This is a genomic window from Flavobacterium granuli (assembly GCF_900129705.1).
Lineage (GTDB): Bacteria > Bacteroidota > Bacteroidia > Flavobacteriales > Flavobacteriaceae > Flavobacterium > Flavobacterium granuli.
Genome location: NZ_FQWO01000006.1, coordinates 1 through 57671, shown reverse-complemented (window position 1 = coordinate 57671; position 57671 = coordinate 1). Strand labels below are relative to the sequence as shown.

The following is a 57671-nucleotide window of genomic DNA, read 5'->3' as shown; positions in this document are numbered from 1 at the left end:
AAGATTGAAAGCCTAGCAAAGTCTTATTTCAAAGCGTCTTTTTTTAGCAAAGCTTGTTTTACCAAATTTTGCTTCTTAAACTGCGTTCGCTTAGGATTCACAGTATCTTTTTTAGCCAAAGAATCTTTAGCAATTTTTGCCTTTTTAAGCTTTGTTTTTTTCTTGTTTTCTAATTTCACCAAAGAATCTGCAACGGCTTTTTCTTGGTCGATGCGTTTTAGGATTTCATCAGACATGGCTTTATACTCCACGTAATCAGCAGCATAATACCTATTGTTTTGAGCAAATTGAGCGCTATCAATTTTATATTTTTTAAAGATAAATTCGGCAGGATTTGTTTTGTAATTCTCCACCGAAGTCGGATTTTGATATTTTATGGCTTCCAAAAGCGATAAATCATACATAATATTCACCATAACAGCTCTTTCAATAAGGCGTTCCGGTTTTTCTACTACCTCCTCTTTACAGCTACTCAATACTATAAGAAGCACAAAAATTGACATCGCTTTTTTCATATTTTGCTTTTATCGATCAAACAACAATCGTTTTCCTGCTTTAATTTCTTTTACTTTAAATGCCGTGTAAACTAATTGTCCGTTTACAAAAGTATGGGTAATTCTGGATTTAAAGGTAAAACCTTCAAATGGAGACCAACCGCATTTTGCCAAGATATTTTCTTTCTTCACACTCCAAGGCAAGCCCGGATTGACGATAACTAAATCGGCATAATAGCCTTCTTTGACAAAACCACGTTTTTCAATTTTGAAAATTTTAGCCGGATTGTGACACATTTTCTCCACAATTTTCTCGATGCTGATTTTCCCTTGATGAAAGGCTTCAAACATTGCCACAACAGCATGCTGTACCAGCGGCCCGCCTGAAGGCGCTTTAAGATAAGGCAGTTTTTTCTCTTCCAGAGTATGAGGCGCATGATCTGTAGCAATTACATCAATTCTACCATCGAGTAAAGCTTCCCAAAGTACTTTTCGATCATTGGCCGTTTTCACTGCAGGATTCCATTTGATTAAATTCCCTTTGGTGGCATAATCGTCATTGGTAAACCATAAATGATGCACGCAAACTTCGGCCGTGATTTTCTTGTCTTCCAATGGAATTTTATTGGTAAACAACTCCATTTCCTTGGCCGTTGAAAGATGAAAAATATGCAAACGCGCTCCTGTTTTCTTGGCCAGCGCAATCGCTTTTGACGAAGAAATATAACAAGCCTCTTCAGATCGGATCAAATGATGTACGCTAACCGGAACATCTTCACCATATTCTGCAATATATTTTTCTAAATTATTTTTTATTGTAGCCTCGTCTTCGCAATGTACCGCAATAAGCATGGGCGTACTGGAAAATATTTTCTCCAAAGTCGCCTCATTGTCCACAAGCATATTTCCGGTTGAAGAACCTAGAAATATTTTGATTCCCGCTACATTTTTTGGATTTGTTTTCAGAACTTCCTCGAGATTATCATTGGTAGCTCCCATCATAAACGAATAATTCGCATAGGATTTTTCGGCTGCCAATTGGTATTTTTCTTCTAATATTTCCTGAGTAACCGCATTAGGAATAGTGTTAGGTTGTTCTATAAAAGACGTAATTCCACCGGCCACAGCCGCTCTGGACTCTGACTCAATATCTCCTTTGTAAGTAAGACCCGGTTCTCTAAAATGCACCTGATCGTCAATTGCTCCTGGAATCAGGTAATTCCCTTCGGCATCAATGATTTTACAATCCGAAGATTTCGCACTAATGCTTTCTGAAATCTCAACAATTAAGTCATTCTCAATTAATACATCGCCTTCAAAAATCGCCCCTTCATTTACTATTTTGGCATTCTTAATTAAAACCCTATTCATTGTTTTCTATATTATAAAATATTAACTAATTTTTTCAATCTCAAAGAAATCACCCCAAAAACGGCTTCAACAATAATTGAATTGCTCATTTTGGATTGTCCTTTGGTTCTATCGGTAAAAATAATGGGAACTTCCACAATTCTAAATTTATTACAATAGGTTCGGTATTTCATTTCAATTTGAAAAGCATAACCCACAAATCGTATTTTATTCAAATTGATTTCTTCCAAAACCTGTCTTTTATAACAAACAAAACCTGCGGTTGCATCATGAATTTTCATTCCTGTAATAAAACGAACATAGACTGACGCAAAATAAGACAGCAACACTCGGCTTAAAGGCCAGTTGACCACATTTACACCGGTAACATATCGCGATCCGATGGCCAAATCAGCATCACCAAAATGACAGGCATCGTACAGTTTTTGTAAATCATTAGGGTTGTGGGAAAAATCGGCGTCCATTTCAAAAATATAATCGTATTTTTTCTCTAATGCCCATTTAAAACCATGAACATAAGCGGTTCCTAAACCGGACTTTTTCTCTCGTTTTTCCAAAAATAACCTTCCGCTAAATTCCGATTGTAATAACTGAACCTTAGCTGCGGTATGATCCGGAGAATTATCGTCAATGATAAGCACATGAAAGAGTTTGTGTTGCGAAAGCACTGATCTGATAATGCTTTCGATATTTTCAATTTCGTTATAGGTAGGAATTATAACAATACAATCGTTCATATTTCTAAAAAATTTCACCGCAAAAGTAACCTTTTTATAGCATTTGATTCATAATAAAATTATAATAAAAGATTGACACAAAAAATTAGTAATTTTGCCTCGCTATGATTGAACATGTACTTCATCCCAGAATAACCGAAAACAAAGACTGGATCACGCTTTTATTCGTGCTGTCGTTTGCCATTATTGCCATAACCAAGTCTGTTTATGAAAATCGATTTGGCGATTTTATAAATCTATTGTTTTCCGATAAATATTCAAAAATATACCGAGACAGCAGCCACCTGAAAAGCGGTTTCACCATTTCGTTATTCCTTGTTCAGGTCATCTCTTTTGCCTTTTTTATTCAATTCTCGTTGAGTCTTTTTGGTTATGCTTCCAAAACAGATTGGATACTTTATATCCAAATCGTCACCTTTCTAATTTTCTTTATTCTATCTAAATATCTGATCGAAAAAATAATTGCCACCGCATTCAACATTGAGGAATTTGTTGAACAATTTAACTTACAAAAAGTCACTTATCGAACTTATATTGGGCTTTTTATACTCCCAATCAATGTTATTTTGTTCTATCACGACAGCATCTCAAAAAATATTCCGTTAATTATCATATTGATGATATTGGTTTTCAACATATTGGCTTATTTGATCTCAATAAAAAACTATCAAAAACTAATATTCAGTAAGTTGTTTTATTTTATTTTATATCTTTGCACTCTCGAAATAGCACCTTATTTTTTTATGTATTATTGGTACACAAAAGGGAGCACTTAGAAAAGTTAAAATATGAAAGTGAAAACAATTTTGGTGTCACAACCCGAGCCTAAAGTGGAAAATTCTCCTTACTTTGAGCTCCAACAAAAGCATAAAGTTAAAATTGATTTCAGACCTTTTATCCACATAGAAGGAGTTAATGCCAAAGAGATTAGACTTCAAAAAATCGATCTTAATCATTATACTGCAATTATTTTAACGAGCAGAAACGCGGTAGATCATTTTTTCAGAGTCGCTGATGAAATGCGCTTCAAAATTCCCGAAGGATTAAAGTATTTTTGTCAATCAGAAGCAGTTGCTTTTTACCTACAAAAATATGTGGTGTACAGAAAACGTAAAATTTACGTTGGAGCTAAGGATTTTGCCGATTTATCACCGTTGATCAAAAAATACAAAGACGAAAAATTCCTTTTGCCCGCTTCAGATCAATTGAATGCAGATGCGCCAATTACTCTTAACGGATTAAAAGTGGACTGGACTCAGGCGATCTTTTACAAAACAGTGATGAGCGATCTTTCTGATTTGGCCGACGTTTATTATGATATTTTAGCGTTTTTCAGCCCAACGGGAATAAAATCTTTGTTCAAAAATTTCCCGGATTTCAAACAAAACAACACCAGAATCGCTGTTTTTGGAAGCTCAACTCAAAAAGAAGCTTTAGATCACGGATTAAGAATTGATATTCTTGCTCCAACTCCAGAAACTCCTTCGATGACAATGGCGTTAGAAAAATACATCAATGAAGCCAATAAAGGAAAATAATCCTTAATTCTGTTTCAAGTTAAATCATAAAAAACCATCAGTTCTGCTGATGGTTTTTTTATAGCTAAATTTAATTAAAATTATAAATCCACCAATAAACTGTTGATTTTTATTTAAATTTGGTTAAAATTTACAACCAAACTATTGTTTTTAGTTTCAAAAATAAAACCATGAAAATCAACTCGCTGACAGTAGAAATTGACGGTATCGACAAAGAAATCCTAAGATCTTTAATGGAAGACGCCAGAAAACCAATCCTGCAAATTGCCAATAAAATAGGAATCTCGGGAGCCGCTATTCATCAGCGATTGCGAAAACTGGAACAATCAGGTGTGATTTCGGGCTCTAAATTTGTCGTAAACCATAAAATACTGGGATACAACACCATGGCTTTTGTAGGTGTTTATCTTGACAAAGCCGCCAGAAATCCCGAAGCAGTAAAAGAATTACGAAAAATCCCTGAAGTCTTGGAATGCCATTATACCACCGGGAATTGGTCGATATTAATCAAGATTATCTGTAGAGACAATGAGCATTTAATGCAATTATTGAATACTAAAATCCAAGCCATAGAAGGCGTTTCCAGAACAGAAACCTTCATCTCATTAGACCAACAAATCGACAGGCAGATACAACTGTAAAAAGATTTTATCCCTTTATGACTCCTCTATGAACTTTGTCATTTCGACGAAGAAGAAACCACATCATCCGAAAATCTTTCTGCGATTTCTCCTTCGTCGAAATGACAAAATGGAAACAAAAAAACCGTCTCGTTATCTTAACGAGACGGTTTCTTGCTATAATTTCCCAAAGATTTAATCTCTTCTTCCTCCCATATAAATAGAAACATAATATAATAAGGTAGCAATAGAACCTAAGGCAGCAACCACATAGGTTCTGGCAGCCCATTTCAAGGCGTCTTTTGCTCCCGCTTGTTCTTGTTGCGTAAGCATTCTTTTATTCTCTAACCATGCCAAGGCGCGATGACTGGCATCATACTCTACCGGTAAAGTAATTACCGAAAACAAGGTCGTGGCAGCAAACAATATAATCCCGAACAACAATAATCCCGGAAATGTTTTTAGCATCAAAATTCCTCCTAGTAAAATCCATTGCATATAACTAGAGGCCACATTGACAAAAGGAACCAACTTAGAACGCATCGTAAGCCATTCATAACCTACGGCATGCTGAACCGCATGACCACATTCGTGAGCAGCAACAGCCGCCGCCGCAGCATTGCGCTGATTGTAAACCGCCTCACTCAGATTCACCGTCTTATCCATAGGATTGTAATGATCCGTTAATCGTCCCGGCGTAGAGATCACTCGAACATCGCGAATCCCATTATCAGCCAGCATTTTCTCGGCAATTTCAGCACCTGACATTCCGTTTTGCAAATGTAATTTAGAATATTGCTCAAATTTACTTTTTAGCCTTGAACTAACTAACCAGCTAAAAAGCATAATTGCTCCTGCAAGAATTAAATAACCCATTCCCATATTTCTTAGTTTTTATAAAGTTACAAAGGAATCATCAAATTGTACACCAAATTTAAAAAATGCCAATTTGACATTAGTTAAATTAATGCCAATAAAAAATCCAAATCCCAACAGATGTCAGAATTTGGATTTTTAAAAATTGTAGTTTTTATATTTTTAACCCACCAAATTGATGATTTTTCCAGGAACAATAATTACTTTATTCGGTGTTCTACCGTCTAATTGTTTTATTGTTCTTTCGTCTTTCATGATGATTTCCTCGATTTTCTCTTTGGTTAAATCCAAAGGCAATTCGATGGTAAAACGCATTTTCCCATTGAAAGAAACCGGATATTCCTTGCTGCTTTCTACTAGATGTTTTGGCTCAAAAACCGGAAAAGGCACCGTAGCGATTGATCCTGAATTTCCTAACAAACTCCACAATTCTTCGGCTATGTGTGGCGCATAAGGCGAAATAACAACTGCCAATGGTTCCAAAATCGATCTTGAATGACAGCCTTGAGCAGATAATTCATTCACACAAATCATAAATTGTGAAACAGAGGTATTGAAAGAGAAATTCTCGATATCATCCGCCACTTTCTTGATGGTTTTGTGCAGCGATTTCAGGTTATCTTTTGTTGGTTCTTCATCAGTAACAATCAAACCATTATCATCAAAATACAAACGACACAGTTTTTTCAAGAAACCAAATACTCCCGAAATTCCTGCCGTATTCCAAGGTTTTGCTTGTTCCAATGGTCCTAAGAACATTTCGTACAAACGCAAGGTATCTGCACCGTATTCTTCACAAATTGTATCCGGAGTTACCACATTGTATTTGGATTTCGACATTTTCTCGACTTCGCGACCTACAATGTATTTGCCGTTATCATCTAAAATGAATTCGGCATTTTTGTAATCCTCTCTAAAGTTCTTGAATTTTTCAATATCTAGTTCATCCGATGCATTTACGAAATTGACATCTGTATGAATAGGCTGTACGTTTTGTCCTTCGATTTTATTTTTAGAAATGAAAGTATTCGTTCCTTCTAACCTATAGACAAACGCACTCATTCCCAAGATCATTCCCTGATTGATCAGTTTTTTGAAGGGTTCTTCGGTAGGTGCAAAACCTTTGTCTTTTAAGAATTTATTCCAAAAACGGGAATACAACAAGTGACCTGTCGCATGTTCATTTCCACCAATGTATAAATCCACACTTTCCCAATATTTCAAAGCTTCCTTGCTGGCAAATTCATTTTCGTTATGCGGATCCATATAGCGCATCCAGTAAAATGAACTTCCTGCCCAACCTGGCATGGTGTTCAATTCTAATGGAAAAATAGTGGTGTTATCAACCAAACTTGTTTCAACCACTTTGTTATTTACGCTGTCCCAAGCCCAAACTACGGCATTTCCTAAAGGTGGCAAACCGTCTTCGGTTGGTAAATATTTTTCTACTTCGGGTAAGATAATAGGTAAATGTTTCGCATCAATCATTTGTGGCAAACCATTCACATAATACACCGGAAAGGGTTCTCCCCAATAACGTTGACGAGAGAAAACAGCATCACGCAAGCGGTAATTCGTCTTTCCTTTTCCTTGATTTAATTTTTCCAGTTCTTCAATGACTTTTTTGGTCGCTTCCTTATAATTCATGCCATTTAGGAAATCAGAATCTACTAGTTGAAAACCTTCTTTGGCTCCAAAAGCAGCTTCTGAAATATCTTTATCAAAAATATTTTTGATTTCCTGCATGCCGTTTTGACCTTTAAAGAAATTCGCAAAAGCATAATCTCTTTCATCTCCGCAAGGAACTGCCATCACCGCGCCTGTTCCATAACCTGCGAGAACATAATCTCCAATCCAAACCGGAATGGATTCTTTAGTAAAGGGATGTTCTGCATACGCTCCGGTAAATACGCCCGAGATTGTTTTTACATCCGCCATACGCTCTCTTTCGGAACGTTTTGCCGTTTTTTCGATATAAGCTTCAACAGCCGCTTTTTGTTCAGCAGTCGTGATTTGAGCCACCAATTCGTGTTCTGGCGCCAAAGTCATGAAGGTCACACCAAAAATAGTATCAGGACGCGTTGTGAAAACATCAATAACATGAGATTGCTTCACTTCGTTCGCAATGACATTAAAAGAAACCATCGCTCCTACTGATTTTCCAATCCAGTTTCTCTGACTTTCCTTAATGCTTTCGCTCCAATCGATATCATTTAAACCCAGTAACAAACGTTCCGCATAAGCCGAAATTCGCATGCTCCATTGGGTCATTTTTTTTCGAATAACTGCATAACCCCCACGCTCCGAAACTCCGTTTACGATTTCGTCATTGGCCAAAACCGTTCCTAATCCCGGACACCAATTCACTTCGGTCTCTGCTAAATAAGTCAAACGGTATTGCAACAAAATTTTCTCCTGTTGCTCTTTTGCGAAAGCGTTCCATTCAACAGCCGAGAAATTTTCTATGTTGTCATCGCAAACGGCATTTACGGTTGCATTTCCTTCTTTTTCGAAAATGGAAATTAAAGTCGAAATATCCTCTGCCTTATCGCTGTTTTTATTGTACCAAGAATTAAATAATTGGATAAAAATCCATTGGGTGTGTTTGTAATAATCCGGGTTTGAAGTTCGCACTTCACGTGCCCAATCGAATGAAAATCCTATTTTATCCAATTGCTTTCTGTATCCTGCAATGGCATTTCCTTCTTTATCAAATCCACCATCAATATTTACACGAGTCGTATCTTCAGGTCGCTGTCCTGTTTGGATGGCGTATTGCTCCGCTGGTAAGCCAAAACTGTCGTAACCCATTGGGTGCAATACATTAAAACCTTGATGTCTTTTGTATCTTGCATACACATCCGAAGCAATGTAACCCAGCGGATGCCCTACATGCAGTCCCGCACCGGAAGGATAAGGAAACATGTCCAAAACATAGTGCTTTGGTTTTTCAGAATTATTTGATGCAGCAAAAGTTTGATTTTCTGCCCAATACTTTTGCCATTTGGCTTCTACTTCGTTCGGATTGTATTTCATTCTCTTTAAAATATGTTTTTTATGGAATCAGCTTGTGCTAAACTACAGCCTCCCATTAGGTTCAAAGTTGCAAAGTGACAAAGCCGTATCGGTTTTCCGACAATGAATTATCAAGCGGCAAATTTACGTTTATTGTACGAAAGTCAAAACTTTGAGCGTTATTAACTTTAAATAAAGAAATTCTTTATTATTTTTACCCCATAATTAAAATAAACTATGAGTTCTTCATTTGATAAGTTTCAAAAACGCAGGTTAATTTCCTCTTATTTTTCGGTGGTACTAAGTGTATTCTTGGTTTTATTTTTACTGGGCGTATTAGGCCTTTTCATTATAAATTCGAAAAAACTGGCTGACGATTTTAAAGAAAAAATTGCCATGACAGTCTTTTTCAAGAACGAGGCCAATGACACTATCCTAAAAGCTTTTGGAGAACAACTTAAAATTGCTCCTTATGCCAAGTCGAATGTGTATGTTTCCAAAGAAGCTGCCGCAAAACAGCATACGGATATCATAGGCGAGGATTTCATGACCTTTCTGGGCGAAAACCCTTTGCAAAATTCTTACGACATTCACTTGAAAGCTGATTATGTCGTTAAAGACAGTATTGCAAAAATTGAAAAACAACTGCGAACAAATCCTATGATCGCTGATATTGTGTACGACAAACAATTAGTAAATCTGGTAAATGACAACATCAAGAAAGTGAGTATGTGGATTTTAATCATCAGCGGATTCCTTACTTTCATAGCCGTTTTATTAATCAACAGCTCCTTGCGTTTGTCTATTCATTCTAACCGCTTCATCATTAAAACCATGCAAATGGTGGGTGCTACAAAAACATTCATTAGAAAACCTTTTGTAATGCGCAGCATCAAATTAGGAATGATAGGATCCGGTTTAGCCATCTTGGCATTGATTGGTTTATTGATTTATGTAGAAACCAGTTTCCCTGATCTGGGAATCCTTGACGATAAAATATTGATTCTTTTGGTTTTACTGGCGGTTTTTGGAATCGGAATTTTAATCACTTGGTTGAGCACTCATTTTGCCACTCAACGATTCTTAAACTTAAGAACTGACGATTTATATTAATTAGGATTTTAAAAAGACATTATAATTCAGCATCAATGAAAAACAACAACCCAAAACACGAATTCCTTTTCGGAAAAATAAATTACAAAATTCTATTGATTGGGATTGGCGTAATTGCTCTAGGATTTATTCTAATGTCTGGAGGAGGAAGTGATGATCCTAATGTATACAGCGATGCGATCTTCAGTTTCAGAAGAATTCGTTTGGCTCCCACTACCGTTTTAATTGGTTTTGGAATCACTGTTTATGCCATACTAAAGAATCCCAACAAAGCATAAATGAATACATTACAAGCGTTTTTAATTGCAATTATCGAAGGATTGACTGAATATCTTCCTGTTTCCTCAACTGGCCACATGGTATTTGTCAGCTCTTACTTTGGTATCCAAGAAGATGATTTCGTCAAACTTTTTCAGGTTTCCATTCAATTTGGAGCCATTTTGGCGGTAGTCGCTCTTTATTGGAAGAAGTTTTTCGACTTTTCTAAATTCAATTTCTATATTAAATTGGCCGCAGCGGTCATTCCAGCTTTGGCACTAGGAAAACTATTCGATGACAAAATCGAAGCCGTTCTGGGTAATCCGATTCCTATTGCTATTGTATTAATCCTTGGTGGAATCATCTTGCTTTTTATTGACCGTCATTTTCAAAATCCAACTGTTGACCGAGAAGAAGACATCACGATAAAAAAAGCTGTAAGCATTGGGTTTTGGCAATGCCTGGCTATGATGCCCGGAACAAGCAGATCAGCAGCATCCATCATTGGCGGAATGCAACAAGGACTAAGCCGTCATGCCGCAGCCGAATTCTCTTTTTTCCTAGCGGTTCCCACCATGCTGGCGGTAACCTGTTATTCGGTTTTTTTAAAAACCTATGAAAGCTCCCAAATGAAAGGCTATGAACTCATCTTAAAATCCGATGAGAATATTAAAATGTTTCTAATTGGAAACGTAATTGCCTTTATTGTGGCGGTTTTGGCCATTAAATTTTTTATTGAAATTATCAAAAAATACGGCTTCAAACCTTGGGGTTGGTATCGAATCATTGTTGGTTCTTTTTTACTTATCTATTTCACATACCTAAAATAAATCCCCTTGCTAACTCCCGAAGACTATTTAAACGGACAAATTTTACTGATTGACAAGCCTTTAAAATGGAGTTCTTTTCAGGCAGTGAACAAAATAAAATATGCGCTGATCAACAAACTGGGGCTTCCAAAGAAATTCAAGATTGGGCATGCCGGGACTTTAGATCCGTTAGCATCCGGTTTATTGCTAATTTGTACGGGGAAATTCACCAAAAGAATCTTTGAACTTCAAGGACAAGCCAAGGAATATACCGGGACTTTCTTCATAGGAGCTACGACACCTTCTTATGATTTAGAAACCGAAGTGGACCAAATTTTCCCAACAGAACATATAAATGACGTATTAATTCACGAAACGGTGAATCAATTTTTGGGCGAAATTGACCAAAAACCACCTGTTTTCTCGGCCATTAAAAAAGACGGCATTCGTCTTTATGAACATGCCCGTGCTGGTGTTGCTGTAGAAATAGCCAGCAGAAAAACAAGTATTCATGAATTTGAAATCACCCGAATAGCGCTTCCAGAAATTGATTTCAGGGTGGTTTGCAGCAAAGGAACCTACATTCGTTCCCTAGCGTATGATTTTGGAAAAGCCATGCAATCCGGTTCCCATCTGACTGCTTTGCGCCGAACTAAAATTGGCGACTATGACGTGAAAAATGCCATAGAAGTTACGCTTTTCGAAGAGAATTTAAAATCCAAATAATCTTTTAAATCCCTAAAAAAACAATAGCACTGTTGCTATTTATACCAACAGTGCTATTACATATTTTACCTAAAATAAGAAACCCAATCACTTTTCATGATCATCAACAGTATCAATATCAAGCATCATATCCAATAATTCATTCTGGGTAGAAATCCCTTTGTCATGAAGGTACCACAATTGCAAATCAGTTTTAGCCTTTTCATCAACAACGCCATGTTCTTTTTTATAATTCTGTATTAAATCCGAAGCTCCTTTTGGTCTTGGTCCCCAATGAGCCAAAGCACCGCCTGTTGCTCTGTTGATGAGAATTAATTTAGGAATGGCTCGGCCTTTATTTGTCAAAAACAAATCCATCAATTCTAGATTTTCATCTCTAAGCACAACTTTTAATTCAATTTTGCCCTCAGATGCAACAGCCATTTTATTAAAAACCGGCAATAATTGCGCAGCATCACCACACCAGCCTTCAGAAATCACTAACCACAGATAGTCTTTTCTCAAAGATTTTAGTTTCTGACTTACTTCGTCTGATACTTTCAATGTTTTTTCCAAACGATTCATTCGAGTCTCGTTCAAGTGACTGTAATTAGTAAGTTCTTCAGACTGTTCGTTCCCCGTAGATTTTTCTTCAAGCAACAAATCAGTAACTATTTTTCGGTATTCCGGATAGGAATAACTCTTAAACAAGGCTTTAGCAATAGAGGCTTTCATAGTTTTTAATTATTTATGTAAAGTTAGAACAAAATACTAATTTAAAACATGACAAAAATCACTTTGAGAGAAACAAAAACTGTAATTTTATAAAAAAGAAAAACAAAGATGAATCTGAAAACAAAATCGATTGGTTTAGCGCTTTCAGGCGGTGGAACAAAAGGTTTGGCCCATGCGGGTGCCATTAAATTCTTAGAAGAAAAAAACATTCGCCCCAATCGAATTGCAGGTACAAGTGCCGGATCTATCGTGGGAGCGATGTATGCTTGGGGGAAATCGCCGGAGGAAATCCTGGAGTTTTTTAAGTCCATATACCTTTTTCATTGGAAACACCTCACTTTCAAAAAAGCGGGCTTAATCGATTCCTCCTCTTTTATAGACTATTTTAAAAACGTTTTTGAAGATGCCGTTATTGGAGATTTAAAAATCCCCACCCAAATCACGGCAACAGATATGATAAGAGGAAAATTAAAAATATTCGAACCGGAAACCAAAATCATTGATGCCCTTATTTCTTCTTCGGCTTTTCCGGGAATTATATCTCCATTTGAGATAAAAGGAAATCATTATAGCGACGGAGGGATTTTGAATCATTTTCCAACCGATATCTTACAGGGACGTTGCGAAACCATAATAGGTATTTATGTCAGTCCGATTCAAAAGATTGAAGCCAAAGATTTAAATTCGATTAGAGCCGTTACCACCAGAGCATTTGATATTCTTTCTGAAAACTCAAACAGCCAAAAATTCAACATCTGCGACTGGATTATCGAACCCAAAGAATTAAGTGTTTTTAGCACATTTGAAACTAACAAACTCAAGATGGATTCTATTTTCAACCTTGGCTATCAAGCGGCCAAAAACACTTATGAAAAACAAAATCTATAAATTTTGAGCGACACTATTTCAAAAAAAAAGAATATGCCTATATTTGCACCAAACAACTCAACATAGACATGAAATATAAAAGAATTCTTCTAAAATTAAGCGGTGAAGCCTTGATGGGTGAGAGACAATATGGTATTGATCCTGTAAGATTAGCCGAATATGCCGAAGAAATTAAAAAGATTCACGACAAAGGGGTGGAAATCGCTATTGTTATAGGTGGAGGAAATATCTTTAGAGGAGTTGCAGGGGCAAGTAATGGAATGGACAGAGTGCAGGGAGACTATATGGGAATGCTGGCCACAGTTATCAATGGAATGGCTTTGCAAGGCGCCTTAGAAGACAAAGGAATGCTGACCCGATTACAAACCGCATTAAAAATAGAAGCCATTGCCGAACCTTATATTAAAAGAAGAGCCGTTCGTCATCTTGAAAAAGGAAGGATTGTAATTTTTGGAGCCGGAACCGGAAACCCCTATTTCACTACCGATACAGCAGCTGTTTTGCGCGGAGTTGAAATCCATGCCGATGTAATCCTGAAAGGAACCCGAGTGGATGGCGTTTACGATTCTGATCCTGAGAAAAATGCTTCTGCGTTGAAATTTGATTCCATTTCGTTTGAAGACGTGCTTAAAAAAGGCCTGAATGTAATGGATACTACCGCTTTCACCTTGAGTCAAGAAAACAAATTACCGATTGTAATTTTTGACATGAATAAAGAAGGTAACCTTTTGAAAATCTGTGAAGGAGAAAACATAGGAACCGAAGTAAATATATAGTTAACAGTGTTCAGTTGTCAGTTTGCACTGATAACTGAACAGTGATTACTGAACACTAAATAAAAAGACTATGACTGAAGAAATTGAATTTATATTAGATAGTACTAAAGAATCTATGTCAGGTTCTATTGCTCACTTAGAAAAAGAATTCTTAAATATTCGTGCCGGAAAAGCATCACCTGCCATGTTAGGAAGCGTTTTTGTTGACTATTACGGTTCATCTACACCACTTTCTCAAGTAGCCAAAATCAGCGTTCCTGATGCAAGAACAATTACTTTGCAACCTTTCGAAAAAAACATGTTGCAAACCATCGAAAAAGCGATTATGATTGCCAATATTGGTTTTAACCCAATGAACAATGGTGATTTGATCATCATCAGTGTTCCGCCTTTGACAGAAGACCGAAGACGCGAATTGGCCAAACAAGCAAAAGCGGAAGCAGAAGACGCTAAAATAGGAATTAGAAATTCCCGTAAAGATGCCAATACTGATATTAAAAAATTAGAAAAAGAAGGAACCTCAGAAGACATTTGTAAAAGTGCCGAAGAGGAAGTTCAAAACCTAACCAATAGTTTCATCAAAAAAATTGACGAACTTCTTGCAGTAAAAGAAGCCGAAATCATGAAGGTGTAACTTTTGACCTATAACATCAAAAATCCGTCTCGCTTAAATAAGCAGACGGATTTTTTTATTCTTATTTTTGCGGCAACAAAACGAAATTGTAATCGTTTTGTAATAAAACGGTATCTATGAAGCATTTTTGGCTGTTGCTCTTATTATTTACGCTTTCGCTTCAGGCACAATTTCAAATCAATGGAATTGTCAAAGAAGCCGTAACCCATAAACCGCTCCCTTTTGCCACAATTATTTCGAATGACGGATCCAATACCGTTACTGATGTGGACGGAAAATTTACCGTTTTTTCAAAAATAGCCATATCAAATCTCCGAATTTCCTATCTTGGTTTTACAACCGTCAAGGTTGTTATGGAACAAAATAAAAATTATTATACCGTTTTCCTTTTACCCAAAAGGAATGATTTAAACGAAGTTCTAATTCCACATGAAAACCCCGCTCTTGCAATAATAAAGAAGACAATTGAGAGCAAAAACAACAATAATCCGCAAAACAGACTAAAAAGTTTTGATTTCAAATCTTATAATAAACTCATCGTTACCGCTAATCCTGACTCCATTTCCGGAAAAATAGATTCTGTTTTTGTAGAGAAATCCATAGGAAAAGTATTCTCTAAAATTGATTCTTCGGCTTATAAGTTTAAGGAAATCATAAACAAACAGCACTTATTTCAAACGGAAAAAGTATCTCAATATCAATACGCCGATCATAAATTGAAGGAAACTATTTTAGGGACAAAAATGGCCGGTTTTAAACAACCTATTTACGAAATCCTTGGTTTCAATTTACAATCCTTCTCCATTTACGACTCCAGCTACGAACTCTTTGAAACCAAATACAACAGCCCTCTCGCAAAAGACGCTTTTAAGGATTACAACTACAAATTATTGGATACCGTTTCCATCGATGGTAGAAACTCCTACATGGTTTATTTCAAGAACAAAAAGAAAAGAAAAGCATCTGGCCTAGAAGGCGTTCTATACATCGACCAAAACAGCTATGCCATTTCCAAAGCCATCATGCGCATAAAAGGAGTGCTGGACATCAGCGGAATTCATGACTTCCAGTACATTGACGCAGAAAATATTTGGTTCCCGATACGCAAGACATTTAAAATCATCAAAGGAAAAAATGATGATGACATCAAAATCCTTGGCGGTACGATACAATTTGACGGCGACGTCGAAAAAGATTTCAAAGTCCGAAAAAAAACAGCTACTGATTATGCTTACCTCCTTTCTGAAACCAATAACTTCGACTTCCATTACAATGTGCCCGTCGAAATTAAAAAAAGCAGCATTTCGATCGAAATTAAAGACGATGCCATTGACCAACCCGAAAGTTTTTGGAACGCTTACAGAAAAGACAGCCTAGACATTCGAAGCCAAAAAACCTATTTGGCTTTGGACAGCATCGTTATCAAAAAACGAATTGAAAGCAGAATCCGTTTTGGCAGAAAGGTGGTCAACGGCTATATTCCAATGGGTGCTGTAGACCTGGATTTACGCAGAATATTCCGCTATAATAATTATGAAGGTTTCAGACTCGGGATTGGCGGAACCACAAATGAAAGATTCTCCAAAACATATAGGATTGACGGATACGCTGCTTATGGAACAAAAGACGGAGAATTCAAATACAATCTGGGCATAGCTGCCCGTGTGGGTCAGTTTTCTAATTCATGGATTGGCGCTTCGTATACTGACGATGTTCGGGAGATTGCGAGCACCTTATATTCCATTGAAAAAAGACCGTTCAAACTCTATGATCCAAGGCCAATAAACATAAGCACTTTTTACAATTATGTGAGCTGGAAAACCTTTTTAGAAACCAAAATCATCCCCAAAACCGAAAGCAAATGGGAACTTTCTCATTCAGCTATCGAGCCTAAATTCAATTATACTTTTAATCATGACGGCACTTTATACACTAATTATGTAATAACCGCAGCGATGGTTTCGTTGCAATGGAATCCTTTTAGTGATTATATGCAAACTCCAAGTGGTAGAATTGAAGTCGATAAACGTTTTCCGAAATTTACTTTTCAATTTACCCAATCCTTGCCAAAAATAGCCTCCAATGATTTTGAATTCAGCAAAATTGACTTTAAAACTGAATTTGAAAAGAAATACTTGAACGGTCAAAAAACCAATTTACTTCTCGAAGCCGGATATGCCTTAGGCGATGTTCCGCTGACCCATTTGTACAACACCTCGCCTAATAATATCACGAAAGAAACCATTATACAAAGAATCACTTTTGCAGGTAGAAACAGCTTTGAAACCATGTATTTCAATGAGTTTTTCTCCAGCGAATTTGTTTATTTCCAGTTCAAACACGGCTTCAAGCGAGTTGCGCTTTTCTCGAAAGTAAAGCCATCCTTGGTCTTGGTTTCCAGAATGGCATGGGGAAATTTACAAAAACCCGAACAGCATTTGGGCTTGGATTACAAAACCTTGAATGAAGGCTTTTTTGAATCCGGAATCGAACTCAACCAAATTTTGAACGGCCTGGGATTGACCGCTTTTTATAGATACGGTCCCAACGGCCTACCCAAGTTTGAGGACAATATTGCCATCAAACTGAGTTTTGTTTTTAATCTCGGACTATAACATTTAATGGCTCGACACAAACTTCAACCCTATAATAGACGCAATTAAGGTAGTGATAAAGAAAATCCTCCAAAAAGTGGCCGGCTCCTTAAATATAAATATGCCCACCAATACCGTTCCCACAGCGCCAATTCCGGTCCAAACCGCGTAAGCCGTGCCAATAGGCAATTCCTGCGTCGCTTTGTAAAGCAGCAGCATGCTTATGCTAAGGCAAACTAAAAACCCCAACATCCAATAAGTAGAAACCATTCCGCTGGTTTCTTTGGCTTTGCCCAAACAAGAAGCAAAACCTACTTCAAACAGACCGCCTATTATTAATAAAATCCAATTCATAATTAATGTTTAAGAATTAAAACCGATGGAACTTCACTTAACCAAATGCTGCGCGAATCTACCAGTACTTTCCAGCTTTCCAGACTAATTAACATCAAGTCCTGTTCGTCCAAAAAATCTTTTTTGATGATTTGATCATCAATTAAACCTATATTATTAGGATATTTTTGTTCTAAAGAGGCTATGGCGCTTCCCATAACAAAATTAGTATTGATGTGTCCATTTACATCCAAAATCACTATTTTAGAGTTGTTGTTGTAAATTAATTTCTGCGCATAATCAATCAAAAAGGAATCTTCCGGACTGAAAATAGGAATAAAAACCTGATTTACTTCCTGCAATTCTTTGTCAATCAAAATCCCTATTGGCATCTTGGTTTTAGAAATAATCTGTCTTGTTCGTTCATCAAATGGAGAATTTTCAAAAAGCCCTTCTTTTCCGGTAAATTTATCAATCAATCGATCCGGATTAATGATTCTTGTTGTAAAACCAATTACTTTCCCCAGGATTGTTCCTTCAAAAATTGATTTTCCCAAGCCTACTAACAACAAGTCATAATCCCCCTGATTTGCAACATCGGCAATTTCTGTTTCTATGTCAGTGGTCGCTTTGAATATCGTAGTGATTTCTTGATTTAAAATTTTTGATTCTTTAACGATAGGAATAAAACTACTTTTTTCCTTGTCTTCTATATTATAAGGATTCATCTCATCGCTCAATGACAAATGCATGACCGTGATGGTCGACTGTTCTTTTTGTTTTTTCATTAAACTATGAGCCAATCGCAAAAGCGACTTCCCTTTCTCGTTATTGCCAAACGAAATTAATATTCGATATTTTTTATGCTTGGTCAATTCTACAATTTCAGTACTATCCTTGGTTTTAAAGATATAATTGATCAAATCCAAAGCCGGACCGGTCATAAATGTGGTTACTAAGGCCATAATTACCATCATCGTAAAAACTTCGGGAGTCAGGACTTTAAGCTCTAATCCAATGTTTAAGACAATTAATTCCATTAATCCCCTGGTATTCATCAAAGCACCAATGGTCAAACTGTCACGCCAGTTTTGCCCGACAAATTTGGCCGCAAGCGCGCTTCCCAAAAATTTACCTACAACAGCTACCAGAATAATGAAACCAGTCACTTTCCAAAGATAGGGATCGTTAATAAGGCCTATTTCTGTTTTCAAACCTGTGAAAACAAAAAACAACGGCAATAAAAGAATAACCGCAACATCCTCCACTTTTTCAATGAATATGGTTCTAAATTTAGCTATGTCCGGCATAATGGCACCGGTCATAAAAGCGCCAAATAAGGCGTGAATTCCTATCACTTCGGTAGCATAAGAAGAAAGGATAAGTATCAGAAAAAAAATCGCTACTACCGGTTTGACTATAGCATCTTTTGAACCATACAAATCTCCTATCCTCTTCAGGAAAGGTTTGACTATAAAAAGCATCACAACAACATAAATCATTGCTAAACCTATAATGTATAATGAACTCACAAAAGTCCCTGCTTTTACGATTGCAATTACAACAGCCAACAAACACCAAGCCGTGATATCATCGGCGGCGGCACAAGTGATGACAATAGCGCCCAATCTGGTTTTATGAATGCCTCTTTCCTGAACAATTCGTGCCAAAACAGGAAAGGCGGTGATGCTCATGGCAATTCCCATAAACAAACTAAAGGAAAGAAATTTTACACCTTCGGGAGCAAACCTATTGTAAACAAAATAAGCCAGCCCGATTCCTAATGCAAATGGAATAACAATACTGGCATGACTGATCACAACCGCTTCATTGGCTTTGTTTTTCAATACTTTCAAATCCAGTTCCATCCCTATGACAAACATGAAAAGTATCAGTCCTATTTGACTCAAAAACTTAAGATTCCCTAAGGATTCCACCGGAAATAAAGCGGCCGAAAAATCCGGAAAATACATCCCCAACAACGAAGGTCCAAGAATAATTCCCGCTATGATTTCGCCAATTACAGAAGGTTGACCAATTTTTTTAAAGATCCAACCACAAAAACGGGCCACCAGGATAATCGTAATAATCTGTACCAAAAGAATAGCCAGAGGATCCTGAAAATTATGCATCATTGACATTATAAAATCATCCCAAGACGCTTTTCCAGACTCTGGAGTCCCAATTACTTCACGGGCTTCTAAATGTTTTCCCTGTTCAATAATCCAATAAATTAATGCCGTAAAACCGCCCGTAACACCAAAATAAAATAATGCGTTTTTATAATTCTTCATACTTGTTTTTAAAATGAAATCCTCAACTCCGATAAGCAAAGATGAGAAAATAAAATATATAATTTATAACTCAAAAAATTATCTTATTGTAAAATACAAAAACTTCGTATTACTTAGACTTACAAAATAAAAAAGACTATAAATTTCATGATTCATAGCCGTTTTAATTACCTTTGCAACCGTTAAATATGACTTATGATCAAGTGGTTTAGTTTAGGATTTTGGGAATTGATAGCCCGATTAATCCTGAGAAATAGAATAATTATTTTGTGCGGAATTGTTTTTATAACAATTTTATTAGCCTTACAATGGAAAAACGTAAAATTTACCCAAACCGAAGCCAATCTTATTCCCGCGGATGACAAGGTAAATGTTGACTACGATCATTTTCTTAAAAACTTCGGCGAAGAAGGAAATCTGATCGTAATCGCGACCAAAGACCCTAAGTTATTTACTCCAAAAGTTTTCAAAGCCTGGAGTACACTTATGGAAAAAATCAAAAGCGACAAAGAAGTAAGTCTGGTCATTTCAGTAGACAATCTTCAACAGCTAGTCAAAAATGACTCACTGCAGGCCTTTGAATTAAAACCTTTCGTAAATGCTGAAAAAGTAAATGACGCTGCTTACTTAAGCCAACTGAAATCGGATTTTTTCAACAAACTTCCTTTTTATGATGGTTTACTTTTTAATAAAAAAACAGAAGCGGTTCGTTCAGCCATTTATCTGGATAAAAAAATTGTCAATACCAAAGCCCGTAAAGACTATGTCCTTCACAAATTTATTCCTGAAATAGATAAATTTTACAAGGAAACAGGTATTAAGCCACATGTCTCAGGCATGCCCTATATCCGAACACTTAATGCCAAAACCATTACAGATGAAATTGGTCTGTTTATAGGCGCCGCTTTATTAGTAACCTCACTTATTTTCTTTTACTTTTTCCGTTCGTTCAGAGCGACTCTTACTTCTCTGCTTATTGTGATTATCGGAGTAATGTGGTCTTTCGGGATCATGGGCGGAATGGGTTATGAAATAACGGTGCTTACCGCCTTGGTACCTACATTGGTCATTGTGATAGGAATCCCGAATTGTATTTTCTTTATCAACAAATACCATCAGGAATACCATAAACACGCCAACAAAGCCAAAGCACTGCAACGTGTGATTACCAAAACCGGTACAGCTACCCTGATGACCAATCTTACCACTGCCGTGGGTTTTGCAACTTTTATCATCACAAACAATGCACTGCTTGAAGAATTTGGGGTGGTTACCACCATCAACATTCTTGCAATTTACACCTTAAGTTTATTGATCATCCCAATATTTTTCAGTTATTTCCCGCCTCCAATACCGAGACACCTTAACCATTTGGAGCGCAAATCACTGACTTCTTTTTTCAACTGGATTATCAATACAGTAAAATACAGACGTTTTTCGGTTTATGTAACTTCAGTCATTTTATTGGTTTTCGGAATTATAGGCATCTATGAAATTAAAATCTCAGGAAGCCTTATAGAAGACATGCCTAAAAAAACCGAATTCTTTGACGACATCCGTTTCTTCGAAAAAGAATTCGACGGGGTAATGCCTCTCGAAATAATGATTAATACCAAAAAGCCAAACGGAGCAATGAAACTTACCAATCTGAAAAGAATGGAAGAATTGCAGGAAACGATCACTGAAATCCCCGAACTTTCTAAACCGCTGTCGATTGTTAATGTAGCCAAAAGTTTCAAACAAGCCTATTATAATGGAAATCCTGAGTTTTACGAATTGCCTTCTTCACAGGAAGAAGCATTCCTACTTCCTTATATTAAAAATTCGCTCAAAAACACAAAAGACAATCAACTGAAAAGCTATATCACCGATGACGGAAGTATCGCCCGAATGACTGCTTTTATCAAAGATGAAAACGGCGAAAAAATGGAGGCCATCGAATCCCAGATTCGCGCAAAAGTCGATAAGATTTTCCCTTCCCCAAAATACGAAGTGATTATTACCGGAAAGGCATCGGTGTTCCAAAAAGGGACAAAATACCTGCTTGACAATTTATTATCCTCATTGCTTTTTGCTTTTGCCCTAACCGGCGGTCTGGTGGCAATTATGTTCCGTTCCTTCAAAATGGTATTGGTATCTATCATCCCAAATTTATTGCCATTATTGATGACGGCAGGTCTGATGGGCTTTTTGGGAATTCCGTTAAAACCGTCTACCTTATTGGTTTTCGGTATCGCATTCGGAATGTCCGTAGACGACACCCTACGCTTCTTGGCACAATACCGATTGGAACTTGGAAGAAACAACTGGAAAATAAAAAAAGCCGTTTTTGCCACGTTTGAAGATTCGGGCATCAGTATGTTCTATACCTCAATTGTATTGTTCTTTGGCTTCTCTGTATTTATGCTGTCCAGCTTTGGCGGAACGGTCGCGCTTGGAGGGCTGGTTTCCATAACTTTATGTTTTGGTATGCTATCCAATCTTGTTTTATTACCTTCATTGGTACTGACATTAAACAAAACACTGGCGAATCAGCAGGAGTTTATCGAGCCAACAATAGATATCTTAGAACATTCCGACGAAGAAGTTGACGAATTAGAACGAAAAAAGAATTAATATTTTCAGGAGCTTTTTCCCGCTTTACACTTCAATCTTTTTATCTCGTTAAAAAACGAGATAAAAAGGATTTTCGTTTCAATCGGGGCTAGGGAATTGTGCAAACTAAACTCTTTAGACAACTATTTATACGAATCTTATCCGTTAACTTGTCCTTCCGACGAAGGAGGAATCTCATAAAAAATGCTTAAGCGTTATAAAACCTTTCTTTTTTCGAAATTGTAAATGGTTAAATATTTTGCCGACGGATATGGTTACTCATCATAATCTTAAAAATTTATATGCGTCCAGATATTTTTTTAATTCACGACTCGGTTTGAAATAGACTAGTTTATTGGTTGGAATATTATTATCTGTTATTTTCTTTTCTATATTCGTGCATTTTAATTGTTTTAATATTGCAATACAATATTCATATTTACTAACTGAATTATACAAACTAATGCAATACCTAGTTTCTTTTTGCTCTCCATAACGAGAATAAGCTCCAATGATAAATGAAATTTTTTGTACGTTGGTTTTAAACAAATTAGCCTTCATTGTTCCAACATAAACAGTATCTTTTGGCTCAGTACTTTTATAATAATCATCCTGCTTTTTCCTCCATTCTTTGTCTTTAGGATCTAAAAAATACTTAAATCCTCCCTCATGCTTAAAATCATAAAAAGAATTCATCTTTTTAGATATTTTTTTTGATCTTAATATATCTTGTACACTATTATATGGATATTGATTTTTTTCAACAACAAATTCAGGGGATTCATCACTATAAATTTTCATAATATATGACATTAATGAAGTTCCTCCTTTGTAATAATTATCAACAAAATCATCATTTTTATACGTTTTCTCCCTACCTAAATAGTCTGACAAAGTTCCAAGTAAAAAATAATCTTTATCTAAAATTAACTCTGGATTTGGCTCCTTCTGCCATTGAAACTCATAAGCAGTTGGATTTTGACTATGAATTAATTGAAAAGCAAATACAATTAGTATTATAAAGAAAATTTTATTTTTTTTCATTTACTTATTAATTTTAAAGCATTATAAAAATAATGAAATAATCTTACAAATAAGATAGCTCTTATTGTTTAAGATAGATTTTCTTTAAAAAATCCTAATTCCACTATTCTCTAGCCCCGATAGCAGCGGCATCCTTTTACTTTTTCCTTTAAAAAGTAAAAGATATAGCGAATAGCGGGAATTAGCTTCTGAAAAATAACTTCAAATCAATTATATTTGCATTTAGTATTACTTGATACCTATTGCTATTGCAAATGGAATCGCAAAAAATCTAAAATAAAAATGAGACATACAAGGGTTAAAGACTTACTGAACAGTACCACGACGCTTCATGAAGTAAATGCAAAAGGATGGGTGCGCACTTTTAGAAACAATCAATTTATCGCTTTAAACGATGGTTCTACCATCAATAATATACAATGTGTTGTCGATTTTGAAAACACCGCCGATGAAACGCTAAAAAGAATCACAACGGGGGCTGCGGTTTCGGTAACAGGAAACTTGGTTGAAAGCAAAGGTGCCGGACAAAAATTTGAGATTCAGGTTACAAAACTGGAAATCCTTGGCGACTCAGATGCGGAGAAATTCCCGATGCAACCAAAGAAACACTCCTTGGAATTCTTGCGTGAAAATGCGCATTTGCGCGTGCGTACCAACGCTTTTGGCGCCATCATGAGAGTACGCTCGGTTTTGTCTTATGCAGTGCATAGTTATTTTCAACAAAAAGGTTTTGTGTATGTAAATACGCCAATCATTACCGGATCGGATGCCGAAGGTGCGGGTGAAATGTTTAAAGTTACCGCTTTGCCATTTGACAACACGCCAAGAACCGAAGACGGAAAGGTAGATTACAAAGAAGATTTCTTTGGAAAAGAGACTAACTTAACGGTTTCGGGACAATTAGAAGGAGAAACTTTTGCAATGGCTTTGGGTCAGATTTATACTTTTGGACCCACTTTTAGAGCTGAAAACTCCAATACTTCGCGTCACTTGGCTGAATTTTGGATGATTGAGCCGGAAGTAGCTTTCAACGATTTGAACGACAACATGGACTTGGCCGAAGATTTTATCCAATACGTGATTAAATACACGATGGAGAAATGTCAGGACGATTTGAAATTCCTGGAAGGAAGATTATTGGAAGAAGAAAAATCAAAACCACAGGCTGAAAGAAGCGAAATGGCTTTATTGGAGAAATTAAACTTCGTCTTAGAAAACAACTTTAAGCGCGTTTCTTATACCGAAGCAATTGACATTTTAAGAAATTCAACGCCAAATAAAAAGAAAAAATTCAACTATATCATTAACGAATGGGGCGCTGATTTACAATCAGAGCACGAGCGTTATTTAGTAGAAAAACATTTTAAATGTCCGGTAATCCTGTTTGATTATCCAGCTAATATCAAAGCATTCTATATGCGTTTGAACGAAGACGGAAAAACAGTTCGTGCCATGGATATCCTTTTCCCCGGAATTGGAGAAATTGTGGGCGGTTCTCAAAGAGAGGAACGTTTTGACGTCTTGGTCGAAAAAATGAAAACTCTGGGAATTGACGAAGAAGAATTATGGTGGTATTTAGATACCCGAAGATTCGGTAGCGCCGTTCACTCCGGTTTCGGACTTGGATTCGAAAGATTGGTTCTTTTCGTAACCGGAATGACAAACATCCGTGACGTAATTCCTTTCCCAAGAACCCCGGGAAGTGCTGAATTTTAAAAAATTGTTTCAGGTTTTAAGTTTCAGGTTGCCTAATATTCTGCAGCCTGAAACTTGAAACATTAAACTAAAACAACAAAAAACATAAATGCTAAAGCAATTCTTAAATTTAAAATTATCCCAGAAATTATCTCCGCAGCAAATTCAGCTGATGAAGTTAATTCAATTGCCCACGCAAGCCTTTGAACAGCGTTTGATTGAAGAGATGAATGAAAATCCGGCTCTAGAAGCAGGAAAAGAAGAAGATGATTACGAAAAAGACGAGTTTGAGAACGAAGATTACGATGATTATGATGATGCCGAATCAGATCGAATTGAAGCCGATGACATCAATATTGACGAGTATTTAAGTAGTGATGATACGCCTGATTACAAAACACAAGCCAACAATTACAGCGATGATGACGAAAATCATGAATCTCCGCTAGCAGCTCCTATCAGTTTTCATCAGGATTTAATCAATCAATTAAATACCTTTATCCTTAGCGATGCAGAGCGTGATATCGCCGAATTCCTGGTAGGAAGTATTGATGACATGGGTTACATCCGCAGAAGCATTCCAGACATAGTTGACGACATGGCTTTTACCCAAGCAATCTATACTGATGAAGCTACGGTAGAAAGAATGCTCCATGTTATCCACGAACTGGAACCTTCGGGTGTGGGCGCACGCGATTTACAGGAATGTTTGTTGCTGCAATTGAAACACAAAACGCCTACTGAATCTGTAGCATTGGCAACCGATATTATCGAAAATCAGTTTGATGCTTTCACAAAAAAGCATTACGACAAACTCATTCAAAAATATAATATTTCGAATGAACAGCTTAAAAAAGCGATTCATGAAATCGAAAAACTCAATCCAAAACCAGGTGGCGCTTTTAGCGGAAACAATAAAGTAACTGAAAATGTGGTTCCCGATTTTGCCATTCGAATTGTTGACGGCGAACTGGAATTAACTTTGAACGGAAGGAATGCGCCTTCGCTGCATGTCTCTAAAGACTATCAGGAAATGATGCAAACCTATAAGGATTCTAAAGACAAATCTTCAGCACAAAAAGACGCTGTACAGTTTATAAAGCAAAAACTGGATTCGGCAAAATGGTTTATCGACGCAATACGTCAACGTCAGGAAACACTTTTTGTAACCATGAATGCCATTATGCATTATCAGGAAGAATACTTTTTAGACGGCGACGAAACCAAGTTGAAACCGATGATCCTGAAAGACATAGCCGATCTTGTTGGACTGGATATTTCTACGGTTTCCCGAGTGGCCAACAGTAAATATGTGGAAACACCTTATGGAACGAAATTGATAAAAGAATTCTTTTCGGAAGCAATGAAAAACGATCAAGGCGAAGATGTCTCTACGTTGGAAATCAAGAAAATTCTTCAAAACATCATAGAAGACGAAGACAAGAAAAAACCACTTCCTGACGATCAACTAGCTGAACTGCTAAAAGAAAAAGGCTATCCTATTGCCAGAAGAACCATTGCTAAATACAGAGAACAACTGGATATTCCTGTGGCGAGAATGAGAAAGAAGATATAGTTTTACGTCTTTGTCAAAATTTTTACAACCATTAAGAGATTGAGATTCATTAAGTTTTGACTTAATTTTCTAAATCTCTTAATGGTTTTTTAGCTTTTATAAAAAAAGGAAAAACAATGTCTTTCCTTTTTTTATATTTCATTTTATGAATTACTTCTTTCCCTCCTGATCTTTTCGCATCGCATGATAAAAAGCGGCACGACTCAATGGCTCGTATTCTTCGGTTTCACCCAGCATGACGAGTTTATCATTGTCGGTTTTTCTAAAACTATAATTGGCCAAATTTCCGGTGCGCGTGCACACGGCGTGGACCTTGGTCACATATTCGGCAGTGGCCATCAATGCAGGCATGGGACCGAAAGGATTTCCTTTGAAGTCCATATCCAATCCCGCCACAATTACGCGAATTCCCTGATTGGCCAGATCGTTGCAAACTCTTATAATCTCATCGTCAAAAAACTGTGCCTCGTCAATCCCAACCACATCACAACCTTGGGCCAAAATGGCAATATTAGCCGCCGCAGGAACTGCCGTAGAACGAATTTCATTGGCATCATGCGACACCACCATATCATCGTGATAACGGGTATCAATTTCTGGCTTGAAAATTTCCACTTTTTGCTTGGCAAACTGGGCTCTTTTCAGTCGTCGGATTAATTCTTCGGTTTTACCCGAAAACATCGAACCGCAAATGACTTCTATCCAGCCAAATTGCTCTTTGTGATTTACTGTATTTTCGAGAAACATTTTGTATTTTTCTAACTTAAAAAATGAATAGTTTTTATTACTTTGTACTGTAATAAACCGACTAGGATTTTATACTTTTACATGGTCTCAAAAGTAGAAAATTTTTATCAATTCGAAGATTTGTGGAGACTTAATTAAAAATTAAATGTTGCCTCCAAAGGAATCTCACTTCCTTACGCATAATACAGAACAACAAAGAAATACACCATAGATACTATAATTTAAACGTTATGAAAAAAAAATTGGAAGCCGATTTAATCAGCATTGCACACAGAATATTACAACTTAAGAATAAATCTGACATCAACCAATTGTATTTGGAAACTCAAAAATTATATGAAAAACTGTCTGTCTTACGTTTTGTGGACGCGCATTATGGCGAAGTAAAACCTACCATTGGCTATGCCGAAATTGAAAAAGAAATCGAATCTTTTTATGACAATGAATCCGAAATTGTTGTAGCTACTATTGAAACTCCCGAAATCAATTTGGCTCCTGAAGCTCCAATCGAAGAAACTTTCGAAAAAGAGGCCGTTGTAGCCGAAATGAAGGAAAGAGATCTGGAAATTGAAAAAGAAGAAGTTCCGACAGAAGAAGCTATTGAAGCAGACAGCTCGAAAAAACCTTTAGATACCGAAGAAACTTTAGCGAAAGAAAAGAAAAATATTGACAAAACAATCGACAACGATGAAGAAATAGATGCCGTAGAATTATCAAATGAAGAGAGCCTTCTTGCTGATGAAACGGATGAAGATACTGAAAAAGAAGACGAAATAATTGAAGAAACTCCCGCAGAAGTTAATTCCACTTTTGAAGTATCAGAAGAAATAAAAACTCCTGCAAAACCGGAGGCGGTACAAATCTCATTTGAAGATATATTAGGCGGAAATTACAACAACACTCTTTTTGTAAAAGTGGATGATGTGCCTGCTGCTGCTCCAACACCTGTCTTTGAACCAGTGAAAGAAACTGTTTTGGAACAAAAAGTTGCAGATCAAATTATTGAAAACAAATCTGAAAAGGCAGAACCAAAGTCTCTGTCTTTAAATGAAAAGCTTGCTAAAGGAATCAACATTGATCTGAATGACCAAATTGCGTTCGTAAAACACCTTTTTGGAAACAGTAATGAGGATTACAACCGCGTGCTGAATCAACTAATTACGTTTGACAACTTTTATGAAACAAGAAATTTCATAGAAGAAATGGTAAAACCGGATTACAACAACTGGGAAGGAAAAGCCGATTACGAAGAGCGTTTCATGGATATTATAGAAAAAAAATTCCTTTAAAAACAATAGCTGAAGCTCAACGCCAACGTATTTATGTCAAAATTATACATCGTTCCCACGCCAATAGGCAATCTTGAAGACATGACCTTTAGAGCCATCCGGATTCTAAAAGAGGTCGACTTGATTCTTGCCGAAGACACCCGTACCAGCGGTAAACTTTTGAAGCATTTCGAAATTGGCACGCACATGCACAGCCACCACATGCACAACGAGCACAAAACGATAGAGAATTTAATTTCCCGATTAAAAGGCGGCGAAACTATCGCTTTAATTTCTGATGCCGGAACTCCAGCGATTTCTGATCCTGGTTTTTTACTGACTCGTGCTTGCGTAGAACATGGAATTGCTGTTGAATGCCTGCCCGGTGCCACTGCCTTCGTCCCTGCTTTGGTAAACAGCGGGCTGCCCAATGACAAATTTATCTTTGAAGGTTTTTTACCCGAAAAGAAAGGACGTCAAACTCGTTACTTAGAACTTGCCGAAGAAACCAGAACGATGATTCTCTATGTTTCTCCTCATAAATTAGTAAAGACCTTGGCTGAATTCATCACTTATTTTGGCGAAGACCGACAAATTTGCGTTTCGAGAGAACTCTCTAAATTACACGAAGAAAACCGAAGAGGAACCGCCAAAGAAGTTTTGGCTCACTTTGAGAAAACGGCTCCACGCGGAGAAATTGTCGTTGTGGTGGCCGGAAAAACAATAACAAAAGAACCTAAGAAAAGTAAATTTTCAAAGGACGAAGAATAAAACTAAAAACATGACAATCGAAGCCTTTTTAGAGAAACTAAAACAAACTCCAGAAACAATAGCATTTACTGACACCATGGCTACAGTTGAAGAAAATTATATTTTTACACCAACTGCTTTTCAAAACGGAAATCAAGCAAATGCTGCTGGCGAAAACTCCGGCTCTTGCAAATTATTTGCTTTCGCCAAATTACAAAATCTATCTCAAGATGAAACTTTAGCTTGTTTTGGCGCTTATTATTATGAAGATGTTTTAAAAAACCCAACAGCAACAGATCATCAAAATATTCGAAATTTTATGATTCACAGCTGGGACGGAATTAAATTTGAAGGAGAAGCTTTAAAGTTGAAATAAAATAGCAACTAATAAAACTTTAAACAAAAAACAATGCGCTGGACCCTTAAACCCAAACCTTCCGAAGACAAAGTAAAGCATTTGGCGCAAGCCTTAAATGTCGAAGATTTTGTGGCTACTTTATTAGTTCAGCGCGGTATTGAAACATTCGAACAAGCCAAAGCTTTTTTCAGACCTTCATTAGACCATTTACATGATCCTTACTTGATGAAAGACATGAATAAGGCGGTCGACCGAATTGAGAAAGCAATTAAAAATCAGGAACGCATTCTCGTTTTTGGTGATTATGATGTTGATGGAACCACCGCAGTTTCACTCGTTTCTTCTTATTTAAAAACCTATTATCCCCATGTTGCGACCTATATCCCGGATCGTTATGACGAAGGTTATGGCGTTTCATTCAAAGGAATTGACTTTGCCGATGATAATGGTTTTTCCTTAATCATAGCTCTGGATTGCGGTATAAAATCGATTGATCATGTGGCTTACGCCAAAGACAAAAATATCGATTTTATCATTTGTGATCACCACAGACCTGGAGACTCACTGCCCGAAGCCGTTGCTGTATTAGACCCCAAAAGAAAGGATTGCAACTATCCTTATGACGAATTGTGTGGTTGCGGAATTGGTTTTAAACTGATTCAGGCTTTAGGTTCGAACAGAAATCAAACCATCACCGATTTAGTTCCTTATTTAGACTTAGTTGCCGCCGCCATTGCCGCCGATCTTGTTCCGATGACCGGAGAAAACAGAGTGCTGGCTTATTTTGGATTGCAAGTAATCAATAGTAATCCAAGACCGGGAATTAAAGCGTTGATTCATCAAATAAAGAAACAGACTTTAGATATTACCGATGTCGTTTTTATTATCGCTCCCCGAATTAATGCCGCCGGACGTATCAAACATGGCATTCATGCCGTGGAATTGTTGACCGAATTTGATTTCGAACAAGCGCAACAATTTGCATCAGAAATAGAAAAATACAACTCAGACCGAAAAGATCTGGACAAACATATAACCAAAGAGGCTTTTCAGCAAATTGAAAAAAATCAGGAGCAAGAGCGATTTACAACGGTGGTTTATCAAGAAGATTGGCACAAAGGCGTTATTGGTATTGTCGCCTCCCGATTGATTGAAACCTACTACCGTCCTACGCTGGTTTTCACCAAAAGTGGCGACAAATATGCTGCCTCGGCGCGTTCCGTAAAAGGTTTTGATGTGTATAATGCACTCGAAGCCTGTTCACAACATTTGGAGCAATTTGGCGGACACATGTATGCTGCCGGAATGACATTGAAAGAGGAAAATTATTCGATTTTCAAAGAAGCTTTTGAGAAACAGGTTCAAGAAACCATTCATCCCGATTTGCTTACGCCCGAGATCGAGATTGATGCCGAAATCAATTTTTCAGACATAACTCCAAAACTCATTCGAATCCTGAAACAATTTGAACCTTTTGGCCCACAAAACATGACGCCGGTTTTCTTGACCAAAAATGTAAAAGATACGGGTTATGGCAAAAAAATAGGTGGAGAAGAGGAACATTTAAAGCTTTTTCTAAAACAGAACGGTTCCGAAGGAATTCCTGCAATCGGTTTTGGCTTAGGAAACAAAATTGATCTTACCAGTGATCAAAAACCATTTCAAACGGCGTATAGTATTGATGAAAATGAATGGAACGGCAAAGTTTCTGTCCAATTAAGATTAAAAAGTATCCAATAATGAATTCAGACAAGATTAAGAAAAAAGACCCCTATGCCGCTTTGCGTTATAAAGAATTCAATACATTCTTATTATTGCGTTTTGCAATGGTTTTTGCCTGGTCTATGCAATTCATCATTATCGAATGGCAGGTGTACAGCATTACCAAAGATCCGCTTTCACTGGGAATCATAGGATTGATGGAGGTCATACCCGCTATTTCATTGGCCTTGTTTGCCGGTCACGTTGTGGATCAAAAAGAAAAAAAAGGGCTTTTACTGAAATGCATTCTGGCTTTTTCGATAATTAGTTTTGGGCTGTTTTTATTGACTTGGCCAGCTGTGGTGAGTGATTTTTCGACAAAAACCATTTTGTATTCTATTTATTTTTTGGTTTTTCTGGGCGGATTAGTCAGAGCCTTTCTTGGCCCGACTATTTTTTCGCTGCTGGCCTTACTCGTTCCCAAAAAAGTCTATCCCAACGCAGCCACCTGGAGCAGTTCAGTCTGGCAAATTGCCTCGGTTGTGGGACCAGCTGTCGCCGGATTTTCAATTACCCTCATCGGAGTACATTGGTCGTTGTGTACGGTTTTTGCCTGTTCCATTTTTGCCTTACTCGCTTTATCGCAGATTGAAAAAAAGCCTATTTTAAATCCAAAAATTGGCGAACCTGTCATGCAAAGTTTGTCCGAAGGAATTAAATTTGTCTTTAACAACAAGACTGTTTTAGGCGCCATAACATTAGACATGGTAGCGGTACTTTTTGGAGGAGCAGTTGCATTATTACCTATTTTTGCCCAAGACATTTTAAAAGTAGGACCGGAAGGATTCGGATTTCTAAGGGCAGCGCCAGCCGTTGGTGCTTTTTTGACGATGATTATTACAGCTTATATTCCTGTGAGTAAAAACGCAGGAATGAAACTGCTATCGGCCATATTTGCTTTTGGAATCTGCATTATCGTTTTTGGGCTTTCGACTATTTTTTGGGTATCGCTGATTGCTTTATTTTTAAGCGGTGTATTCGATGGCATTTCGGTAGTTATTCGTCAAACGATTCTACAATTAAAAACACCCGATCATATGCGCGGCAGAGTCTCGGCAGTAAACTCGATGTTTGTAGGGTCTTCAAATGAATTAGGCGCTTTTGAAAGTGGCTTAACCGCAAAAATAATGGGAACTGTTACTGCAGTAGTCTTTGGCGGAAGCATGACGCTCTTTGTGGTATTGACTACAGGGATTGTCTCTCCTTCGTTCAGAAAGCTGGATTTGACAAAAGATCTCGAAGAACACGAGAATCAGGAGTAATTTCAAATCCTTTATTTAGAATAATTACAAATAATTCTTATATTTGTTTCAAACATTTTTCAAATGAAAGAAATCAAACAAATATATTATAACGATTCCGGAACTTCATTTTACTGGAGAAAACAGAATGAAGTAATCATTGACAAAGTACAATTGATTTTCAGAGAAACTGGATTTTATTTTAGTAGACTTGAACTCGAGCAATTTAAACGCTGCATTGAAGAAAGCTTTACACTAAACAAATGCTGCGATGACTGTTCCCTAAAAAACGAATGCCATAAGTTTTTACTGAAAACACCCTGTCTTCAAATTGATCTGGCCGTTTCCATGCAAGAATTAACTGCCGTCAAAGACTTAGTCGAAGGCACTTTGTTTAAAATTAATTTGAATGATTATTTGTTTGGGGTGGGAATGAATTAATTCTCGAAATTCATAATTTCAAAATTCTCTCCGTCAAAAACCCCATAAGTAAAATAGCTGATCCAGTCGCCCAGATTGACGTATTCTGAATTTTCGCCAACCGTAATTTTCATAGGTAAATGACGGTGCCCAAAAACGAGGTAATTGTAGTGTTTGGTTTCTAATTTTCTTTTGGAATACAAAATCAGCCATTCGTTGTCTTCACCAAGGAATTTAACGTCTTCGGCACCAGAAATGAGTTTATTTTTCACCGAAAGATATTGTGCCAAGCGAACCCCAACATCCGGATGAAGCCATCTGAAAAGCCATTTTGAAAATGGATTGGTGAATACTTTTTTCATCCGTTTGTAACCCATGTCGCCCGGACCTTTTCCGTCACCGTGACCAATAAGGAACGTTTTATCTCCAAAAGTGAATTCTTTGTTATCGTGGTAAACCGGAATATTTAATTCTTTCTGAAAATAATCTTCCATCCACAAATCATGGTTTCCAACGAAAAAATAAATAGGAATTCCGCTGTCGCGAATTTCGGCCAGTTTGCCTAAAACACGAACAAATCCTTTAGGAACCACTGATTTGTATTCGAACCAAAAATCGAACAAATCTCCTAATAAAAAAATAGCTTCGGCATCTTGTTTTATTTCATCAAGCCAAGCCACGAATCGCTGTTCTCTGGGAAAACTCAGTTCCGCTGTAGGCGCACCAAAATGCTGATCGGAGGCAAAATATACTTTTTTATTATTGGCTAATTGCATGAAATTGAAAGATCAAAATTGAATTATAAATTATCGCTGGCGTACCATTCTGCAAAAGAAGATTCCGTTTCCTGCAGTTTTAAAGAGAAAAGACGGATGTTTTCTGGCAATCTGCTCATGATTCTTTTTGAAAAATCGATAACCATATTCTCGCTTGTAGGCTGATAATCTACCAGAATAACATGGTGCCCGCGGTTTTTTAATTCTTCGGCCAATTCAACATGAGGAGTTGTTTCGTTAAAAACAGTGGCATGATCAAATTGATCCACAATTTCTTCTTTTACAATTTTTTTCAAGTCGGTGAAATCGATAACCATTCCAAATTTCACGTCATTTCTATTCTCTATGGGGCTTCCGATAACGGTTACTGACAATTTATAACTATGCCCGTGAACATTTTTACATTTGCCATCATAACCATATAAGGCATGACCGGTTTCGAAACTAAATTTTTTTGTAATCCTGATATTGCTCATTGCCATCTAATTTTGAATGCAAATTTAGTGAATAATTAACCGTTTTTGTCTCTTTTTTTTGCAGAAGCATACATCCAATAAGCCAAGCCCACTAAAACCACAAACGGAATAAAGGACCCAATAAGAACTCCCATCTGGTAACTGCGGTCAGTAGCATTTTTTAATTTTTCTTCAATATTTACTTGCTGAACAAGTGCTATAAGCTTCATTTATTTTTATTTTTTAAATTGATTTAATGCCTCTCTGGTAAAATCAGACAGTACTAATTTTCCCGAAATTGCCGCTCTTTCTAACAGCAATGTTTCCCAATTCTCAGTTCCTTCCCAAAAAACCTTTTTCATTTCGGCCAAGGCCTCAGGATTATAAGTAGCCAGCTTAGTGCAAAAATTAGCTAATGCGCTGTCAAGATCCCCTACATTTTCATAAATCTCCGCATAAAGTCCTTTCTCTTTGGCCCATTCGGCCGTTTTCCAATTTTGAGCTTCCAAGCTCATCTCGGCCATGGCTGTTTTTCCTATTTTTCTAGAAACCGCCGGCTCAATAACAAAAGGACCTATTCCTATCGCTAACTCCGATAATTTGATCGAAGCGTTCTTACTGGCAAAAACATAATCACAGGCCGAGGCTATTCCAACGCCACCGCCAACTGTTTTTCCATGTATACGTCCTACAATTATTTTTCTGCAACGGCGCATCGCATTAATCAAATGCGCAAATCCAGAGAAAAAATGCCTACCTTCTTCCAGATTAGTCACCGCCAGAAGTTCATCAAAAGAAGCTCCGGCACAAAAAGCCCCTGAACCTTCGCTTTTCAAAACAATTACAGAAACAGCTTCGTTATCACTAATTTTATTTAATTCAGTCGTCAAAAGATCCAATAAATGACGCGGAAACGAATTGCTGGCCGGATGTGTAAATTGAATTGTTGCTACTTTATTGTCGATAGAAGTCGTAAGCGAACCATTTGAATTTTGTGAAGTCATTAGATAAGTTTTGATGTAAAGTTAAAAATATTCAGATTAAAGACCTCCTTTTTGAAAGATTTGGCTGTAGTTTTTTCAACGAAGTATTCCTTCGTTTTTGAATTTAATCCTTGTTTAAACTCCTAAAATAAAAAAAGGCTCTGCATTGCTGCAAAGCCTTTGTTTTACTGAGTGGAGAATACCGGATTCGAACCGGTCACCTCTTGCCTGCCAGGCAAGCGCTCTAGCCAAATGAGCTAATCCCCCAATTATGCCGCAAATATAATATAATAATGGATTAAAACTAAAAATATGTGACAAAAAAGAAATAATGTGGTCTCTTAATTATTCCAACCAAATATTTCCATAAAGATAAGAACACTTTTCTTTAAAATAATCTCTTACAAAAAATCAATTAGGCATAACAAACCATTAATATACTAAGGTTTAAGAATGTTAATTATGAAAAAAATGGAATCATAGCGCGCTTGTTCTCAACATTGGCTGTATATTCGCCAACTTAAAAAAAACAATCTACATTAAAGCCTTTACCGTTTTTTACTAATTAGCACATATTATGAAGCATATATTTTCGAACTTACTCTTTAAAGTTTTTCTTGCCATTGTCCTAGGTATTGTTTTCGGACTGTATTTACCGGAATCGATAAACAGAATATTTACAACATTTAATGCTTTTTTTGGGCAGTTTTTAAATTTCTCTATTCCTTTAATCATAATGGGATTAATAATGCCGGCGATTTCCGATTTAGGAAAAGGCGCTGGTAAATTACTTTTGCTTACCGCTGCTATAGCCTATGCTTCGACATTATTTTCGGGCTTTATGACCTATTTTGCCGCTTCAGGTATATTTCCTCAACTTTTAGAATCTCATGTAAATAATGTAGCTCAAATTGGAAGTTCAGCTCCGGAATTGGCACCGTATTTTAGCATTAGCATTCCACCTGCTCTAGATGTTATGACCTCTTTAGTTTTCGCTTTTGTTATTGGCCTGGGACTATCCTATCAAGAAAAATCAAGCCTAAAATTAGTAGTCAAAGATTTTGAAAAGATTATAATGCAATTGATAGAAAACGTAATTGTTCCCCTATTGCCATTATTCATATTGGGTATCTTTGCAAGTATGTCTTTTAGCGGAAAGGTATTTTCAATTCTTTCTGTGTTTATAAATATAATCGGGATAATCTTTGCTTTACACCTTATATTGTTACTTCTTCAATACACTGTTGCCGGTGTGCTTACAAAGAAGAATCCATTTAAATTATTACTTACAATGATGCCGGCTTATTTCACTGCATTGGGCACACAATCTTCTGCAGCTACTATTCCGGTTACCTTAGAGCAAACTTTAAAAAATGGTGTTTCAGAAAAAATTGCAGGGTTTGTAATTCCGTTATGTGCGACCATTCATTTATCCGGAAGTATTATGAAAATTACTGCCTGTGCAATGGCGCTTATGATTTTACAAGGAATGCCCTTTGATTTTACCCTCTTTGCCGGTTTTATATTTATGTTAGGCATTACAATGGTTGCGGCTCCGGGTGTTCCTGGGGGAGCAATTATGGCTGCGGTAGGAATTTTGCAATCAGCACTGGGATTTAACGAAGAAATGATAGGACTAATGATTGCTTTATACATTGCAATGGATAGTTTTGGAACCGCGTGTAATGTGACGGGGGATGGTGCGATTGCTTTGATTATGGACAAAATAACCAAAGAAAATGTGGTTTCTTAATTCTAATTTTCCCTTACAAACTAACATTAATCGCGATTAGCTTAACACCGCATTAGTCAAACAAATAGGAAATTCCAATTGATCCATAAAAATATCCCGTATTAACATCATGTTTTAATTCCTTTCCTTTGTAAATAAAGGCGTAGGACAAATTGAGGTTATTTTTTTGATATTTCAAACCTGCTTCACCATTAAACCGAAAAGGTATTAAATCATAAGTCACCGGACTTTTATCATTAAAAAGACTTCCTTGAATTGTCACATCGTACAATTGAAAGTTAATACTCGGCATAATATAAAAATAGAACTCACTCTTGATTTGGCGAGCATCTTTATTGGCAGAAGCTCCATAAAAATTAGAATCATAAATAGGTACTAATTTTTTGAAGCCTATTCGAGTCAAAAATCCTGTCGAGATTCCTGTAAATGCTATTCCCAAATCAGTCTTTGTTTGGGAATAAAAATCAATAACGGGCGTATCTTGCTCTGAAAATATTTTTTTGGAAAACAAAAAATGAGACTGTATTACTATTGCATTCCTAATTTGGTGTTTCCAGCCTTCTACCGACTCATAATTAAAAAAATAATGGAATCCTCTTTGCATTTCTTCGGCAAATGAATTAGAACCAATAAATCCTAATCGAACATCCACCTTAAGCAGGGAGTGATTCTCATAAAAGAAAGATTTTCCGGCTCCGGCAAAAAGATAACCGGCAAAGGGGCGATCGTTTTTTTCAATTGGTTCTGATTTGATACTTCTGGGATTAAAAATATATTGTCCCACTCTAAATTCCGAAATTGTTTTATGGATTTTCGGTCCCTTCTCTTTGGCTAAATGCCTATAAAAAACCTCCAAACCATTAGTATAATACATATCATTCTTAGAAGAAGTATACAAATCATTATCCGTTACAATCCCTATTTCTATCGTTTTTGCCTGACCCAAAGCAAGGCTGGAAACCAATAGTATCAAGAAGCAAAGGACTTTTTTAAATGCCATCTAATAATTGATTTTTCCAACCGTTCTCATGATCCGAACAATTTTGGCCTTTCTATTATTGATATAAGTTGAAGAGCTAGTTGCTCTATATTTTCTTGGACTGGGCAAAATTGCAGCTATTCCGGCAGCTTGCATTGGTGTAAGATTAGCAGCGTCTTTGCGGTACCAATGTTCAGCAGCAGCCTGAGCACCGTATATCCCATCGCCCATTTCGATACTATTCAGATACACTTCCATGATGCGCTCTTTGCCCCAAATCAATTCGATTAAAACCGTAAAATAAGCCTCTAATCCTTTTCTCAGGTAACTTCGTCCCTGCCATAAGAATACATTTTTGGCTGTTTGTTGCGAAATAGTACTTCCGCCTTTTATCCTGCGCCCTCTTTCATTATTTTTATAGGCCTTTTGCAGCGCTTTAAAATCAAAACCATTATGAGTCAAAAAAGTCCCGTCCTCGCTGGCGATTACGGCTTTTTGTAAATTAACCGAGATGTTCTCCAAAGGTTCCCAGTTGTGATTAAAGTACACTTCTTTACCGGCAGTTTTATTTTCAATGGCACGAATAACCATCAAAGGTGTAAAGGGAACCGGCACAAATTTATACAGCACCACAAAAAACAAAGAGAGTCCGAAGAACCATAAAACCATTTTAAATAAAAACCGACTTAACTTACTCATAAAGCCAGTTGTTTCTTTTTTAATTGGTTTTTTAGTGGGTTTCTTTTGTGTAATTTTTGTTGCCATTATACTAAATCTGCTAATTCTGTTCCTATTAAACTTCCTATTGCCACTCCCATACCGCCTAATCGTACTCCACAATACACATTTTCTGATAATTGCGAAACTACAGGACTCTTACTAGCGCCAATACCCATGATACCGCTCCAGCGATGGGCAATTTTAAAATCTCTATTGGGCAAAATTACTTCTTTTAATAATTGTTCCAATTTATTTTGAATAATTTCTGTTTGTGCCAACACAGTGGTTGTTTCTCCTTCAAAATCAAGGTTTCTTCCTCCACCCAGCAATATTCTATCGCCAATATTTCTAAAATAATAATAGCCTCGATCCAAATGGAAAGTCCCTTTTATCCCTAAATTCTGAATAGGCTCCGTAATTAAAACCTGGGCTCTGGCTGGCTTCACTGCTCCATTGGTTAACACATCAGCAAAACCATTAGTGGCAAATAAAACTTTTTTTGTCCTAAAACTAAAATCATCCAGCGCTATTTCGACCTCATTGCCTTTGTCCAAAAAAGAAGTTACTGTCTGTTGATTTAAAATTAATATATCTTCAGAAACAGCTTGCCTTAACAAGGCTTGCATCATATTTCCAGTGTCGATTTGTGCTTCAAAAGGGTTAAAAATTAAATTTTCACGAATATCGTTGAAACCAAAATGATTTCCTTCTTTCGCAAACACATCAGTGTTAAAGAGCGGTTTTAAAATTTCATTTATGTATGATAATTTATTGATACAGTGATCATAACAATCAGTATCTTCCTTTAAAAATAATTCATAACCGCCATAGGATTTAAAATCTATAGCCGTATCACCAAGTCGGTTTCGCAATAATTGAAGGCCTTGCCAGCGCTTTTGAACAAGATTGAAAACTTCCTCTTCTGAATGCGATTTTAAATCCTCTATAATTTCCGAAATACTTCCGAAACAGGCAAAACCCGCATTTTTAGTACTTGCACCCTGTGGCAGCATTCCTTTTTCGAGCACCAGTATTTTACTTTTTGGAAATTTCTCTCGCAAACGCAAAGCTGCATGCAAACCTACAATACCGCTTCCTACGACGGTGTAATCCACATCAGTGAACCAATTTTTTAATTCCCAATAACTTAGTTGCATCTGATAAATTTTTATAAAAATAATATTTTTAGTCTAATTTAAATTAAAAAGAGTTAACATAATCCCCTGAGCCTTTTTAGAATAAAATCATTACTTTTAAATCCTTAAAAAACAAACACTTTTATGAAAAAACTATTTTTTATAACACTGACAATGATGAGTTTAAATGCAATTAGCCAAAATGTAATGACACCAGAGCTGCTATGGAAACTAGGTCGAGTTACTCCTTTAGGCATTTCGAAAGACGCGAAAAATGTTGTTTACAAAGTAACAACTCCTTCGGTTGAAGAAAACAAATTAGATTCAAAATTCTACACTATTCCTGTAAACGGTGGTGACCCAACAGAAGTTACAGAAATAAAAGACTTATTGACAGACAAGAATATTTCTCCAGATGGCAATTACCTTGTTTATAATGAAGAGGTAAAACTGAACAAAGTTTTAGGCAAGGATTTTTATCCAAAACTGGAAAAATCTGACGTCCAAATCTACGATGGCTTAGATTACCGTCATTGGGATACTTGGAACGAAGGAAAATACAATCATGTTTTCTACAAAGAAACTACCCCAGATGCCGTAGGTACGGATATTATGGGTAATGAAAATTTCGACAGCCCACAAAAACCATTTGGTGGCGACGAAGATTACATCTGGTCTCCTGACAGTAAAAGCATTTTTTATGTAAGTAAGAAAAAAGCGGGAACCCAATATGCCGTTTCTACAAACACTAATATTTACGAATACAATCTAGAAACTGGGAAAACCACTAATAGAACGGAAGAAAATCTAGGTTATGACACAGCTCCACAATTTTCTCCAGCGGGTTATTTGACTTGGTTGCAAATGAAACGCGACGGTTATGAAGCGGATAAAAATGACATCATTGTCAATTTCAAAGGACTAAAGATGAACCTAACCGCTAGTTGGGATGGTACTGTTGACAGTTTCCTTTGGAGCAAAGACGGAAAAAAAGTCTACTTTTTGGCTCCAATTAACGGAACAAAACAACTATTTGAGGTTAATTTCCCTGGGCTTACCAAAATCGCTTATAATGTTAATCAAATTACCGATGGTGATTTTGACGTGAATGACATGGTGGGTTTCTCAGGAAACAACCTTATCGTTACCCGAACAGATATGAACCATGCTTCGGAAATTTTCTCTTTTGATTTAAAGGAAAAAACCTGGAAACAATTATCTAATGTAAACACTGAAATATATAATTCCCTGGCGTTAAGCAAAACCGAAAGAAGATATGTTACCACTACAGACGGTAAAAAAATGTTAGTTTGGGTCATACTTCCTCCAAATTTTGATAAAACAAAAAAATACCCAACTCTTTTATATTGTCAAGGAGGACCGCAAAGTGCCTTAACTCAATCTTATTCTTTTAGATGGAATTTTCAATTAATGGCGGCCAATGGATACGTTGTGGTAGCTCCAAACCGCAGAGGAATGCAAGGACATGGCGTAGAATGGAATGAGCAAATCAGTAAAGATTGGGGCGGGCAAGTAATGGATGATTACCTTTCAGCGATTGATGATGTTGCTAAAGAAAAGTATGTTGACAAATCTCGTTTAGGTTGCGTTGGTGCCAGCTATGGTGGCTACTCTGTGTTTTATTTAGCCGGTATACACAATAATAGATTTAAAACATTTATCGCTCACGATGGTGTTTTCAATACGCAAAGTATGTTTGGAACTACAGAAGAAGTTTTCTTTAACAACTGGGACTTTGGAGGTCCTTATTGGGAAAAAGACAATGCAGCCGCTCAAAAAACATACACTACATTCAACCCTATTAATTTAGTGGACAAATGGAACACTCCTATCTTAATCATTCAGGGAGGAAAAGATTTCAGAGTACCAATTGGTCAATCACAAGAAGCTTTTCAGGCGGCACAATTGCGTGGTATAAAAAGCAGATTCCTTTATTTCCCAGAAGAAAATCATTGGGTTTTAAAACCACAAAATGCCCAAGTTTGGCAAGGAGAGTTTTACAAATGGCTTAAAGAAACATTATAAGTGTCATTCCTTGATTGACTAAAACAAATTATTAAGTAACATTTTTGTTATTTTGCGACCAACAATAAAAATCAAAATTATAGAATATGTACAAACTTCCAATTAAAAGTCTTTTTATTGCCTCGGTATTTTTGTCAGGAGTAAATACCATTTCGGCTCAAGACGGCCTAGTAAATTCGCTAAAAGTTAATGCCAGCGAAAAAAGTAAAGAAAGTTTCAAATTTACAGATGTAATCAATCTGGCTAATACTTCGATAAAAAACCAAGGTTCCTCTGGAACTTGCTGGAGCTATTGCACTAATTCGTACCTAGAATCTGAAATGATCCGATTAGGCAAACAGCCTGTTGAGCTGGCCCAAATTTATTCGGCTCGTAATGTTTATATCGAAAAAGGAAAGAATTACGTGCGCATGCATGGAGCTGTAGCCCTTGGCGATGGTGGTGCGCTACATGATGTTATTAATATGTACAGCAAATACGGTGCGCTTCCTCAAGAAGTTTATACCGGTTTAAATTATGGAACTTCTAAAAATAAGTTTGCCGAAATGGGTGCTCTTATGGAAGGCTTATTGGCAGCAGCGGTAAAAAACCCTAATGGAGAACTAACTCCAAATTGGGAAAAAGCATATACTGCAGTAATCGATTCTTATTTGGGAGCAGTTCCTGAAACTTTCAATTTTAAAGGAAAAAATTATACTCCACAAACATTTGCCAAGGAGGTTGTGGGGATAAACCCATCCGATTATATCGAAATGTCATCATTTACTGATTCTCCTTATTACACAAAATCAATGTTAATGGTGCCTGACAACTGGTCTTTTGATCAAATTTACAATGTAAAATTAAACGATATGACCAATATCATTGACAATGCATTAAAGAATGGATATACTGTAGCTTGGGCATCTGATGTTAGCGAAAAAAGTTTCAGTTGGAAAAACGGTGTAGCTTATGTTCCAACTAAGAAAATGGAAGACATGACCGCTGAAGAAAAAGAAAATATGTTTAACGGCCCTAAAGCTGAATTAGAAATCACTCCAGAATTACGTCAAAAAGCATTTGACAACTATCAAACTACTGATGATCATGCGATGCATATCGTGGGACTTGCCAAAGATCAAACAGGAAAAGAATACTATGTAGTTAAAAACTCTTGGGGTACAACTAATGATTACAAAGGCTACCTTTATGTAACTAAAAATTATGTGAAATATAAAACTACTGCTTTTATGGTAAACAAGGCTGCAATCCCAGCTGACATTGCTAAAAAACTTGGAGTTTAATTCCATTGCAAACCAAAAAAATCCCGAAAATTTTTTTCGGGATTTTTTTTTTGGACATAAAAAAACCTCGCTTTAGCGAGGTTTTTTTATATTCTTATTGTGGATCTATCATTTTAAAAGTATCCATAAAAGCTGTGGTATAATCTCCGGCTATATAGCGTTCATCATCCATCAACTGTCTGTGGAAAGGAATGGTAGTTTTTATTCCTTCAATTACAAATTCGTCTAATGCTCTTCTCATTTTACTAATTGCTTCTTCACGTGATTGGGCAGTAGTAATCAATTTGGCAATCATAGAATCATAATTTGGCGGAATCGTATATCCTGAATATACGTGAGTATCCAATCGAACTCCATGTCCACCTGGCATATGAAGCGTCGTAATTTTTCCTGGTGAAGGACGGAAATCATTATATGGATCCTCGGCGTTGATACGGCATTCGATACTGTGCAATTGAGGCAAATAATTTTTACCCGAAATTGGCACACCAGCAGCAACTAAAATTTGCTCGCGAATCAAGTCATAATCGATTACCTGCTCCGTAATTGGGTGTTCCACCTGAATACGGGTATTCATTTCCATGAAATAGAAGTTACGGTGTTTGTCCACCAAAAATTCTACTGTTCCTGCTCCCTCATATTTAATAAACTCTGCCGCTTTCACCGCAGCTTCTCCCATTTTTTGACGCAATTCGTCAGTCATAAATGGCGAAGGAGTTTCCTCAGTTAATTTTTGGTGACGTCTTTGTACTGAACAGTCTCTTTCAGAAAGGTGACATGCTTTTCCATAAGCATCACCTACGATTTGAATTTCGATATGGCGAGGCTCTTCAATTAGTTTTTCAAGATACATTGCATTATTCCCAAAAGCGGCAGAGGCTTCCTGACGGGCACTTTCCCACGCTCTTAACAATTCATCTTCTTTCCATACAGCACGCATCCCTTTACCACCACCGCCGGCAGTAGCTTTCAACATTACCGGATAACCAATCGACTTCGCCAATTCCTGAGTTTGTTCGAAAGATTCTAACAATCCTTCAGAACCTGGCACACATGGTACACCGGCAGCTTTCATGGTCGCTTTTGCAGAAGCTTTGTCTCCCATTCTGTCAATCATTTCCGGACCGGCACCAATAAATTTGATTCCATGTTCCTGACATATTTTAGAAAACTTAGAGTTTTCAGAAAGGAATCCGTATCCTGGATGTATTGCATCTGCATTAGTAATCTCTGCGGCTGCGATTATATTTGACATTTTCAAATAGGACAAGTTACTAGGAGGCGGCCCAATGCAAACAGCCTCATCAGCAAACTTTACATGTAAACTCTCCGCATCAGCAGTAGAATAAACAGCTACTGTTTTTATGCCCATCTCCTTGCAAGTTCTGATAACACGAAGTGCTATTTCTCCCCTATTTGCAATTAATATTTTTTTAAACATCTATTTTGAGTTATGAGTTATGAGTTATGAGTTTTTAAAAATTAAGAATGATAGTAAAACCAATTCATAATTTATAATTCATAATTTATAATTAATTAAGATGGATCTACCAGGAATAAAGGTTGGTCAAATTCTACAGGTGACATATCGTCTACCAATATTTTTACGATTTTACCTGAAATTTCAGATTCAATTTCGTTAAATAATTTCATTGCTTCAATAACGCAAAGAACATCTCCTTTAGAAATTGTATTTCCTACTTCAACAAAAACAGCTTTATCTGGTGATGGTTTTCTATAAAAAGTTCCAATGATAGGTGATTTTATAGTGATATATTTAGAATCCTCAGCCGCCGGTGCCGCTGCAACTGGTGCTGCTGGTGCCGTAGCTTGAGGAGCTAAAGCTTGCTGAAGTTGACCCTGAGCAGGTAATTGCTGAACATAAGTAGTTTCAGTTACATTTCCTTCCAAAGTTGTTCTGATGGTAATTTTTACATCATCCATTTCCAATTTAACTTCTGCAACTCCCGAATTTGCTACAAATTTGATTAAGTTCTGAATTTCTTTTAAATCCATAATTATTTGTTTTTAGTTTAAATTTATTTTTTGTCGTATGCCCATTTTAAATAAATAGATCCCCAAGTGAATCCGCCACCAAATGCAGCAAAAACAACTGTGTCACCTTTTTTCAATAAGTGCTCGAAATCATTAAGAACAAGAGGCAAAGTAGCCGAAGTGGTATTTCCATACTTTTCTATGTTCATCAAAACCTTAGATTCTTCTAAATTCATTCTGCTGGCCGTAGCATCAATAATGCGCTTGTTTGCTTGATGTGGCACTAACCAGTCTACGTCTTCATTAGTCAAGTTATTTCTTTTTAGAATCAACTCACTTGCGTCTGCCATATTGGTAACAGCATATTTAAAAACTGTTTTACCGTCTTGCACGATATTATGTCGATTCTCCTTAATAGTCTCTAACGAAGCTGGATGAAGCGACCCACCGGCATCAATTTTCAAAAAGTCACGACCTACACCATCACTTCTCAAATATTCATCCTGTAATCCTAGACCTTCATAATTAGGTTCGAATAAAACTGCACCTGCACCATCTCCAAAAATGATACAAGTAGATCTATCAGTGTAATCTACGATAGAAGACATTTTATCAGCACCAATTAAGAGTACTTTCTTATATCTACCGGATTGAATATAAGCAGCTGCGGTAGACATTCCGTATAAAAAACTAGAGCATGCTGCTTGTAAATCATACGCAAACGCATTTGTAGCTCCAATTTCAGTAGCCACATATACTCCTGTAGAAGCTACCGGCATATCTGGCGTTGCAGTTGCCATTATTATTAAATCAATATCCAAAGGATCAATATTTCCTTTCGCTAATAAATCTTGAGCTGCTTTAATAGCTAAAAAAGAGGTTCCTTTATCTTTATCTTTAAGGATTCTTCTTTCTTTTATACCTGTTCGAGTGGTGATCCACTCATCGTTTGTATCAACCATTGTTTCAAGAACCTTGTTTGAAAGTACAAAGTCAGGAACATAAGCCCCTACAGCGGTGATTGCGGCCGTAATTGTATTCATTGTATTCGAATATTTTTTATCAAATGAACCCATTTAATAAAACGTTTAAAAGAGTTGAAAATTACAAAAAAAATTCTAAACCCCCTGTTTTAGAACTTCTTAATTTAGTAAAAATAACAGACAACAAAAAAACTCTCACAGAGTGAGAGTTCAAATATCATTTGTAAAAAATGCATTAAGCAACAGCTACAGACTTATCGATAACAACTTGTCCTCTGTAATACATTTTACCTTCATGCCAGTAGGCTCTGTGGTATAAATGTGCTTCACCCGTAATTGGGCAAGTAGCGATTTGAGCTACAGTAGCTTTATAATGTGTTCTTCTTTTATCTCTTCTTGTTTTGGAGATTTTTCTCTTAGGATGCGCCATTTTACTATATTATTTATCCGTTAATAGTTGCTTTAATTTGTCCCAACGTGGGTCAATATTTTCTTCTTTTTCTTCTTCTTTTTCTTCTGTTTGTTCTTTTAATGCCAACTCATTCAGTTTTTCAAGAGCTTCCGTTTTTAAACTTCCGTCTTTCACTCCTGGATGAACTCGTCTTAGAGGCACAGAAAGCGCAATCATTTCATATATATACTGCGCAATGTCTATCTCAAACTCTCCAAAAGGCAAAATAAGCAATTCTTCATTGTCATTATTAAAGGCCTCTCCAAAGCGAACAATCAATTTCATATCCCCTTTTATTGGCATATCAAAATCTTCACTGGTAAGATCACAAGGAACATTTACTGTTCCTTTATGCTTGAAGGTCAATTCTAGCATTGTGCTTTTTTTCTCTAAAACTACATTTACTTTGATGTCTGAATTTTGAAATTCATCATAATCAAAGATTTCAAAGAACGCATTACCTACTTGGTACTCAAATTGATGTTTCCCTAGCTTTAATCCCACAAAAGGAATTACATATTCTTTTGTCTTATTCATTTCAACAAAATTTTACCCCAAACTTCGGGAGTGCAAAGATATAAAATTATTGCAAAACTAATAATCTTATTTATAATTTTTTACCTGCTTCTATTTTTCTCTAACTTTTAGCGGTTTTTGACTGATTTCTGCATACTGAGCTCTGGAACGATAAATATCCAATCCAAGATAAACCGCTTCTTTAAAAGAATTATAGTCTGCAATACCCTTTCCTGCAATATCATAAGCAGTACCGTGATCCGGAGACGTTCTGATTTTATCCAAACCAGCCGTAAAATTCACTCCTTTTCCAAAAGATAAAGTTTTAAAAGGTATCAATCCTTGATCATGATACGTTGCTATCACAGCATCATATTTCTCATATTGTCCACTCCCAAAAAAGCCATCTGCCGCAAAAGGCCCAAAAACCATAGTCCCTTTGTCAAATATTTTCTTTAATGCCGGTTTCAAAACAGCATCATCTTCCGTTCCAATCACTCCTCCATCTCCACAATGAGGATTCAGTCCCAAAACTGCAATTTTTGGCTTATTAATGCTAAAATCCTGAATCAATGACTGTTTTACTGTTTCTATTTTCTTCACAATCAATTCTTCGGTAAGATGCGATGCAACCTCACTCACCGGAATATGATCCGTAAGAAGCCCCACTCTTAAACCATCCTGAACCATCAACATAAGAGCATCTCCTTCTAACTCCTGATCTAAATAATCTGTATGTCCAGGGAACTTAAAACTTTCCGACTGTATATTGTATTTATTAATAGGTGCCGTTACTAACAGATCAATCAAACCTTCTTTCAAAGCCGCAGTTGCCGCCACAAATGATTTTATCGCGTACTCACCTACTTTTTCATCGTTAACTCCCAGATTTAAATCGACACCTTCTCTCCAAAGATTTAAAACATTAATCTTTCCCGGAAGGATTTGATCTAATTTATCAATCCCGTGAAGTGCAACTGTAGACTCTAAATTCTTCTTTATAAAAGACATTATTTTCACATTGGCAAAAATAACCGGTGTACACAACTCCAGCATTCGCAAATCTTCGAATGTTTTCAGCACCACTTCGCTTCCAATACCGTTTAAATCTCCGATTGAAATTCCAACAATTATATTTTCTGCTTTTTTCATCATGACCACAAGTTATTTATTGCTAATTTTGAAGTGCAAATTTAGTAAAATAAAACAAGAAATGTTTACAGGAATCATAGAAACCCTTGGTACCATCCAAGAAATAAAAAAAGAGAAAGACAATATCCACATTACGATAAACTCCTCTATTACTACCGAACTCAAAATAGACCAAAGTGTTGCTCACAACGGAATCTGCCTAACAGTTGTCGCCCTAAAAGATGACAATTACACCGTAACAGCCATTGATGAGACAATCAAAAAAACAAATTTAGGCGATTGGAAAGTAGGCGATATCGTAAACTTAGAAAGAGCCATGAAACTGGGAGACCGATTAGACGGCCATATCGTACAAGGACACGTTGACCAAACCGGAACCTGTATTGCAGCAGAAGAAACCAATGGAAGCTGGTTTTTTACTTTCGAATATGATGAAACTCTAAACAACCTAACGATCGAAAAAGGCTCTATCACCGTAAACGGAGTAAGCCTAACTGTTGTCAACTCGAAAAAAAACCAATTTAGCGTTGCCATCATTCCATACACCCACGAGCACACTAATTTCAAAAACTTTGAAGTAGGAACAAAAATAAACCTTGAGTTTGACGTAATTGGAAAATATGTCTCTAAATTACACTCTAACCGCTAAAAAACAGCAATAAAAAACCTCTTAAAAAGCAAAAGCTCCAAGTCAATTTGGAGCTTTTGCTTTTAATCTGTGCTTGTAAATAGTAAAAAAACCAAAAAACAAAGCAACAATAATTAATATTAATATATTCTCATCAATAGGAAATCCATCCGGCGGCGGAGTATTCATAGGAGAAGCAGGCGCCGGCGGTGTACGCGAAGAAAATTTAGCCCAAGAAACAAAAACTCCCGAAAGAAAGGCAATCAAAAGGTAAAATTTGTTTTGGCCAATTTTCATAATCTTGAGAATAAATAAAGATTTCTAAAAAAACACACCATTGTAGAAAACAACAACAATCATAACAAAAGTATGATTTTTTATCATAAAAACCTGATTTTCATCTGCATAAAAAAAGCCTTTCAGAAAATATCTGAAAGGCTTTTTTAAGTGGTCCCACCTGGGCTCGAACCAGGGACCACCTGATTATGAGATAGACAAATAGTCTTTGCATTAAACTGCATTTAACTTCAAAGTTACTGTTTTTCAATGTTTTATGATTTTTAAAAATATTTTTGTTTCATCATGTTTCATCAAATGCCAGCATTTGTTGTACATATGTTGTACTCATTATTAAATTTTAAAAATATTAAAATGAAAGCTAGTGTAAAATTAATCTTAAAAAAGACAAAATTAAGCAATGGAACTTGCCCTGTTAATTTACGTGTAACTATTAATAGGAAATCGAAATTCTACAAAACGCCTTATAATTCTGCTCCTAAATTCTGGAACGAAAGTGCGAGTGAATTTACTTCAAAATCTCCAAACTTTTTACAAGCCAATCGAATTTTATACAAATTCAAACAAGATGCTTCAAAAATATTGGACTTAATGATTGAGCAAGAACAAGAATTTAATTTAGAAATATTTGATTCTTTATTTAGACCACAAGAGATTGAAAAATTAAATTTTTTGCCTTATTTTGAATTGAAGAGAAATCAATTTAATGAAGCGGGTAAAGTAAGTTCAGCATGTTCGTACCGTGATACAATCTCCGCTCTAAAAAAGTTCACACCAGATATTCAAAACTATTCTTTTACAAAAATAAATTACACCTTCTTAGTGGCCTTTGAAGCCTATTTGCGAGCTCACGGTAGTCATGATGGTGGAATTGGTGTATATATGAGAAATATTAGATCGGTTTATAATTCTGCTATCAAGGCAAAAATTGTTGCAAGCGACAACTATCCTTTCAAAGATTATATCATCTCAAAATTAAAATCTAGTAAAGTAAAAAAAGCTCTCAGTAAAGCGGACTTACAATTGTTACTAGATTATGACTTTTCGACTAATAAGGAAGCGGTCAAAGCATTATATACTTATTTATTCAGTTTCTACTGCCGTGGTATGAATTTTACTGATTTAGCTGAATTAAGATGGGATGATGTAGATTTAAGTAGCTTTTCATACATTAGAAATAAAACCTTGGTAAAGTTAAATGTGAAAATTCCAGAAAATAAATACATGGATGAAATTTTACACTACTTTGAAAAATATCGACCATTTGACACTGATTACATTTTTCCGATTTTAGAAAAAGAACAAAACCTATATACTAAGATTCAGTTGAGAGATCGAAAGAAAAGTGTTCTTAATTATTACGGAAAGTTACTTAACAAAATTTCAGTGGAATGCGGTATTAAAACAAAAGTTACATTTTATACCGCTAGGCATACCTTCGCAACATTATCACTCAAAAAAGGCTTAAGTACCGTAATGATCAAGCAAGGATTAGGACATCAATCAATTAAAACAACTGAAACGTACTTGGAAGATTTTAGTACGGAAGAATTGGATCTAGCATTTGAAGATATAATGTAAATAGCCAAAAATGTAAAAAGTTATTCTGAAAAATATTTGAGCTAATTACAAAGCTCAAAAATATTTTTCGGAAATAACTTTTACATCTTTATATTTCAATAGCCCACTTATTAATAAGTTGACTCTTAAGTTATTTTATTTAATTACTTCTGGATTGGTAATAATAAATTCAGTTCTTCTATTTAATTGATGATCTGCTTCAGAACAAATAACGTCGTTTGAACATTTATTTACTAATTCTGTTTCACCATAACCTTGTGCATTAATTCTATTTGCATCAATTCCTTGACTTACAATCCAATTTTTAGATGATTGTGCTCTTCTGTTAGATAGAGACCAGTTGTAAGAATCGCTCGCTCTACTATCTGTATGTGAGCCTAAATTAATTTTAAGCAGTGGATATTTTTCCATGATTCTAACCACTCGTTCCAGTTCAAGTTGTGCGTCAGGGCGAATAAATGACTTATCAAGATCAAAGTATATTGGATTAATTTTGATCATTAAATTACCTCTAATGTAAACAAATTCGCTAGAGCCTAAATCCAAATTAATAGCAAGTTCTAAATCTGCTTTATTTGTAGTAGTAAATATTTTTTCGTCCATATCATAATACTCTTTTACAGCTGTCACTTTGTATGAAGAATCACAATTTACTTTAAAATTAAAAACGGCAAATTTATCAGCAATTGTACTTTCAACTTTGTTGCCTTTAGCATCGTATAATGTTACTAACGCTCCAGGCAATAGTGCTCCTGTTTCTTTTTCACGAACAATGCCTTGAACAAATTGCTTACATTCGACAGCAATTGGATTAATTAATTCTTCAAAATAGTAGATGTCATCATCTCCTTTTCCTCCATCTCTGTTAGATGAAAAGTGACCTGTTTTTTTTCCATTTTGAAAAACCAAAGAGAAATCATCTTTAGAACTGTTTAATGGAAATCCTAAGTTTATTGCTTTACCAATTCCTAGTTTATCTTCAATTTTTACAGCATAAATATCTAAACCACCATTTCCATCCTGCAAACCGTCTGAAGAGTAATACAGTACATTGTTATTATCGATATAAGGAAACATTTCGCTTCTTGTAGTATTGACTTTTGGTCCGAGATTGTATGGATCGCTATAAGTTGCATCATTGTTTATATCTACTGCCCAAATATCAGTTAGACCTAAAGAACCAGGTCTGTTCGATGTAAAATATAATTTTGTGTCATTAGCATTTAGCGAAGGATGACCAGTATCAAACTGATCACTATTAAAAGGTAGTTTTACTATATTTTTCCAGTTACCTGCACTATCAATATCTGCTTTGTATAGTTGTATGAGAATCCATCCATTATCATCTGTATAGTACTTTTTACTATTGTAGTTGTCTCTAGAAAAATAAACCGTTTTTAAATCTTTTGTAAATGTTACATTAGATTCATGCATTTTAGTATTTAATTCTTTAGAGAATGGTTCTGATTCTACAAATTCACCAGTGCTTGTTACCGTTGCTTTATACAAGTCTAAAAATGGTTGACTATTTAAATACCATTTTTTATTTCTTGAGCCTTTTATCTTTTTTGAAGAAGCGTAGATAGCAGTATTTTCACCATAATAAGTTACACCAAAATCAGAATATTTAGTGTTGGCTTCTATATTTTTGATAGTATAATTTTGAGAATAAGCAATAACTCCCAATAATAATACTATAATGACAGTAATTTTTTTCATGTTTTATTTTTTATTTAGAAGAATCGAGGGCTTTTTATTTTTTTCTTATTCAAGTCAAATAAAATCATAATCTCATGAGATCCTGAATTAAATACCCCAAAATTGGTAGTAGTGTAATCATAAGCATATCCAATTCTTAAATCTTGACTTACCTGAAAGCCAACCATACCACTAATTGAATCATCTAATCTATGGGAAAGTCCTAATTCTACTTTTTCTTGAATTAATAAGTTTAACGACAAATCAACAGAAAGAGGTGCTCCTGGTGCTGCCTTTAACATGGTAGAAGGTTTTAATTTTAAGTTTTCATCTAGGTCAAATACATATCCTGAAGTAAGGAAATAATGTGTTTTTTCTGAAGCTGAAGATGAGATTCCGTTTTTTGTATCTAAATATCTTGATTCAATAAAATTGGGTACCGATAATCCCGCATAAAAGCGATCATTATAATACATTACACCAACACCAAAGTTAGGAGCGACTAAGCTAACAGGTACGTTTAATGGATCTTGATCTACTGTTGTAAATTCTCTTACATTTAAAAATGTTGCTCCTGCTTTAATACCAAAAGCAAACTTATCTTCTCCAGAAAAATTCAAAGTATATGAAAAATCAGCGTATAGATTGTCTTCTTTTACTGGTCCAATTTCATCATGAATTACCGAAAATCCTAATCCAACATTTTTTCCTACAGGACCATTTATAGACAATGTTGCTGTTTGTGGTGCACCATCTACTCCTACCCATTGTGTTCTTCCTAACAAACCAATACTTGTAACTCCTCTTGAACCAGCATAGGCGGGATTTAGAATATTCATACTATACATGTATTGTGTGTATTGAGGATCTTGTTGCGCAAAAACAGTACTAATGGATGATATTAAAACAAATATTCCAATTAGTAATTTAAATTTTTTCATAAAAGCGAGTTTAAATTTTAAAAAGGAGAGAGGGTATTCATCTCTCTCCTTAAATTATTTGTTTTATTTTTTTAAATAGATCCAACCCGTTTGCGGTTTTCTTTCATCATTATTAAAGTAAATAGTGTAGAAATAAGTTCCAGTAGGAAGCATTTCTTTTGAGAAATTCCATCTACCTGTTGAATGACCATCCCACCATAGTGGTGTTTTGAATTTGTCTCCGTTATGTTTGTAGTTGTAAACAATGTTTCCATACCTATTTACAATTTCCATACTAAAGTTAGGATACAATACTTGTAAGTGCTCTACTTCAAAAACATCATTTATGCCATCTCCATTAGGAGTGAAACCTTCTGGCATAACTAATGAAACTTCAGGTTCTATTGTTATAGCATCTTGATCATCTTCCTGTAATTTGTTGTTTCCAGGAGTTGAATCAACATCAAGTTCATTAGCTGCTATAACTTCGGCAACGTTTGTAAACTCACCTACCGGTAATACATAAGCTATTACTTTTAATGTTTGTATTGCATTAATATCAATACTTCCTACTTTCCAAATTCCAGTTGTAGCATCATAAACACCAGTTGTAGTTGTAGCGCTTACGAAATTGAAACCAGTTGGAAGTAAGTCTTTCACTTCAACACCTGTTCCTATACTAGGTCCTTTGTTTGACAATGTAATCGTAAACTCAACATTAGTTTCAGCAATAGGTTTTAATTCATCTACTTCTTTGGTTAACTCTAAATCTATAACTGCTATAGGTGTCGCAGCAATACAACTTACATTGTTAGCTGGATCTGTATCTACTTGGTGTAATGCTTTTATTCTTGCACAATTTAAGTAGTCACCAGATTCTTTTACAATTACATCAACAATTAAAATCTCTGTTTCACCATTTACTATCTTACTTACTTTCCAGTCACCAGTCACATAATCATAAATTCCTTTAGTAGAACTATAATTTACGAACGTATAACCAGAAGGAAGTAAATCGGACACGACAACATTTGTTGCGTCGATATTTCCATTGTTTGTTAATAGAATCTCGAATGAAATTTGAGAATTCACTTTTGGATTTGTGTTGTTCTTCAAAATGGTTTTAACAACTGCAAGGTCTACCGATTGATTTGGCGGAGCAGATGCACAAGCATAATCATCTTCTGCAACATTACCATTACCCGGAGTAGAATCGATATCTGGTTCGTTTGCTTTGGTAATTTCTGCACAGTTTAGATAATCTCCTTTGTCCAGAACTTTAACATCAACTAATAGAACTGCCGTGTTTCCTACTTCTACAAATCCAACTTTCCAGAGACCTGTTGAAGGAGTATATGTACCAATAGTCGAGCTATAGTTTATAAATTTATATCCAGAAGGTATTAAATCTACCACTTCTACACCAGTTGCTTTTGTAGGTCCATCGTTCATCACTCTTACTTCAAAAGTAATTACATCACCTACAGCAGGATTGGTCACATTAGCAACAACTTCTTTTGTTAAACTCAAGTCAATATATGCTGTTGGTGTAATTGCAACACTGCCAATGTTATTCGCTGCATTAGAATCTGCCTGATCTGCTTTTACCGCAGTAGTTGTGTTTGTTATTGTTGTATCATAAGTTCCTGTATTAACTTTTGCATCAATAGTAAGAGTCGCAACCGCACCATTTATAAGATTACCTATTGTCCATAATCCTGAACCATTGTTATAATTTCCTGCTGAAACTATATCACTTACATAAGTAACTCCTACAGGTAATTTATCCACTAAACTTACATTGGTTGCATTACTAGCACCGTTGTTAGTGACTGTTATCGTATAACGAATAGTTTCTCCTTCATTTGGTCTCGCATTGTTTACCTTTTTTACAACTGCTAAATCTAAACTTGTAACTGTTATTGTTTCAGTAGGATCATCAAGAGTTCTATTGGTATCAAATTGATCTTGTGTATTAGATACTGTATTTGTTAATACACTTCCTCCTTGATTTAAATCTACAATAGCTTTAATTTCAATAGATCCTTCTTCACCTGGCTGTAATGTACCTACTGTCCAATTTGGAGTTGTCCACACTCCTTTTCCTGGAGTTGCTGAAACAAAGGTTAAGCCAGCTGGAAGGTCATCTTTCACCACTAAGTTTGTTACTAATGTTGTTCCTTTATTGGTTACTGTAACGGTATAAGTTACTGTTTCTCCAATGTTAGGAGTTCTATTGTTAACTACTTTAGTCAATACAACATCTGCACCGTTTTGAACGATGATTATTTCTTCCAAATCATCTCCAACAGTTGTTGGATCAGATTGATCACCTTTAGCAGCAGTTGTTCTGTTTATAATTGTTTTTCCGGCTGACCCAGAATTGATTATTACATCAATATTTAAAACTTTAGTTGCTCCGTTTGCAAGATCGCCTATTGTCCAGATACCAGATCCGTAATTATAATCTGTTCCGTGATTGTTGCTTACATAAGTAACTCCTATTGGAAGAATGTCTGTCAGATAAACTTTTGTAGCATCACTTGGACCATTATTAGTAACTTTAATACTGTACGTAATTGTTTCACCTTCACTAGGGTTTGATTTACTTACTGTTTTTTCAGTTACTAGATCTGAGCTGGTAACAATGATTGGCTCTGTTAAATCATCTCCAACAGTTGTTGGATCAGATTCATTACCTACAGCAGCTGTAGTCACATTAATGATAGGTGTTTGACTAGCTGTTCCTGCTGCAGTAACTCTTGCCCTAATTACTAAAGTTGCAGAAGATCCTATGTTAATATTTCCAATAGCCCATTGTCCACCAGAAAACGTATTTACCGTTCCTCCAGTTGCAATATGAGAAACATAAGTTGTTCCTACAGGCAAATTATCTGTTAAGTTTACTCCGGTAGCTGTGCTTGGTCCATTATTTACAACTGTTATGGTATACTGAACAACATCACCTTGATTTGGATTTGATTTATCAACTGTTTTTGTTGTAACTAAATCAGCAACGTTAACCGGAGTAACTACTACAACACTCTGATCATTTTCTTGTGGATTATTATTTCCAGGTGTCGAGTTTGGATCAAATTGATCAGAACCAGTTACTTCTGCAACATTGTTATAATTTCCTGTAGCTAATACTTTGGCAGTAATAGTTAAGGTAGCAGAATTACCACTCGATAGATTTCCAACTGACCAACCACCAGAATTACTATTAAATGTTCCTACTGAAGGCACTGCACTCACAAATGAATAACCAGAAGGAAGCCTATCAGTAACTACAATATTGGTTGCAACACTAGGTCCATTATTTGTAACGACTATATTAAATATGGCATTTTCACCAATATTTGGAGAGGCATTTACTACGGTCTTAACTAAACTTAAATCAGCAATTGCTCTTGGTGTACTCGAAATACTACTAGTATTGTCAGTAGGATTTCCATCAGTTTCAGTACTTGTAGCTGTAGCTGTATTAAGGTAATCACCTGTTGGGTTTACTGTAGCAGAAATATTTAAAGTTCTTTTTGCTCCGTTTGCTAAACTTCCTATTGTCCATTGGCCTGTTCCAGCACTATAAGTTCCAATTGATGCCGTTGCAGTAGAAAATGTATAACCGCTTGGTAAATTATCAGTAACTACAACATTTGTTGCATCACTAGGGCCATTATTTATAACTTCAAGAGTAAATACAACTGTAGATCCTACGTCGGGAGTGGCATTATTTATTCTTTTCACTACTGCAAGATTTACTAAAGCAGACGGTGTAGTTGTTACAGTACTTTGATCATCCTCACTTCCAATAGTATTATTTGGTGTAGAATCAGGATCTGGTTGATCACTTGCAGTAACTTCTGCAGTATTTGTATAATTACCATTCTTTAAAACTTTAGCAGTGATCTGAATATTCTCTGTAGTATTGGCTGTAATTGGTCTTGAAACTGTCCACAATCCAGTTGTGGTATTATACATGCCAGCAGTAGGGCTTGCACTAACAAACTCGTAACCAGAAGGCAGCATGTCTTTTATAACAACACCAGTAGCGTTGCTAGGCCCGTCATTTTT

At 36.1% G+C, this 57671-nt stretch carries 53 protein-coding genes and 1 tRNA gene (1 of these 54 running past the window's edge); 26 read left to right on the top strand and 28 right to left on the bottom strand.

Annotated elements, in window-relative coordinates:
• A protein-coding gene (locus BUB25_RS09540) for an NAD-dependent epimerase/dehydratase family protein (protein ID WP_072943520.1) crosses the window boundary here: on the top strand, window positions 1-16 show its 3' end. 980 nt of this gene lie to the left of the window's left edge; only the last 16 of its 996 coding nucleotides appear in the window; its start codon lies off the left edge, out of view; it ends in the stop codon at window positions 14-16.
• A gap of 7 nt (window positions 17-23) precedes the next feature.
• On the opposite strand, the gene BUB25_RS09535 is transcribed toward BUB25_RS09540, so the two are convergent.
• From BUB25_RS09535 to BUB25_RS09525, 3 genes are read right to left on the bottom strand one after another with little or no spacing between them, the layout of a single operon-like run.
• Window positions 24-515: a DUF4296 domain-containing protein gene (locus BUB25_RS09535; RefSeq protein WP_072943519.1), complete on the bottom strand. Its 492-nt coding sequence runs from the start codon at window positions 513-515 to the stop codon at window positions 24-26.
• Window positions 516-524: 9 nt separating this feature from the next.
• Window positions 525-1865: a dihydroorotase gene (locus tag BUB25_RS09530; RefSeq protein ID WP_072943516.1), complete on the bottom strand. Its 1341-nt coding sequence runs from the start codon at window positions 1863-1865 to the stop codon at window positions 525-527.
• An 11-nt stretch (window positions 1866-1876) separates the two neighbouring features.
• Window positions 1877-2602 (bottom strand): polyprenol monophosphomannose synthase, encoded by a 726-nt coding sequence (locus BUB25_RS09525; protein WP_072943514.1) that lies wholly within the window; start codon window positions 2600-2602, stop codon window positions 1877-1879.
• 104 nt (window positions 2603-2706) lie between these two features.
• Between BUB25_RS09525 and BUB25_RS09520 the strand changes: the two genes are divergently transcribed.
• The 3 genes from BUB25_RS09520 (at window position 2707) to BUB25_RS09510 (ending at window position 4781) form a co-directional block, all read left to right on the top strand.
• Window positions 2707-3378: a DUF4271 domain-containing protein gene (locus BUB25_RS09520; RefSeq protein WP_072943511.1), complete on the top strand. Its 672-nt coding sequence runs from the start codon at window positions 2707-2709 to the stop codon at window positions 3376-3378.
• Between the two features lie 12 nt (window positions 3379-3390).
• Window positions 3391-4140 (top strand): uroporphyrinogen-III synthase, encoded by a 750-nt coding sequence (locus BUB25_RS09515; RefSeq protein WP_072943509.1) that lies wholly within the window; start codon window positions 3391-3393, stop codon window positions 4138-4140.
• Between the two features lie 170 nt (window positions 4141-4310).
• Complete coding sequence (locus tag BUB25_RS09510) at window positions 4311-4781, top strand: Lrp/AsnC family transcriptional regulator (protein ID WP_072943833.1); 471 nt, start codon at window positions 4311-4313, stop codon at window positions 4779-4781.
• A 174-nt stretch (window positions 4782-4955) separates the two neighbouring features.
• On the opposite strand, the gene BUB25_RS09505 is transcribed toward BUB25_RS09510, so the two are convergent.
• A complete protein-coding gene (locus BUB25_RS09505; RefSeq protein WP_106357438.1) occupies window positions 4956-5642 on the bottom strand; it encodes a zinc metallopeptidase in 687 nt (228 codons plus the stop codon).
• 156 nt (window positions 5643-5798) lie between these two features.
• Window positions 5799-8672, bottom strand: coding sequence for a leucine--tRNA ligase (gene leuS / locus BUB25_RS09500; protein ID WP_072943507.1), 2874 nt, complete (start codon window positions 8670-8672; stop codon window positions 5799-5801).
• Window positions 8673-8888: 216 nt separating this feature from the next.
• Between leuS and BUB25_RS09495 the strand changes: the two genes are divergently transcribed.
• Genes BUB25_RS09495 through truB form a run of 4 tightly spaced genes read left to right on the top strand, consistent with a single transcriptional unit; the run spans window position 8889 to window position 11557 of the window.
• Window positions 8889-9764, top strand: a complete 876-nt coding sequence (locus tag BUB25_RS09495) for a cell division protein FtsX (protein ID WP_072943506.1) — start codon at window positions 8889-8891, stop codon at window positions 9762-9764.
• A 35-nt stretch (window positions 9765-9799) separates the two neighbouring features.
• The gene (locus BUB25_RS09490) at window positions 9800-10042 is read left to right on the top strand and encodes a DUF3098 domain-containing protein (protein WP_072943504.1); all 243 of its coding nucleotides are present in this window, start codon (window positions 9800-9802) and stop codon (window positions 10040-10042) included.
• A complete protein-coding gene (locus tag BUB25_RS09485) occupies window positions 10043-10852 on the top strand; it encodes an undecaprenyl-diphosphate phosphatase (RefSeq protein WP_072943503.1) in 810 nt (269 codons plus the stop codon).
• A gap of 6 nt (window positions 10853-10858) precedes the next feature.
• On the top strand, window positions 10859-11557 hold the full coding sequence (gene truB, locus BUB25_RS09480) for a tRNA pseudouridine(55) synthase TruB (RefSeq protein ID WP_106357435.1): 699 nt from the start codon (window positions 10859-10861) through the stop codon (window positions 11555-11557).
• Window positions 11558-11644: 87 nt separating this feature from the next.
• Here truB and BUB25_RS09475 read toward each other — a convergent pair whose 3' ends face one another.
• Window positions 11645-12271, bottom strand: coding sequence for a thioredoxin family protein (locus BUB25_RS09475; protein ID WP_072943500.1), 627 nt, complete (start codon window positions 12269-12271; stop codon window positions 11645-11647).
• A gap of 108 nt (window positions 12272-12379) precedes the next feature.
• Here BUB25_RS09475 and BUB25_RS09470 point away from each other — a divergent pair, with 108 nt between their 5' ends.
• The 4 genes from BUB25_RS09470 (at window position 12380) to BUB25_RS09455 (ending at window position 17184) form a co-directional block, all read left to right on the top strand.
• Window positions 12380-13159, top strand: a complete 780-nt coding sequence (locus tag BUB25_RS09470) for a patatin-like phospholipase family protein (RefSeq protein ID WP_072943498.1) — start codon at window positions 12380-12382, stop codon at window positions 13157-13159.
• Between the two features lie 68 nt (window positions 13160-13227).
• Window positions 13228-13935 carry a UMP kinase gene (gene pyrH, locus BUB25_RS09465; protein WP_072943486.1) on the top strand — a complete coding sequence of 236 codons (708 nt, stop codon included), beginning with the start codon at window positions 13228-13230 and terminating at the stop codon, window positions 13933-13935.
• A gap of 70 nt (window positions 13936-14005) precedes the next feature.
• A complete protein-coding gene (gene frr / locus BUB25_RS09460) occupies window positions 14006-14569 on the top strand; it encodes a ribosome recycling factor (protein ID WP_072943484.1) in 564 nt (187 codons plus the stop codon).
• A 116-nt stretch (window positions 14570-14685) separates the two neighbouring features.
• On the top strand, window positions 14686-17184 hold the full coding sequence (locus tag BUB25_RS09455) for a DUF5686 family protein (RefSeq protein WP_072943481.1): 2499 nt from the start codon (window positions 14686-14688) through the stop codon (window positions 17182-17184).
• A 3-nt stretch (window positions 17185-17187) separates the two neighbouring features.
• Here BUB25_RS09455 and BUB25_RS09450 read toward each other — a convergent pair whose 3' ends face one another.
• Both BUB25_RS09450 and BUB25_RS09445 read right to left on the bottom strand, forming a co-directional pair.
• Window positions 17188-17517: a DMT family transporter gene (locus BUB25_RS09450; protein ID WP_072943479.1), complete on the bottom strand. Its 330-nt coding sequence runs from the start codon at window positions 17515-17517 to the stop codon at window positions 17188-17190.
• A gap of 2 nt (window positions 17518-17519) precedes the next feature.
• A complete protein-coding gene (locus BUB25_RS09445; protein WP_072943477.1) occupies window positions 17520-19790 on the bottom strand; it encodes a cation:proton antiporter in 2271 nt (756 codons plus the stop codon).
• Window positions 19791-19985: 195 nt separating this feature from the next.
• On the opposite strand from BUB25_RS09445, the gene BUB25_RS09440 reads away from it, so the two are divergent.
• Window positions 19986-22406, top strand: coding sequence for an efflux RND transporter permease subunit (locus tag BUB25_RS09440; protein ID WP_072943474.1), 2421 nt, complete (start codon window positions 19986-19988; stop codon window positions 22404-22406).
• Between the two features lie 261 nt (window positions 22407-22667).
• Here the strand turns inward: BUB25_RS09440 and BUB25_RS09435 are convergent, their stop codons facing one another.
• Window positions 22668-23429, bottom strand: a complete 762-nt coding sequence (locus BUB25_RS09435) for a hypothetical protein (protein ID WP_072943472.1) — start codon at window positions 23427-23429, stop codon at window positions 22668-22670.
• A gap of 282 nt (window positions 23430-23711) precedes the next feature.
• Between BUB25_RS09435 and asnS the strand changes: the two genes are divergently transcribed.
• Both asnS and rpoN read left to right on the top strand, forming a co-directional pair.
• A complete protein-coding gene (asnS, locus tag BUB25_RS09430) occupies window positions 23712-25145 on the top strand; it encodes an asparagine--tRNA ligase (protein WP_072943469.1) in 1434 nt (477 codons plus the stop codon).
• Window positions 25146-25233: 88 nt separating this feature from the next.
• Window positions 25234-26700 carry an RNA polymerase factor sigma-54 gene (gene rpoN, locus BUB25_RS09425; RefSeq protein WP_072943456.1) on the top strand — a complete coding sequence of 489 codons (1467 nt, stop codon included), beginning with the start codon at window positions 25234-25236 and terminating at the stop codon, window positions 26698-26700.
• Between the two features lie 150 nt (window positions 26701-26850).
• On the opposite strand, the gene BUB25_RS09420 is transcribed toward rpoN, so the two are convergent.
• Entirely contained in the window at window positions 26851-27447 is a 597-nt protein-coding gene (locus BUB25_RS09420; protein ID WP_072943453.1) for a thymidine kinase, read from the bottom strand.
• Window positions 27448-27677: 230 nt separating this feature from the next.
• Between BUB25_RS09420 and BUB25_RS09415 the strand changes: the two genes are divergently transcribed.
• The 6 genes from BUB25_RS09415 (at window position 27678) to BUB25_RS09390 (ending at window position 33266) form a co-directional block, all read left to right on the top strand.
• On the top strand, window positions 27678-28736 hold the full coding sequence (locus BUB25_RS09415; protein ID WP_072943451.1) for a hypothetical protein: 1059 nt from the start codon (window positions 27678-27680) through the stop codon (window positions 28734-28736).
• A 33-nt stretch (window positions 28737-28769) separates the two neighbouring features.
• Window positions 28770-29486 (top strand): 16S rRNA (cytidine(1402)-2'-O)-methyltransferase, encoded by a 717-nt coding sequence (gene rsmI / locus BUB25_RS09410; RefSeq protein ID WP_072943448.1) that lies wholly within the window; start codon window positions 28770-28772, stop codon window positions 29484-29486.
• A gap of 10 nt (window positions 29487-29496) precedes the next feature.
• Window positions 29497-29841 carry a HopJ type III effector protein gene (locus BUB25_RS09405; RefSeq protein WP_072943445.1) on the top strand — a complete coding sequence of 115 codons (345 nt, stop codon included), beginning with the start codon at window positions 29497-29499 and terminating at the stop codon, window positions 29839-29841.
• A gap of 33 nt (window positions 29842-29874) precedes the next feature.
• Window positions 29875-31563 carry a single-stranded-DNA-specific exonuclease RecJ gene (gene recJ, locus BUB25_RS09400; RefSeq protein WP_072943442.1) on the top strand — a complete coding sequence of 563 codons (1689 nt, stop codon included), beginning with the start codon at window positions 29875-29877 and terminating at the stop codon, window positions 31561-31563.
• Window positions 31563-32846 carry an MFS transporter gene (locus tag BUB25_RS09395; RefSeq protein ID WP_072943440.1) on the top strand — a complete coding sequence of 428 codons (1284 nt, stop codon included), beginning with the start codon at window positions 31563-31565 and terminating at the stop codon, window positions 32844-32846. Before recJ ends, BUB25_RS09395 begins: the two co-directional genes overlap by 1 nt.
• Before the next feature lie 63 nt (window positions 32847-32909).
• Window positions 32910-33266, top strand: coding sequence for a hypothetical protein (locus tag BUB25_RS09390; protein ID WP_072943438.1), 357 nt, complete (start codon window positions 32910-32912; stop codon window positions 33264-33266).
• On the opposite strand, the gene BUB25_RS09385 is transcribed toward BUB25_RS09390, so the two are convergent.
• The 5 genes from BUB25_RS09385 to BUB25_RS09370 form a co-directional block, all read right to left on the bottom strand.
• Entirely contained in the window at window positions 33263-34021 is a 759-nt protein-coding gene (locus tag BUB25_RS09385) for a UDP-2,3-diacylglucosamine diphosphatase (protein WP_072943435.1), read from the bottom strand. The genes BUB25_RS09390 and BUB25_RS09385 overlap by 4 nt on opposite strands.
• 23 nt (window positions 34022-34044) lie before the next feature.
• Window positions 34045-34497 (bottom strand): 6-pyruvoyl trahydropterin synthase family protein, encoded by a 453-nt coding sequence (locus BUB25_RS09380; protein WP_072943822.1) that lies wholly within the window; start codon window positions 34495-34497, stop codon window positions 34045-34047.
• Window positions 34498-34532: 35 nt separating this feature from the next.
• Window positions 34533-34706 (bottom strand): hypothetical protein, encoded by a 174-nt coding sequence (locus BUB25_RS16615; RefSeq protein ID WP_170066884.1) that lies wholly within the window; start codon window positions 34704-34706, stop codon window positions 34533-34535.
• Between the two features lie 6 nt (window positions 34707-34712).
• Window positions 34713-35480, bottom strand: coding sequence for an enoyl-CoA hydratase/isomerase family protein (locus BUB25_RS09375; RefSeq protein WP_072943432.1), 768 nt, complete (start codon window positions 35478-35480; stop codon window positions 34713-34715).
• A 172-nt stretch (window positions 35481-35652) separates the two neighbouring features.
• Window positions 35653-35726, bottom strand: a tRNA-Ala gene (locus BUB25_RS09370).
• Window positions 35727-36036: 310 nt separating this feature from the next.
• Between BUB25_RS09370 and BUB25_RS09365 the strand changes: the two genes are divergently transcribed.
• On the top strand, window positions 36037-37212 hold the full coding sequence (locus BUB25_RS09365) for a dicarboxylate/amino acid:cation symporter (protein ID WP_072943430.1): 1176 nt from the start codon (window positions 36037-36039) through the stop codon (window positions 37210-37212).
• Between the two features lie 52 nt (window positions 37213-37264).
• On the opposite strand, the gene BUB25_RS09360 is transcribed toward BUB25_RS09365, so the two are convergent.
• From BUB25_RS09360 to BUB25_RS09350, 3 genes are read right to left on the bottom strand one after another with little or no spacing between them, the layout of a single operon-like run.
• Window positions 37265-38212: a lipid A deacylase LpxR family protein gene (locus BUB25_RS09360; protein WP_072943428.1), complete on the bottom strand. Its 948-nt coding sequence runs from the start codon at window positions 38210-38212 to the stop codon at window positions 37265-37267.
• On the bottom strand, window positions 38213-38956 hold the full coding sequence (gene mtgA / locus BUB25_RS09355) for a monofunctional biosynthetic peptidoglycan transglycosylase (protein ID WP_072943425.1): 744 nt from the start codon (window positions 38954-38956) through the stop codon (window positions 38213-38215).
• Window positions 38956-40068 (bottom strand): NAD(P)/FAD-dependent oxidoreductase, encoded by a 1113-nt coding sequence (locus BUB25_RS09350; protein WP_072943423.1) that lies wholly within the window; start codon window positions 40066-40068, stop codon window positions 38956-38958. Before BUB25_RS09350 ends, mtgA begins: the two co-directional genes overlap by 1 nt.
• A 123-nt stretch (window positions 40069-40191) precedes the next feature.
• Here BUB25_RS09350 and BUB25_RS09345 point away from each other — a divergent pair, with 123 nt between their 5' ends.
• On the top strand, window positions 40192-42093 hold the full coding sequence (locus BUB25_RS09345) for a S9 family peptidase (protein WP_072943421.1): 1902 nt from the start codon (window positions 40192-40194) through the stop codon (window positions 42091-42093).
• 86 nt (window positions 42094-42179) lie between these two features.
• Window positions 42180-43376, top strand: a complete 1197-nt coding sequence (locus BUB25_RS09340; RefSeq protein ID WP_072943418.1) for a C1 family peptidase — start codon at window positions 42180-42182, stop codon at window positions 43374-43376.
• Between the two features lie 94 nt (window positions 43377-43470).
• Here the strand turns inward: BUB25_RS09340 and accC are convergent, their stop codons facing one another.
• The 6 genes from accC to pdxA form a co-directional block, all read right to left on the bottom strand.
• The gene (gene accC / locus BUB25_RS09335; RefSeq protein ID WP_072943416.1) at window positions 43471-44817 is read right to left on the bottom strand and encodes an acetyl-CoA carboxylase biotin carboxylase subunit; all 1347 of its coding nucleotides are present in this window, start codon (window positions 44815-44817) and stop codon (window positions 43471-43473) included.
• 95 nt (window positions 44818-44912) lie between these two features.
• Window positions 44913-45392: an acetyl-CoA carboxylase biotin carboxyl carrier protein gene (gene accB / locus BUB25_RS09330; RefSeq protein ID WP_072943414.1), complete on the bottom strand. Its 480-nt coding sequence runs from the start codon at window positions 45390-45392 to the stop codon at window positions 44913-44915.
• A 23-nt stretch (window positions 45393-45415) separates the two neighbouring features.
• Window positions 45416-46414, bottom strand: coding sequence for a beta-ketoacyl-ACP synthase III (locus tag BUB25_RS09325; protein ID WP_072943819.1), 999 nt, complete (start codon window positions 46412-46414; stop codon window positions 45416-45418).
• A 175-nt stretch (window positions 46415-46589) separates the two neighbouring features.
• The gene (gene rpmF / locus BUB25_RS09320) at window positions 46590-46784 is read right to left on the bottom strand and encodes a 50S ribosomal protein L32 (protein WP_007137315.1); all 195 of its coding nucleotides are present in this window, start codon (window positions 46782-46784) and stop codon (window positions 46590-46592) included.
• A gap of 9 nt (window positions 46785-46793) precedes the next feature.
• A complete protein-coding gene (locus BUB25_RS09315; RefSeq protein ID WP_072943411.1) occupies window positions 46794-47342 on the bottom strand; it encodes a YceD family protein in 549 nt (182 codons plus the stop codon).
• Between the two features lie 90 nt (window positions 47343-47432).
• Entirely contained in the window at window positions 47433-48476 is a 1044-nt protein-coding gene (gene pdxA, locus BUB25_RS09310; RefSeq protein WP_072943397.1) for a 4-hydroxythreonine-4-phosphate dehydrogenase PdxA, read from the bottom strand.
• Between the two features lie 58 nt (window positions 48477-48534).
• Here pdxA and BUB25_RS09305 point away from each other — a divergent pair, with 58 nt between their 5' ends.
• Entirely contained in the window at window positions 48535-49122 is a 588-nt protein-coding gene (locus BUB25_RS09305) for a riboflavin synthase (RefSeq protein ID WP_072943817.1), read from the top strand.
• 42 nt (window positions 49123-49164) lie between these two features.
• Here BUB25_RS09305 and BUB25_RS09300 read toward each other — a convergent pair whose 3' ends face one another.
• On the bottom strand, window positions 49165-49398 hold the full coding sequence (locus BUB25_RS09300) for a hypothetical protein (RefSeq protein ID WP_072943394.1): 234 nt from the start codon (window positions 49396-49398) through the stop codon (window positions 49165-49167).
• A gap of 354 nt (window positions 49399-49752) precedes the next feature.
• On the opposite strand from BUB25_RS09300, the gene BUB25_RS09295 reads away from it, so the two are divergent.
• Window positions 49753-50979: a site-specific integrase gene (locus tag BUB25_RS09295; RefSeq protein WP_072943815.1), complete on the top strand. Its 1227-nt coding sequence runs from the start codon at window positions 49753-49755 to the stop codon at window positions 50977-50979.
• A 135-nt stretch (window positions 50980-51114) separates the two neighbouring features.
• Here BUB25_RS09295 and BUB25_RS09290 read toward each other — a convergent pair whose 3' ends face one another.
• The 3 genes from BUB25_RS09290 to BUB25_RS09280 all read right to left on the bottom strand — a co-directional run.
• Window positions 51115-52698: an OmpA family protein gene (locus BUB25_RS09290; RefSeq protein ID WP_072943391.1), complete on the bottom strand. Its 1584-nt coding sequence runs from the start codon at window positions 52696-52698 to the stop codon at window positions 51115-51117.
• Between the two features lie 14 nt (window positions 52699-52712).
• Window positions 52713-53618: a PorP/SprF family type IX secretion system membrane protein gene (locus tag BUB25_RS09285; protein ID WP_072943388.1), complete on the bottom strand. Its 906-nt coding sequence runs from the start codon at window positions 53616-53618 to the stop codon at window positions 52713-52715.
• 63 nt (window positions 53619-53681) lie between these two features.
• Window positions 53682-57671, bottom strand: a 3990-nt coding sequence (locus BUB25_RS09280; RefSeq protein ID WP_139256902.1) for a T9SS type B sorting domain-containing protein, incomplete at its 5' end; no start/stop codon positions are given.

Coding starts and splice junctions, on each gene's coding strand:
- BUB25_RS09455 (WP_072943481.1), top strand. CDS start 14,686: ATGAAGCATTTTTGGCTGTTGCTCTTATTATTTACGCTTTCGCTTCAG.
- accB (WP_072943414.1), bottom strand. CDS start 45,392: ATGGATTTAAAAGAAATTCAGAACTTAATCAAATTTGTAGCAAATTCG.
- asnS (WP_072943469.1), top strand. CDS start 23,712: ATGAGACATACAAGGGTTAAAGACTTACTGAACAGTACCACGACGCTT.
- BUB25_RS09360 (WP_072943428.1), bottom strand. CDS start 38,212: ATGGCATTTAAAAAAGTCCTTTGCTTCTTGATACTATTGGTTTCCAGC.
- BUB25_RS09395 (WP_072943440.1), top strand. CDS start 31,563: ATGAATTCAGACAAGATTAAGAAAAAAGACCCCTATGCCGCTTTGCGT.
- BUB25_RS09305 (WP_072943817.1), top strand. CDS start 48,535: ATGTTTACAGGAATCATAGAAACCCTTGGTACCATCCAAGAAATAAAA.
- BUB25_RS09390 (WP_072943438.1), top strand. CDS start 32,910: ATGAAAGAAATCAAACAAATATATTATAACGATTCCGGAACTTCATTT.
- BUB25_RS09490 (WP_072943504.1), top strand. CDS start 9,800: ATGAAAAACAACAACCCAAAACACGAATTCCTTTTCGGAAAAATAAAT.
- rsmI (WP_072943448.1), top strand. CDS start 28,770: ATGTCAAAATTATACATCGTTCCCACGCCAATAGGCAATCTTGAAGAC.
- BUB25_RS09495 (WP_072943506.1), top strand. CDS start 8,889: ATGAGTTCTTCATTTGATAAGTTTCAAAAACGCAGGTTAATTTCCTCT.
- frr (WP_072943484.1), top strand. CDS start 14,006: ATGACTGAAGAAATTGAATTTATATTAGATAGTACTAAAGAATCTATG.
- BUB25_RS09485 (WP_072943503.1), top strand. CDS start 10,043: ATGAATACATTACAAGCGTTTTTAATTGCAATTATCGAAGGATTGACT.
- BUB25_RS09385 (WP_072943435.1), bottom strand. CDS start 34,021: ATGCAATTAGCCAATAATAAAAAAGTATATTTTGCCTCCGATCAGCAT.
- BUB25_RS09285 (WP_072943388.1), bottom strand. CDS start 53,618: ATGAAAAAATTTAAATTACTAATTGGAATATTTGTTTTAATATCATCC.
- BUB25_RS09295 (WP_072943815.1), top strand. CDS start 49,753: ATGAAAGCTAGTGTAAAATTAATCTTAAAAAAGACAAAATTAAGCAAT.
- pdxA (WP_072943397.1), bottom strand. CDS start 48,476: ATGATGAAAAAAGCAGAAAATATAATTGTTGGAATTTCAATCGGAGAT.
- BUB25_RS09405 (WP_072943445.1), top strand. CDS start 29,497: ATGACAATCGAAGCCTTTTTAGAGAAACTAAAACAAACTCCAGAAACA.
- BUB25_RS09525 (WP_072943514.1), bottom strand. CDS start 2,602: ATGAACGATTGTATTGTTATAATTCCTACCTATAACGAAATTGAAAAT.
- pyrH (WP_072943486.1), top strand. CDS start 13,228: ATGAAATATAAAAGAATTCTTCTAAAATTAAGCGGTGAAGCCTTGATG.
- BUB25_RS09315 (WP_072943411.1), bottom strand. CDS start 47,342: ATGAATAAGACAAAAGAATATGTAATTCCTTTTGTGGGATTAAAGCTA.
- BUB25_RS09510 (WP_072943833.1), top strand. CDS start 4,311: ATGAAAATCAACTCGCTGACAGTAGAAATTGACGGTATCGACAAAGAA.
- accC (WP_072943416.1), bottom strand. CDS start 44,817: ATGTTTAAAAAAATATTAATTGCAAATAGGGGAGAAATAGCACTTCGT.
- BUB25_RS09450 (WP_072943479.1), bottom strand. CDS start 17,517: ATGAATTGGATTTTATTAATAATAGGCGGTCTGTTTGAAGTAGGTTTT.
- BUB25_RS09505 (WP_106357438.1), bottom strand. CDS start 5,642: ATGGGAATGGGTTATTTAATTCTTGCAGGAGCAATTATGCTTTTTAGC.
- BUB25_RS09520 (WP_072943511.1), top strand. CDS start 2,707: ATGATTGAACATGTACTTCATCCCAGAATAACCGAAAACAAAGACTGG.
- BUB25_RS16615 (WP_170066884.1), bottom strand. CDS start 34,706: ATGAAGCTTATAGCACTTGTTCAGCAAGTAAATATTGAAGAAAAATTA.
- BUB25_RS09435 (WP_072943472.1), bottom strand. CDS start 23,429: ATGAAAAAAAATAAAATTTTCTTTATAATACTAATTGTATTTGCTTTT.
- BUB25_RS09345 (WP_072943421.1), top strand. CDS start 40,192: ATGAAAAAACTATTTTTTATAACACTGACAATGATGAGTTTAAATGCA.
- BUB25_RS09325 (WP_072943819.1), bottom strand. CDS start 46,414: ATGAATACAATTACGGCCGCAATCACCGCTGTAGGGGCTTATGTTCCT.
- BUB25_RS09440 (WP_072943474.1), top strand. CDS start 19,986: ATGATCAAGTGGTTTAGTTTAGGATTTTGGGAATTGATAGCCCGATTA.
- mtgA (WP_072943425.1), bottom strand. CDS start 38,956: ATGGCAACAAAAATTACACAAAAGAAACCCACTAAAAAACCAATTAAA.
- BUB25_RS09420 (WP_072943453.1), bottom strand. CDS start 27,447: ATGTTTCTCGAAAATACAGTAAATCACAAAGAGCAATTTGGCTGGATA.
- BUB25_RS09535 (WP_072943519.1), bottom strand. CDS start 515: ATGAAAAAAGCGATGTCAATTTTTGTGCTTCTTATAGTATTGAGTAGC.
- BUB25_RS09445 (WP_072943477.1), bottom strand. CDS start 19,790: ATGAAGAATTATAAAAACGCATTATTTTATTTTGGTGTTACGGGCGGT.
- BUB25_RS09340 (WP_072943418.1), top strand. CDS start 42,180: ATGTACAAACTTCCAATTAAAAGTCTTTTTATTGCCTCGGTATTTTTG.
- leuS (WP_072943507.1), bottom strand. CDS start 8,672: ATGAAATACAATCCGAACGAAGTAGAAGCCAAATGGCAAAAGTATTGG.
- BUB25_RS09470 (WP_072943498.1), top strand. CDS start 12,380: ATGAATCTGAAAACAAAATCGATTGGTTTAGCGCTTTCAGGCGGTGGA.
- BUB25_RS09515 (WP_072943509.1), top strand. CDS start 3,391: ATGAAAGTGAAAACAATTTTGGTGTCACAACCCGAGCCTAAAGTGGAA.
- rpoN (WP_072943456.1), top strand. CDS start 25,234: ATGCTAAAGCAATTCTTAAATTTAAAATTATCCCAGAAATTATCTCCG.
- BUB25_RS09365 (WP_072943430.1), top strand. CDS start 36,037: ATGAAGCATATATTTTCGAACTTACTCTTTAAAGTTTTTCTTGCCATT.
- BUB25_RS09350 (WP_072943423.1), bottom strand. CDS start 40,068: ATGCAACTAAGTTATTGGGAATTAAAAAATTGGTTCACTGATGTGGAT.
- BUB25_RS09375 (WP_072943432.1), bottom strand. CDS start 35,480: ATGACTTCACAAAATTCAAATGGTTCGCTTACGACTTCTATCGACAAT.
- BUB25_RS09415 (WP_072943451.1), top strand. CDS start 27,678: ATGAAAAAAAAATTGGAAGCCGATTTAATCAGCATTGCACACAGAATA.
- BUB25_RS09380 (WP_072943822.1), bottom strand. CDS start 34,497: ATGAGCAATATCAGGATTACAAAAAAATTTAGTTTCGAAACCGGTCAT.
- BUB25_RS09530 (WP_072943516.1), bottom strand. CDS start 1,865: ATGAATAGGGTTTTAATTAAGAATGCCAAAATAGTAAATGAAGGGGCG.
- BUB25_RS09300 (WP_072943394.1), bottom strand. CDS start 49,398: ATGAAAATTGGCCAAAACAAATTTTACCTTTTGATTGCCTTTCTTTCG.
- BUB25_RS09290 (WP_072943391.1), bottom strand. CDS start 52,698: ATGAAAAAAATTACTGTCATTATAGTATTATTATTGGGAGTTATTGCT.
- BUB25_RS09475 (WP_072943500.1), bottom strand. CDS start 12,271: ATGAAAGCCTCTATTGCTAAAGCCTTGTTTAAGAGTTATTCCTATCCG.
- recJ (WP_072943442.1), top strand. CDS start 29,875: ATGCGCTGGACCCTTAAACCCAAACCTTCCGAAGACAAAGTAAAGCAT.
- rpmF (WP_007137315.1), bottom strand. CDS start 46,784: ATGGCGCATCCTAAGAGAAAAATCTCCAAAACAAGAAGAGATAAAAGA.